We start from the raw sequence: 55,355 nt of genomic DNA on the forward strand, positions 1-55,355 counted from the left end.
CCGCGATCTGCAACGCCTGCTCGACCGCGTACTCGTCCAGCTCCGAGAGCAGACCATCGACATCCTCACGGTCCACCGTCAGATCATCGGCGAAACGCCGGTCACCGGACGCGTCGGGCACATACTTCACACAGACAACGATCCTCAAGCTCACGCCGGCTCTCCTGCCTACCTGGGTGTCACGGGTACTGGTGGAGAGATTATGGCACTCAGTACCCTCTGTAAAGGTACGCAGTGCCAAAACCAGTCTTCCGGTGCTACGTTTCGCCGCATGAGCGAGGCGCGAGGACCCGAGAAGAAGCCCCCCATGCGGGAGGTGCTGGCACAGGCGGCCTTCCAGCTCTTCGTGGAGCGGGGCTTCGAGCGGACGACCGTGGACGACATCGTGGCGCGGGCCGGGGTGGGCCGCCGTTCGTTCTTCCGGTACTTCCCCTCGAAGGAGGACGTGGTCTTCCCGGACCACGAGCGCTGCCTCGCCGAGATGACCGCGTTCCTGGCCGCCGTGGACGACGGCGACCCGGTCGGCGCGGTGTGCGACGCGGCGCGCATCGTGCTGCGGATGTACGCGGACAACCCCGAGTTCTCCGTCCGGCGCTACCGGCTCACCCGGGAGGTGCCGGGGCTGCGGACGTACGAACTGTCGGTGGTGCGCCGGTACGAGCAGACCCTCGCCGGCCATCTGCGGAGCCGGTTCGGCGAGGACGGCGACGGGGGGCTGCGCGCGGAGGTGATCGCGGCGTCGGTGGTCGCCGCGCACAACAACGGGCTGCGTCTGTGGCTGCGTTCGGGCGGGGAGGGCGACCCGGAGGCGGCGGTCGACCGTGCGCTCGCCCTGGTGCGCGAGGTCTGGGGCACGCCCGCCCCCGCGCCGGCCGTCCCCTTCCCCCTCTCCGGCGGCGGGGGCCCGGAGGGCGAGGTGATCGTGATGGTCGCGCAGAAGGGCACCCCGATGTGGCGGGTCGTGCAGCAGATCGAGTCCGCCGTCGGCGAGAACTGAGTACCAATAGGCACTCAGTGCCTTTACGGTCCGGCACTGGGTGCCATATGGTGCGGACGCGCCGTCCGTGCGGGTACGGCGCGTTCCGAGTCGAGCGCAGGGGGTCGAGCCATGTCCCAGACAGGAATGGGCACCATCCGGAAGGCGCACGAGGAGAGCGGCCTCTCCTACCACCGCTGCCGCTGGTGCGGCACCGCCTCCTTCCGGCGGTTGCTGTGCCCGGTGTGCGCGTCGAGCGAGCTGGAGCCCGAACGCACCACCGGCCACGGCGTGGTCGTCCGGACCGCCGTGGTCCACCGCTACACCGACGAGGCGCGTAACGAGTCCCTGGTGCGCTTCCCCGAGGGGTTCGTCTTCCGCTGCCGGGTCGTCGGCGCCGCGCCGCACCTGGTGACGGTCGGCGCGCGCGTGCGGCCCGTCTCCGGCGAGGAGCCGGAGAACGGCGCGGTCGTGCTGGAACTCTGCGAGCCCCCCGCCCGGCGGGACTGGCTCTGAGAAGCCCGGCCGCCCCGGCGACCCCGGGCCGGCCGGCCCGGGGTCGCCGGGGCGCCCTTTCAGCTCAGCCGGCTGAGGATTTCGTCCGCCAACGGGGCCGAGGACGCCGGGTTCTGACCGGTGATCAGGTTCCGGTCGGTGATGATGAACGGGGCCCAGGGCTCGCCCTCCCGGAAGTCCGCGCCCAGCCCCACCAGCCGGTCCTGGAGCAGCCACTTCGCCCGGTCCGCGAAGCCCGCCTGGGCCTCCTCGGCGTTGGTGAAGCCGGTGAGCCGGTACCCGGCGAACACGTTGACGCCGTCCGGGCCGGTCGCGGCCAGCAGAGCCGCCGGTCCGTGGCAGACCACGCCCAGCGGCTTGCCCGACGCCAGGGTCTCCGCGAGCAGCCGCCCCGAGGCCGGGTCCACCGCCAGGTCCTCCATCGGGCCGTGACCGCCGGGGTAGAAGACGGCGTCGTACGCGTCGAGGTCCACGTCCTCCAGGGCGATGGGCCGGCGCAGCTCCTCGAACGCCTCCAGCCCGGCCGCCACCGCGTCGGCGCCCTCCTGGCCGCCGTTGGCGCCGGGCGCCAGACTGCCGCGGTCCACGGTCGGGACGACTCCGCCCGGGGTGGCGACGACCACCTCGTGTCCGGCGTCGGTGAACGCCCGGTACGGGGCCACCGCCTCCTCGGCCCAGAAGCCGGTGGGGTGGGCGGAACCGTCCGCCAGGGTCCAGTGGTCCGCGCCGGACACCACGAAAAGGATCTTTGCCATGTCGTACATCTCCGTTGGTCGGGGTGGCTGACCAGGCCGACGGTAGGCCCGGTCCGGCCAGGATCGGCGCTCCGCCCGCCCGTGCCGGAAAGTGGCTCCCGACGCGTCGGCGGCGATCGGCCGTCCGGCGGATCGCCTGCCCCCGCAGGCGACCGCGAACCCTCCGGAGCCTCCCCGGCGCGGCTCAGTCCCGGCGCGCCCCGGCCGAGCGGGCGACCAGCGCCTCCGCGTTGCCCGAGAGCCAGGCGGTCACCACGTCCCGGGGCAGCGGCAGCTCGGACACCTCGTCCGCCAGCGGACCGGTCGGCCCCGGATTGACCCAGGTCGACGTGCCGAACAGGACCCGGTCGCGGGCGAGCCCCCGGGCGTGGTGGAGCAGCGGCTCCCAGCCCGAGCCGGGCCGGGGCATGTGCCGGGGGCGGTGGGAGGAGAACTCCAGGTAGACCCCGGGGTGCCGGGCGGCGGTGAGCAGGGTCTCCCGCACGTCGGGCCAGCCCGCGTGCCCGGCGACGAGCAGCAGCTCGCGGTGGCGGGCCGCCAGCGTCTCGACCGTACGCCAGCCGCCCAGGCCGCTGGGGTGGCTCCGGGCGAAGTGGTGGCCGGTGTGCAGCCAGACCGGCAGCCGCGCGGACGCCGCCGCGTCCCAGACCGGGGCGAACCGCGGGTCGGCCGGGTCGGTGCCGTCGAGGAAGGGGATCACGCACAGCCCGGTCGCCCCCGCCGCCAGCGAACTCTCCACCTCCCGCAGCGCCTCGGCCGGGTCGCGCAGGGAGACCCCGGCCCAGACCTGTACCCGGTCGCGGACGTCCCGGACGGTCTCCAGCAGCCACGCGTTGACGGTACGGCCGTCCGGCAGCCGCTCCGCCGAACCCATGGCGAACTCCGCCGTCACCCCCTGCCGTCGGCGGTCCGCGAGATGTGCGGCCAGGTCGAAGGGCGGCCGGCCGGGCGGCAGCAGCACGTCCACCGCGTCCTGCCAGCGGACGGCCAGGGCCTGGCGGTAGGCGGAGTGGACGGCCCCGAAGTAGCGGCAGAACGAGGCGGAGAAGACGTCCAGGTACTCGGGGGCGTTCTCGCCCAGCCGGTTGAGGTAGGCCCGCCAGCCCGCGTCGTCGTACACGAGGGAGCAGGCGTCCACGACCGGCGGGCGGACCGGGGCCGCGGAAGCCGCCGCGTCGGCCGCCGCCGCTGTTCCGTTGCTCGGCGCGAGGCCGTACGACACGTTCACGATCACTCCGTCGGAAGTCGAAAGCGGGATCTCAGGAGGCGGCGGCGCGGCGGGCCTCCCAGTCGGCCACCAGCGCCTCGGTCTGCTCCACGTAGCCGCTGAACAGCCCGGCCAGCGACGCCAGCCGGTCCCGTGCCTCGCCGCGCGCCACCGGGACGCCCGCGTTCAGCGTCTCGGTGAACTTGCGCATGTGGGCGTTGTTCACCAGCAGCAGGTGCTGGAGGTCGCCCACCGCCTCGTAGTCGATGCGCCTGCTGCCGGGCCGGGTGGAGCGGCGCACCAGCGTCCACGCCTCCAGCTGGCGGGCGGCCACGCTCAGTCCGCTCTTGGCCTGGCCGAGTTCACGGGTCATGGTGTCGAGGTCCACCGGCTTGTTGCGCAGCAGGAGGTAGCCGAAGAGGCGGCCGGTGGCCTGGGGAAGGCCCCAGCGTTCCATCAGCGAACCCATCGCGCTGATGAAGGACGCCTCCGCGTCGCTGAACCCCCCGGGGCCGGGCGGCGGGAGGGGGCCCGCGTCGGGTGTGTTGCCGTCGTCGGTCATGGTCTCCTCGGAGTCTCAGCCTTCAGGAAGGCGACGGTCAGCCGGTTGACCTCGTGGGGACGGTCCAGGTTGGCGACGTGCCCGGCGCCGGGGATCACATGGAACTCGCTGTGGGGGTCGCGTTCGCTCCACCGCTCCATCGCCGAGCGGATGTTACCCGTGCCGTCGTGTTCGCCGCAGATCAGAAGCTCGGGCTTCTCCACGCGGTAGCCGGGGGAGGGGTCGATCGCCCGGGTCATGCCGTCCCAGGTGGTGAGGAAGGCGCGCCGCCCGTTGGCGGCGAAGACCTCCCGCAGGTACTCCCGGGCCCCGGCGTCCTCGGCCGACGCCACCGCCATCGACCGGGTCAGCCGGCGGTAGGGGACCAGCCGCATGAGGGCGCGGGAAAGGACCAGGCCGCGCCGTTCGCGCCGGGTGACGGGCAGGGTGCTGGACGTGGAGCCGATCACCACGAGCGCGGTGACCTCGTCGGGCCGGCGGCGCAGGAACTCCTGGGAGATGTTGCCGCCCATCGACTGGCCCAGCAGCGCCAGCGGCCGGTCCATCCCGGCCGCGTCCAGCACCGCCGCCAGATCGTCCGCCGCGTAGACCGTACGGAACCTGCCGGTGCGGGAGGCGGACGCCCCGTGGTAGCGCACGTCCCAGCGCAGGGTGCGGAAACCCGCCTCCACCAGGGCGGGGATCTGAGGATCGAACATACGGTGGTCGGCCCCCGCGCCGTGGGTGAGGGCGATGCCCGGACCGTCCGCCGGACCGGCCGTCCAGTAGTGCAGCCGGGCGCCGGAGACCTCGGTGCTGTGCTCCCTCTCCACGACCCGGGAACTGGCGGCGGCCCGGCTCTCGGGGCGGCTCATCGTGCCGGCTCCCCGTCGCAGCCGTCGGCCTCCGCGGGTCTGGACCGGGGCCCGTACGCGGGCGCGGACGGAGACGGGGGAGGAGGCGGCGAGGCCGCCGGGCGGGGGTGCCGCAGCGCTTCGTTCATCAGAATCAGAATACTCTCTCCATCGCGGCCGCAAAGGCGGACGGCCCCGCCGGGCCCGTCGGCGGCCCCGGCGCGGACCCCTTCGGCCCCTCAGTCGCCGGTGAAGCGGGGCGGGCGCTTCTCCGCGAAGGCGGCCATCCCCTCGCGCGCGTCGGCCACCGTGGCGTGCGTCTTCAGGTGGTACGCGTCCTGGAGGCGCAGCCCGTACTCGGCCGGCTGCCCCCAGCTCCGCTCCCGCAACTCCTTGAACAACCCCACCGAGGCGGTCGGAAGCGCGGCGAACCTGCCTGCCAGTTCCGCCAGTTCACGGTCGAAATCCTCCGGGGCGCAGAGCCGGTCGAACAGCCCCAGGCGCACCGCCTCGTCCCCCGAAACCATCCGTCCGGTGAGGTAGATCTCCGTCGCCCGCGCCGGACCGGTCAGCCGGGACATCAGCACCACGTTCCCCACATGGCCGACCCCCGCCAGGCAACTGCCGATCGAGGCACGGGTGTCCGCCAGCCGGAAGTCGGCGGCGCAGGCGATCTCCGCCCCCGCGCCCGCCGCCGCACCGGTCAGCCCCACGATCACCGGCTTCGGCAGATGCAGGATCGCCTCGCAGACCCGGAGGTAGTGCGCGTCCGAGGTGACCGGGTCGAAGGGGGTGTCCACCCGGTCGCCCAGCCGCCACCGCCGTACGCTCTCCACGTCGTCGCCCGCGCAGAACGCCCCGCCGCTCCCGGTGATCACGACCGTACGGACGCGGCGGTCGTCGCCCGCGCACATCAGACCGAGCAGGAGATGGCGGGAGAGCGTCAGGTCGAGGCTGTTGCGGCGGTGCGGCCGGTCCAGCGTCAGCGTGGCGACCCCGTCCGCGAGCGAGGCCCGCAGCGGTACGCCCTCCTCGGCGTCCACGCGGCCGGCGAAGTCCGCGAACGACTCGGTCGCCGCCCCCGCCCATTCGGCCGCGAACTCCTGCCCCGTGTCGGCGGTTTCCCGGTTCATACGATCCTCTCCCTGCGGACGCGGACACCGGCCGCCTCGCGGTCCCAGGTCCCCGCCACCACGCCCTCGGCGCGCAGCGTGTGCTTGGTCGGCTTACCGGTGGGGGTCTTGGGCAGTTCGGGCAGCACCCGGATGTAGCGCGGCAGCATGAAGTGGGCCAGCCGCTCCCGGAGGAACTCCAGCAGCCCCGCCGGGTCGACCGGGTCCGCCGGGTCGCGGTCCGCCACCACCAGCAGCACCTCGTCCTCGCCCTCGTCGCCGGGGACCGCCACCGCCGCGGCCTCCAGCACTCCCGGGTGGGCCACCGCCTGCGCCTCCACCTCGAAGGAGGAGATGTTCTCGCCGCGTCGGCGGATCGCGTCCTTCTTCCGGTCCACGAAGACCAGGCCGCCGTCCGCGGCGCGCCGGAAGGTGTCCCCGGTGTGGAACCAGCCGTTGCGCCAGGCGGCGGCCGTCTCGGCGGGGCGGCCGAGGTAACCGCTGAGGAACGACCACGGCCGGTCGGCGCGCAGCACCAGCTCGCCCGCCCCGCCCACCGGCACCTCCCGGTCGTGGTCGTCGACCACCCGGGCGGCGATGCCCGCCCGGGGCCGCCCGCAGTGCATCGGGACGCCCGGGTGGTGGTCCGGCCCGGAGAGCACCGGGCATGCGACCTCGGTCATGTTGAACAGCGCGCGCACGGAGACGCCGAACCGCTTGGAGAACTCCGCGGCCCCCTCGGTGAACGGGATGACGTAGGCCGCCCGCAGCGGATGCCCGGTGTCCTGCGGCAGCGGCGGCTGCTTGAGCAGATAGGTCGCCATCACGCCGAGCAGCGTGCACAGGGTCGTCCCGGTGCGGCGGATCAGCGGCCAGAACTCACTGGTGGTGAAGGCGGGTACGACCGTCACCGATCCGCCGTGCACCAGCATCCCGTACGCCCCGATCGTGCCGCCCGCGTGGAACAGGGGGAGCTGGAGCAGATAACGGTCGTCCGGGCCGGCCATGCCGTGGAAGGCGGCGGTGCAACTGCTGTACAGGTGCGCGTAGGAGGAGACGACCCCCTTCGAGGGGCCGGTCGTCCCGGAGGTGTAGATCACCGTCTGCGGATCCCACGGCTGCAGCGCGGGCGCCGGCTCGGTGAACTCCGCCCGGTCCGCCCGCAGTCCGGTCTCCACCCGGTAGCACGCGGCGAGCCGGGCGGCGAGCGCCGCCACCTCGTCCGGCGCGTCCTCGGGGCCCGGCAGCAGCACCACCGTGCGCACCGCCCCGGCCCGCTCGCCCCCCTCCTCCAGCCGGGCCGCCAGCGACGGCCGGCAGACCAGCACCTCGGCCCCGCTGTCGGCGACCACCTGGCGCAGGATCGCGCCCCGGTAGGCGATGTTCAGCGGCGCCAGGACCGCGCCCGCCAGGTTGGCCCCGTACCAGACGCGCAGCGCGTCCGGCCCGTTGGGCAGCCAGCTCAGCACCAGCTCGCCCGGGGCGACGCCCAGCGCCTGGAGGGCCGCGGCCGTCTCCTCGGTCTCCCGGAGCGTCCGCGCGTACGTCCAGGTTCCGCCGTCCGGCATCAGCGCGTACGGAGCCGTCGGCGCGGCGGCGGCACGGCGGCGCAGCAACGGGCCCAGCACGCACTGCTCGGCGGTGGGCACCTCGGCGGACGCCGGGTCGAGTATGTCCTCGCTCACGCCGTCCCCCCGGCGGCCCGGGCGGGCAGCACCCGCAGCCGCAGCGCACTCTCGTACGGGCCGCCGTACCAGACCGTCTGCCGCGCCGGCCGGCAGTGCTCCGCCGTGCCGACCGGGCCCGGGACGTTCGGATGGCGGTCCAGGTGCGGGAAGTTGCTGCTGGTCACGTGGACGCGCAGCCGGTGCCCGGCGGCGAAGCGCCACGCTGTGTCCCCGAGCAGCAGGTCGGCGTCGTACGGTTCCTCCGGCGGGGCGCCGTCCTCGGTCTCCAGCCGGAGACTGGCCTCGGCCACCAGCAGCGAACGCCCGTCCGGGTGTACGTCGGTGAGCTTGGCGACGACGGCGGTGGCGGGCGCGTCCGAGCCGAAGCGCAGCCGCAGCCGCTGCCGGCCGACGACGTCCAGCGGTTCGGTGAGCGGCTCGGAGGTGTAGAGCAGCACGTCCGGCCTGGTCTCCAGGTGCGCCTGGTTGAGCGGGCCCGCCGCCAGCCGGCCGAGCTGGAGCACCCGCCCGCCGTGCGAGGGGACCGGGTTCTCCGGGTCGTAGGTGAAGGCGTCCTGTCCGAAGCCCTCCTGGGGCGGTTCGGGCAGCAGCCGGCCGTCCTCCTCGCCGCCCTCGGGGCCCGCCAGGTACCAGGAGGCGTCCACGGCCTCGGGCGGGGGCCAGCTCTCGGCGCGGTGCCAGGCGTCGTCGCCGAAGAGGAAGTACCGGACGTCGCCGCCCGCCGCCTCCCCGGCTCTCTCCCCGCCCGGACGCAGGTGGCGGTCGAAGAAGTCCATGTGGAGGTCGGCCAGCCGCGCGCCCTGCGCCGAACCGTACGGGCCCGTGTTCACCTCGCCCTGGACCTGCGGGAGCTGACCGGAGTGCACCCAGGGCCCGACGACCAGCTCGTGCCGCCCGGCCACCGGGTCCCGGGAGCGCATCGCACGGTGCAGCTCGATCGTGCCGTGGGAGAACACGTCGTACCAGCCGCCCACCGAGAACGTGGGCACCCCGACCTCGTCGAGACGGTAGTCGGCCACCGTCGCCACCTTCCCCGCGAAGATGTCCCGCAGCCGGCCGGGGAACCCCTCGAAGTCGAGGATCGTCGACAACGGCCAGCGACGCAGCGGAACTTCGGGAGTGGTGAGCAACTGCACGACCTCGGCGACGACCGCCCCGTCCACCGGGTCGCCCGCCGCCGCCCGGCGCTGCACCCACTCCAGCGCCGTCAGACCGAGCCAGCTCGTGAGGTGGTCCAGCCGCAGGGCGCCGCCCAGCTGCTCGGCGTCGAACAGCGCGGAGGTGGACATGGCGGGCGCGATGGCCCGCAGGTGCGGAGGCTTCTCCATGGCGGCCAGCCACTGCACGATCGCCTGGTACGAGGTGCCCGCCATGGCCACGTTCCCGTCGCACCACGGCTGTCCGGCGGTCCACTCGACGGTGTCGTACCCGTCCGGGCCCTCCCGCGACCAGTCCAGCGGGGCCCACTCGCCCTCCGAACCGAACCGGCCCCGGGTGTCCTGCACGACCGCCGCGTACCCCCGGTCCACGCACTGGGCCGGGGTCAACGTGGCAAGACCCAGCTGGGACTTGCCGTACGGCGTGCGGAAGAGGACGGCGGGCGAGGGCGGCCCTTCGGCGGGGCGCCACACATCGGCCCGCAGCACCGTTCCGTCGCGCATCTCCACCGGCACGTCGTGCTCGACGAGAGTGGTCCTGCCCATCAGCGGTTCTCCTCAACGGTCCGTCCGGCGCCCTCGGCGCGGGAGCGGTTCAGGTGGCGGGTCATGGCGTCACCGGCGGCGGCCCGGCTCGCGGAGGGCTCGACGCGGACCAGCGGGCCGACGCTCATCCGGGCCGGCCGGTCCAGCAGCCAGGCGACGGTGTCCGCGATGTCCTCCGCGTCCAGCACCGCCTCCTCGGGAACCCCGAGGTCGGCGGGGCGGGCCGCCAGCCGGGTGGAGACCCAGCCGGGCGCGACGGTCACCGCGCGGACGCCGCGATCGCGGTTCTCCTCGTGGATCAGCTCGGTGAGCCGGTGCACGGCGTGCTTGCTGACGCCGTAGCCGCCGCTGCCCGGCACCACCTCCGAGCCCACGCCCGAGCCGATGTTCACGACCCAGCCGTAACCGCGTTCCCGCATCCCGGGCAGCACCTCGCGGGCCAGCAGGAACGGCACGGTGAGGTTCACCCGCAGCTGCCGTTCCCAGTGCCGTTCCTCGGTCTCGTGGACGGCGGCCAGCCGGATCGCGCCCGCGCTGCACACCAGCAGTCCGACCGGCCCCAGCGCGTCGGCGGCCGCCGCGACCGCGTCGGCGGGGCCGCCCGGCTCGGCCAGGTCCAGGGCGAGCGGCAGCGCGACGCCCCCGGCGTCGCGGATCGACTCCGCCACCTCCTTCAGCTCGGGCTCCCGCCGCCCGACCAGCGCCACGGCACTGCCGCGGGCGGCCAGGCGGCGGGCGACGGCGGCCCCGATGCCGGAGGACGCCCCGGCGACGAGGGCGACCGGGGGGCCCACCGGCTCTCCCGCGGCGCTCACCGGCCCTCCACCTGTTCCCGGCCCGATGCCGACGGCGCCGATGCCGCCGGCTCCGGGTAGCCCGGCCGGAGCGGGGCCACGTCCCCGAGGCCGAAGCCGCCGTCCACGCGCAGCACCGCGCCGGTCACCCGGGCGGCCGAACCGCTCAGCAGATGGCCGAGGACGGCCGCCACCTCACGGGGGTCGCCGACCCGCCCGGCCGGGATCCGGCTGATCCAGCCGCGCCGGTGCTCGGGGCCCGCCGCGTCGCCCATCGGCGTCTCGATGATGCCGGGGGCCACGCAGTTGGCGCGGATGCCGTGGCGGGCCACCGAGACCGCGAGGCCGCGGATGTACTGGGCCATCGCCGCCTTGCTCGCCCCGTAGTACTCCAGCCCGGCGACCGGACTGAGCGTGGAGCTGACGGAGGAGACCCCGACCACCGCGCCGGGCGCCTTCTCGTCCCGCCAGCGGGCCGCCAGGTACTCGGTGACGGCGACGAAGCTGTGCAGGTTCACCGCGAACGTCCGGGCGGCGGACGCCGCGTCGCCGCCGACCGCGCTGAACCCCAGGTGCCCGGCCGCGTACAGCAGCGAGGTCACCCCGCCGGCCGCCTTCCAGGCGCGTTCACCGAGCGAGGCCGCGTCCTCGGGGTCGGAGAGGTCGCAGCGCAGCGTCCACGCCTGACGGCCCGCCGCCGCGATCCCGGCGGCGACCTCCTCCAGCGCCCCGGTCCGGCGCGCGGCCAGCACCACGTCCGCGCCGCGTTCCGCCAGATGCAGGGCGGCGGCCCGCCCGATACCGCTGCTGGCCCCCGCCACCAGGACCGTGTGGCCCAGGAGGTCCCGGCCGGTGACCGGCGCCGGCTGCTCCGCCGGGGCGCTCCGACGCGGCGCGGGCACGGCGGCGGGCGGCCCGGCGGGCAGCGACGGGATCTGGCCGAGCCCCGCGCCCCCGTCGACCGGCAGGGTCTCCCCGACCAGGTAGGAGCACCCCTCCGAGACCAGGAAGCCCACGGCGGCGGCCACGTCGGCGGCCGTGGTGGCCCGGCGCTGCACGAGGTAGCGCAGCAGCCCGGCTTCGGCCGCGGGGGAGAGGCGGTGGCCCAGCTCGGGGGAGTAGCCGGTGACCACGGTGTTGCCGACGACGCCGTGTCCGGCGACCTCGGTGACCAGGTGCTGCCACCACGCCCGGTCGGCGGCGAGCCGGGCGTGCCGGTCGGGGTCGGTACCAGCGTGCGTCTCGCCCGTCGCGTCGGTCACCAGGACCAGGCGGCCCCGGCCCGCCGCCGCCATCGCCAGCGCGGCGGCCCGGACCCGCGCCCGCTCCAGGCCGGGCGAGCGCTCCGCGCCGAACGCCTCCTCGCCCAGCAGCAGCGCGCAGTACGCGGCCGGAGCGGAACCGGAATCGAGGCCGCGCCCGTGGCCCGGCGCCCCAGTGGCCCCGGAAGCCCCGGAAGCCCCGGATGCCCCAGTGGCCTCGCAAGCCCCGGTGGCCTCGGGGGCCAGACCGAGGGCGGTGAGCGCGTCGGTGAGGGCGTCGGCCGCCCCGCCCGGGGCCCCGGCGGCGTCGACGACCACGCGGGCGCTGACCGGCGTCCGCAGCGGGTCCTCCCCCTCGGGCGTCCCCGGCCGCGTCGCCGTGTCGTGTACGTGGGTCATGGCAAGTCGCCGCCTTCGTATTCGATGACCATGCTGGTGGCGTCGCCGCCCGCCCCGGAGGCGAGCACCAGCGCGCTGTCGCCCCCGGTCGCCAGGCCCCCCGCGAGCACCGGGTCGCCCGGCAGGGCCGCGTACGGCTTCAGGGTGTTGGCGCTCGGCGCGATCCGGCTGTGGCGCAGCATGAGGAGGCTGCCGAGGAGCTTGACCAGGCCGCCGGTCCCGGCGACGTGCCCGAAGACCGCCTCCTGGTTGGTCAGCCGCAGCTCGCCGCCGTACCCGGCCGCCTCCCGCACCCCGGCCAGCGCCTGGCACAGGTGGTCCTCGACGAACCTGTTGCCGTCCGCGTAGTCGTTGACGAACGCGAGGTCGCCCAGCCCGCGCCCGGCCGACGCCAGGGCGGCCAGCACATCGCCCACCACGTTGGCGGGCGGCCCGGTCGCGACGGTGGAGGGGCCGTTGGAGCGGGAGGTGCGCAGATGGGCCCGGTGCAGCAGCCCCGGGCGGTCCCCGGTCGCCGCCGGGTTCTCCAGGACGACGGCGAGCGCACCCTCCCCGGTGGCGTTGCCGGTCTGGACCTCGTCGTGCGGCCGGACGTCGGCGGGGTCGTCGGAGAGCGAGGAGGCGCGGTAGCCGCTGCGCCCGGTGTAGCTGGTGCCGGCGACGAACACCGGGTCCACGGTGGTGTCCACGCCGACGACGACCGCCCGGTCGATGTCCCCGCACCGGAACATCTGCTGGACCAGGTGGAGCGTCCGCAGCGCCACGTTGCAGGAGCCCGCCACGCTCAGCGTCTGGCACGGCAGCCGAAGCCCGGAGGCCACGGTGCCGATCACGCTGGGCGGGGTTCCGTTGAGCCAGTACTCCATGCCGAGGGCGGCGACCCCCTCGTCCCGGACCAGCCGGTAATAGCGTTCGGTCTCCGGAAAGGCGAACTGGAGCGAGCAGGCGACCAGCGCGGTGCGTTCCGGATCGAGGTCGGCGGCGCTCAGCCCCGCCTGTTCCAGGGCGCCGTGCACCGCGCCCGTGGCCATCAGCCCGGCGCGCGAGGAGCGGCGGATCTGCCGCTCGGGCAGCGGGAGCACGGCCTCCGGATCCCACCCTTCGACCGTTCCGGCGATCCGCAGGGGAAGTCCGGGATGGGCGAACGGGGAGAGGCAGCTCGTCCCGTCGCGCACCACGCGCCAGAAGGTGTCCAGGTCGGTGCAGGCCCGGCCGTCCGGCCCCGGGAGCACGAACCCGGCGCCGGAGAGCCGCAGCAGCGGCAGCTCAGCAGGCATCGCCACCTCCCAGCAGCAGCGCGCTGTTGACCCCGCCCACCTGGTAGTTGAAGCTCAGCGCCCGGTCGAACTCCAGGGCGCGCGTCTTCGTGCCGGGCACCGGGTCGAACGAGCAGACCGGCGACGGGGTCGCGCAGTTGGCGGTGGGGCAGACCTCGCCCTCGCGCATCATCGTCAGCGTCAGCGCCGCACCCAGGTTGCCCAGCGGGGCGCCGCTGTGCCCGAAGCACGCCTCCTGCGAACTCACCAGCACCTGACCGGACTTCTCGCCCCACAGGGAACGGACGGCGTTGGACTCGATACGGGTGAACAGCGCGTCGCCCTCGCCGCCGCCGTTGACGTACGGGATGCGTCCCAGCGACGTGTGATCGCCCAGCGCGCGGCGGGCCGCCTCGGCCAGCCCCGTGCCGCCGGTGTCGATGGCGACCGCGCTGCTCAGCCCGGAGCGGGTGGTGGCCTGGCCGAGGACCGCGCCGTGGGAACGGGCGCCGCGCGCGGCGGCGTGTTCGCGGCTCTCCAGGACCAGGGTCACCGAACCGTCGCCGTAGTTCATGCAGTCGCCCGCCGCGTCGTACGGGCGCATCGGCCGGTCGTGGCGGGGTGCGGCCGGCGGGTCGTCGTTGTGCCGCACGGTGACGGCCTCACGCTCGACGACCTCCCGCAACCGGTGGCCGTGCAGCACCCGCTCGGTGTCGAAGCGGTCCACCCCGGTGACGACGACGAGGTCGCTCTGGCCGGAGGCGATCATCGTGCGGGCGATGCCGAGCAGCACCGAGGAGGAGGCGCAGCCGCAGCTCACCGTGTAGTTGGCGCCGGTCGACCCGAGCAACGCCGCCTGGACCGGGCCGACATCGCTCGACGTGCCCGCCACCAGCAGCCGTACGAAAAGGGACTTGGCGTCCCTCGGGCTGATCGTCGCCGGGTCCGCGTCGTGCCACGCGCGGTAGCTGTCGTAGTTGCTGTCCACCCCCGCACGGGCGGTCAGCACGTCCGCACCCCGCAACGCGCCCGCCGCGTGGTCGAGTCCCGCGTCCCGGCACGCCTCGACCAGCGAGACCAGGCCGTAGAGGTGGACGTCGGCGTAGCTGCGCAGATAGCGGGACGGGATGTCGGGCAGCAGTTCCGCGAACGCCTCCCGGGCCCCGCGCACGGTGCCGTGGTGGAAACCGTCGCGTTCGACGTGGCTGGCGCCGGTGGACGCGGTCGCCCAGACCTGCGCGGCCGTGCGCACCGGTTCGTCGCCCGCGCCGGGCAGGCAGAAGCCCATGCCGGTGACCAGGGCGTCCCGGGGCCCGGGGGCCCAGGGCCGGGCCGCCGGGGCGAGCAGCCGCTCGGGCAGCGGGAGGCCGCCCCGCTCCTGGCCGTACTCCTCGCTCACAGAGCCCCCGCGTCCACGTTGACGGCCTGCCCGGTCATCCCGCCGGAGAGGTCCGAGAGCAGGAACAGCACCTGGGCCGCGATCTCCTCGGGGCGCACCAGGCGGCGCAGGATGGTGCTGTTGACCGCCCGCTTGAGGTACCGGTCCCAGGTCAGGTCCGGCGGGCCGTGGTGCTTGGCGATGGCCGCCATGAACGGGTCGCCGTACCGTTCGCCGTCCGTGGCGGCCGGGCTGTCGGTGAGTCCGGGGCAGACCGCGTTGACCCGCACGCCGAAGGCGCCCAGCTCGGAGGCGAGCGCCTGCGTCATGCCGTTGAGCCCGAACTTCGAGGCGCAGTAGGAGGTGTTGGCGGGAAGACCGCGCTTCCCGGCGATGGAGGAGACCATCACGATGTTGCCCTCGCGGCGCTCCATCATCCCCGGCACGATCGCCCGCGCGACCCGGAAGGCCCCCAGCAGGTTGATGTCGAGGGTCGCCATCCACTGGTCCTCGTCCTGGTCGCACAGGAACGCCTGATCGCGGGCCGCGCCCGCGCAGTGCACCAGCCGGTCGATCGGGCCGAGCAGTTCCTCGGCCTCCCGGACGGCGGCGCGCACGCTGGCGGCGTCGGTGAGGTCGCCGGGGACCGCCACCGCCCGCCCGCCGTCCGCCTCGATCCGCTCGGCGAGCAGCCGCAGCTCCTTCTCGCTGCGGGCCATGAGCGCCACCCGGGAGCCGTGGGCGGCGAGCATCGTCGCCAGGACGGCGCCGATGCCGCTGCTGGCGCCGGTCAGGAAGGTGGTCCTGCCGTGGAGCAGGGTGGGTGCGAAGCCGCTGGTCATACTGTGTTCTCCGCTTTCTCGGGGAGGTCCGCCGTCGCGGCCGTCGTACGTGTTCCGGGAACCCGGTCGGCCGGGGGCAGGACGCGGGCGGGCAGTCCTCCCGCGTCGACCTCCAGCACCGTGCCGGTCACCGAGGGGTTGTCGGCGGCGAAGGCGACCGCCTCCGCCACGTCCCTCTCGTCGCACCAGCGGCGCAGCGGCACATGGCGTCGCAGGTCGGCCATGTAGGCCGCGTGCCGCTCGCTCGCCGCCGAACGGCGGCGCAGCGCCTCACCGTCGACGACTCCGGGGGCCACCGCGCTGACCCGGATGCCGTACTCGCCCAGCTCGGTCGCCCAGGTGCGGGTCAGCGCCTCCACCCCGGACTTGGCCGCGCAGTACGCCGACTGCCCGTACGCGCCCTTGCGGACGGTGGAGGAGATGTTGACGATGGCGCCGGGCGTCCCGGCGGCCAGCATCGTCTGCGCGGCGTGCCGGCCGACCAGGAAGGTGCCGGTGAGCAGGGACGTCACCACGCGCTCGAAGTCCTCCAGCGGATGCGGGGAGAGCAGGGGCGGCCCGTCGGGCCGTTCCCTGACGCTCACCAGGCGGCGGGAGAAGTTGTTGCCGGCGTTGTTGACGCACAGGCCGAGCGGCGGGGCGTCCTCGGCCAGCCGCTCGAAGAGGCCGCCCACCGACCGCTCGTCGGTGACGTCCGCCCGCACGGCGTGCAGGGCGATCCCGTCGTCGGCCGCCGTCTTCACGGCGGCGTCCAGACGCTCCGGGTCGCGTCCGCAGATCACGGTGTGCCAGCCCTCGGCGGCGAGATGGCGGGCGATGGCCGAACCGAGTCCCCGGCTGCCGCCGGTGACCAGCGCCGTACCGCGAACGCCGTTCTGTGTCAGGGAGATGGACGGGCGATCAGACACGGAAGAGCAGCCCCCCGTAGTACCAGCCGGATCCCACCGTGGGGGTGTAGCAGAGGTCGCCGGCCTTCAACCGGCCGTCGCGCGCCATCTCGGAGAGCACGATCGGCACCGAGGCGCTGCCGGTGTTCGCCCGCGTCTCGTAATTGGTGATGAACCGCTCCTCGGGGATGGAGAGGCGCTCCCGTACGGCGGTGTGCAGTTGGCCCGTGCCGGGGTGCGGCACCACCCAGTCGATCTCGTCCATCTTCGTGCCCGAACGGGCCAGCATCCGGGCGGCCAGGTCGGCGTGCGAGTCGGCCGCGACGGAGACCAGCTCCCGGCTGCTCCTGATCCACCCGTTGGGCGGGTACACCGTCACCGTCTCCCGGCCGGAACCGTCGCTGATCAGCAACGAGTCCCACAGCCCCGCGTCCGGCTCCGCGCCGCGCGAGAGCACGGCCGCCCCGGCCGCGTCGCCCACGATCAGCTCGCCCTTGCTGCCGGGGCGCACCCGGCGCGAGAAGCGCTCGCTGGAGACGACGAGCGCGTGCCGCCAGTCGGCGTGCGTGCCGAAGTACGCCGCCGCCGTCTGGACCCCGTGCACGAACCCCGTACAGGCGCCGCACACGTCGAAGGCCAACGCCCGTTCCGCGCCCAGCAGATGGGCGGTGTGCGGGGCCCACTCGGGAACGAACTGGCGGTCCGTCCAGTTGCTGAAGACCACCAGGTCCACCCGGTCCGGCGTGACGCCGGCCTGCTCCAGCGCCGCGCGGGCGGCGCGCACCCCCATGTACGCGGGGGTCTCCTCCTCGTCCGCCACATGGCGGCTGCGGACGTCGAGCCGTCCGATGACGGCCTCGTCCACGGCGTTGCCCGCCGGGTCCTCGGCGCTCTCGTTCTCGACCAGGAGGCGTGGGTAGTAGTGCCCGAAGCCGGACAGGCGCAGTCCGCTCTCGCGCCACAGGGAGGTCTCGTCGTGCATCTCTCGTCTTCCCGTACTGTGCGGTGGTGCCGGGGGACGCCCGGCGAAGGAGGCGGCGCGGTGGCTCACGGGATGCGCAGGAGCATCGCGCCCCAGCTGAAGCCGCGCCCGATGCCGATCGTCGCGACCAGATCGCCGGAGCGGATCTTCCCGGAGCGCAGGTTCTCCGAGAGGCAGCTCGGGATGGAGACGCTGGAGGTGTTGCCGCGCTCCTGGATGTTGGTCAGCAGCTTCTCGCGCGGGATCTCCAGCGTCCGGCACACCTGGTTGATCATGTTCAGGTTGCCCTGGTGCGGCACGAACCAGTCGATGTCGTCCACCGTCAGGCCGTTGCGCTCCAGAATCTCCCGGCCCACGTGGGAGAGCAGCTTGGGGCCGACCGCGCCGACCTCCCGGCCGCGCATCAGCATCTTGTCGTTCTCGTCGATGTCGAAGGCGTCGAAGTACGAACCGTCCGCGTGCAGCGCCACGTCCAGCAGGCCGTGCTCCGCGGTGTCCGCCGACCAGACGGCCGCCGCGGCCCCCGCCCCGAACAGCGCCGAGTAGCGGTAGTCGAAGTTCAGGATGGGGCGCGGGTTCTCCGCGCAGACGACCAGCGCGTTGCGCATGCCGAGGGCCGGGAGCATCGCGGCGGCCGTCGCGGTGCCGTACATGAAGCCGGCGCAGGCCACCGAGGTGACGTCGAAGCAGGTGGCGTGGCGCAGCCCCACCTGCTTCTGGAGCGGCAGCGAGATGTCCATGTAGTTGTTGGTGGCGCTGGAGGGGTTGGTACGCGGCCGGGTCGTCGAGGTCGTGCCGATGACCAGGTCGATGTCGTCCGGGCCCAGGCCGGCGGCGCTCAACGCGTCGTCCACCGCCTTGGCCGCCATCTCCACGGCGCGCTCCTTCTCGTCGGCCGGCCAGTGGCGGCTGACGATCCCGGTGTTCTCGCGGATCCAGGCGTCGTCGATGCCCAGCGCGTCGAGCTGCTCGAAGTGGGCGTTGGTGATCGGCTCGCCGGGGAAGTAGTGGCCGATCCCGGCGAGCCGCACCGGGGCGATCGCGGTGGGCGGCAGCGGCCGGAGGTGGGCCGTCGCCGGGTCGGGGACGGTCTCGGCGGTGGTGGTCATCGGTAGAAGCCTTCCGGGTCCATGGTGCGCAGGAGCGAGAGTTCTTCGGTGGTGACGGCCTTCTCGTCGGTCAGGAACGCGCCGACCCCCGTGGAGCCGTCGGGGAAGTCCCAGCCGGTGAGGTCCCGGACCGCCGCCTCGGGCCCGTCGGGGAGGTCCGCCTCCGTGCGGCCCCGGCCGGGCACGGGCGGCAGCCAGCTCGTCAGTTGGAAGGCGGCGCCGGCTCCCGTACGGGTGAAGCGCCCGAACTGGCTGACCACGTCGCGGACCCGCAGGCCCGGACTGGTCAGGTGGGTCAGCCGGGGTACGTAGCGGCGGGCCGAGGCGACCGCGATCACCACGCAGTCCACCGACGAGGCGATGTCGTTGGCCCCGCCGGAGCCGGTGATCCACCGGCCGTCCGGCAGCAGCGTCGTGTTGATGTTGGCGTCCGGGTCGATCTCCGCCGCCGACAGCACGCCCAGGCAGCGCGGGTTGGCGGCGACCGCGCCGCCCAGCGTCTCGGCGACCCCGGCCAGCATCTGCGAGCGCTCCGCGTGCCGCTGGCTGAAGAGGAAGACGTCGCCGGGCTCGGGGTCCATCGACTGGAGGCCCAGCTCGGCGGCCACCTGCACCTGGACGCCGTCCTCGGCCAGCAGCCGGGCCGCCAGCCACGCCGACATGTGCGAGGTGCCGATCCCGGCGAGCAGCGTGTCGTAGCCGCGCTCCCGCACCAGGTCCGCGACCGCGCGGGCGCCGAGCACGATCAACTGCTCCTGCTCGGTGGGCGCGGCGGACGCGTCCACCGGCGCGGCGGTCCTCCCCGCGGCGGCCGGGCCGCCCGGGGGAGCGGGGAAGACCAGTTCGGTACGGCGCTTCCCGCCCAGCTTCTCCAGGTACGCGGCGTGGTCCGGCACCCCGCCGACCCACTCCTCGTACCAGGCGGCGGCGGTCTCCGGGCTCTTGCAGGCGGCCACGATGTCGGTGAGGAAGCCGTAGTCGTCCAGGTAGCCGTCGATCCCGGCGAGCCCTCCGGTACGCAGCGACTGCGGGTGGGCGCCGAGCGGGGCCTCGCAGAGGCCGAGGACGCGGGCGGCGGGGATCACCACCCGGTCGGGCATGGCCGCGATCACCTCGTCGTCGACGATCGCCTCCACGGAGGCGAGGACGCCGTCGGTCGCGGCGTACGCGGCCCAGGGGCCCTCGCCCAGCGGGGGACAGGCCACGACGTTGCCCCGGCGGTCGGCGACGACCCCGTGGAAAAGGGTGAGGCGCGGGCGCAGCGGGCTGAGCAGGGTGACCGTGCGCTCTGGGTCCTCGGGGTGCGGCACCAGGTGGAGGCTGCCCTCCTTGCCGTGCCGCAGGTCGGTCTCGGCGAGCATCGAACCGGTGGTGGCGAAGGGCTGGCCGAGCGCTCCGGCCATCAGCCGCTGGGTGTAGCTCAGCAGCGACCACATCTCCATCTCGAAGGGCCTGCCCTCGGCCAGTTCGCGGTAGAGGCGGTTGGGGCGCGGCGAGGGGTAGGTGTCGCCGACGAATCCGGTGATCACCTTGCGTACGGCCCCGGAGAGGGCCAGCGCGTGGGCGCTGGAGTGCACGGCGGTGGTGCTCACGGTCAGGCTGCGGCTCCCGGCGAAGGTCCGGCAGACCGCGTTCAGCAGGGCGTTGGGCCGTGACATCGTCGCCGCCGCGTGCACGTGGTCGCCCTCGCGGACGAAGCGGCGGATCAGGTCGTCGGGGCCGGCTGCCAGGTGGGGGCCGGTCCGGCGGTCCGCGGCGCGCGGGTATGCGGGCGTGGTGGTCATGCGTGCTCCAGGGCCATGACGGAGGTCTGCGAGCCGAAGGCGAAGGACAGCGAGACCGCGAGGTCGAACTCGGTGTCGCGCGGACCCTCGGCGACGTGGTCGTGGTCGCACTCGGGGTCCGGCGTGCGGTGGTTGGCGGTCGGGGCCAGCCGCTGGTGGTGGAGCATCAGCGAGGTGGCGGCGACGTTGATGATCCCGGCCATGCCGAAGGTATGGCCGTAAATCGGCTTGTTGGAGCCGTGCGGCGGCAGGTCCGCGTCGTCGTGGTGCGGCAGCAGCCGGCGCAGGGCGCGGCTCTCGGCGAGGTCGTTGTACCGGGTGGCGGTGCCGTGGCCGCAGACGTAGCCGATCTCCTCCGGCTTGCGCCCCGCGTCGTCGAGCACCCCGGAGACGACCGAGGCGGTGACGTCCCCGACCAGGTCCATGCTGGTGGCGTGGTGGGCCTCGTTGAGGGCCCGGTGGCCCAGGATCCGTGCGTAGATCCGGGCGCCGCGCGCACGGGCGGACGACTCGCGCTCCAGGCAGAGCGTCATCGCCCCCTCGCCCAGGGCGAAACCGCGCCGGTCGCGGTCGTAGGGGCGGACGGCGGTGGCGGGTTCCTCGCTCTCCGGCGAGAGCACCCCGTCCCCGAGCCCCAGGTAGCAGCGGGCGACCTCGGGGGTGATGGGGAACTCGTGGCCCCCGGCGAGCACCACGTCGGCGCTGCCCGACCGCAGCTCGCGCAGGGCGATGCCGATCGCGTGGTGGCCGCCGACGCAGGCGCTGCTGACCGTGGTGACCAGACCCTTCGCTCCCACGGCGATGGCGGCCAGGGTGGCCGGGCAGCCGGCGAGACCCCGGAACATGGCGGTCGCCTTGCCGGCGTACGGGTCCTGCTCCGGGCCCGCCGTGATGGTCTCGGCCCACCAGGACAGCGGGCCGCGGGAGGAGGACTGGACGATGCTCAGCCGCTCCGGGGCGATCTGGCCGCGCGCGATCCCGGCGTCCGCGAGCGCGTCGCCGACGGCGGCCATGGTGGCCAGGATGTCGCGGTTGTACTTCGCGGCGTGCGCCGGCGCGAGGTCCGGCAACCGGGCCGCGGTGTCGAACGCGCCGAGCTGGGCGGCGGCGTGGACCGGCAGCCCGGCGGCGGCGAACGACGGCTTCTCCAGCCGGCTCACCTGCGATGTGCCGGTGGACACATGGCTCCAGAAGGCGTGTACGTCGGGGGTGCCGGGCAGTACGCACCCGATGCCGGTCAGCACGACGGGATCGGAGGGGTCCGGGAAATGGGCTCGACTGCTGTCCATGGACCGAAGCTAACTGCCCTTACATGAGCCTCGATATGGCCGTCAAGTACTCATACACGCCTGATGTGGTGACCGTCAGTACCCGATTTTCGGCCGGAGGCGTCGACTCCGTGCGGTAAGCGCGTCCGTGCGCACGAAAGCGGCCCGGCCGCTCCGCGGGGGGAGGGGCCGGGCCGCTTCGGCAGGGCGCGGGGGCGCGGGTCAGGCGTTCTTGACGTCCCGCCGGTCCACCGCGTACGTACCGGCGGCGACGACCACGGCGGAGAGGAGGACCAGCAGTGCCACCCCGCCCCACGGAACCCCGTTGAGCAGCGGGTCGCTGCCCAGCGCCCACTCCCACGGCGAGACGTTCGACAGCGGCTCCAGGGCGTCGGACATCGGCGCGATGGCGTGCAGCAGGTATCCGACGACGAGCACGCCGGCCGCCACGCCGAGCGCGGGGCCCCGGCCGAAACCGAATCCGACGACGGCGTACGCGACCCCGGCGTGCAGCACGGCCAGCAGTCCGACCGTCAGCGTGACGGCGGCGACCCCGCCGCCGGAGACGTCCATGTCGAACGAGACGACGGAGCCGTACACCGAAAGCCAGACCAGGAAGCTGGTGACGGCCAGGCCGAAGGCGACGCAGAGGAAGCGCACCAGGAAGACGGTGCGGCGGGCGACCGGCAGCGCCAGCAGCAGTTCGAGCCGTCCCGCCTCCTCGTCGCCGCCGGTCAGGGCGGCGGTCGCGGTCACGGCCATCAGGCCGAGGAGCAGCGGCAGCAGCACCGCGTACAGGTTGCCCTTGAGATAACCGCTGGCGCTGCTGATCTGGTCGATTCCGAACGCCGCGGCCATCTCCGGCGAGACGCCGGAGGCGAAGTCGTCCAGAGCGCCGGACTTCTCCATCGAGGGCCAGGCGCCGACGACGGAGAGGGCGAGCAGGACCAGCGCGGCCGACCAGGCGATCAGGGTGCGCTTCTGGATCTGTACTCCGCGCCGGAAGATCTCCGAGCTGGGCGATGACATGTGTTTCCCTTCCGGCCGGCCCGGGGGAGCGGCCTTGGTGACGTGAGGACCCGCGGCGGTGGCGTCCGGCGGTTATCGCGCGGGGCCGACGGCCGGGGACGGCTCCTCGGCCGCTGCGCCCCGGCTGTCCGGCACGTCGTTCTGGTAGTACTCCAGGAACGCCTCCTCCAGGTCCGGTTCGGGCGCGGTGAGCGTGGTGATCCGGTGGCCCGCCAGGAGGGACAGCAGCGGATCGGGCGAACCGGCCCAGGCCAGGGACACCTCCTGGCCCTCGGGTGTGCGCCGCTCCACGGCCGACGCCCCCCCCAGGGCGGACAGCGCCGCCAGCGGGAGGTCCTCGCCCTCGGCGAAGGTGATGTGGAAGCGCTGGGCGGCCCGGCGGCGCAGCTCGTGCGTCGGGCCGGAGGCGGCGAGCCTGCCGCCCTGGAGCACCGCGACCCGGTCGGCGACCCGCTCGACCTCGGAGAGGATGTGCGAGGAGAGCAGCACGCTCTGCCCGTTGTCCCTGGCCTCCTCGACGGCGGTGAGGAACACCTGCTGCATCAACGGGTCGAGTCCGTTGGTCGGTTCGTCCAGGATCAGCAGCTCCGGCCTGGCCATGAAGGCGCCGACCAGGCCGACCTTGCGGCGGTTGCCGGTGGAGAGCCCGCGCACCTTGCGCGAGGGGTCGATGCCGAACCGCTGGACCAGCTCGTCCCGGTAGGCGGTGTCCGCCAGCCCCCGCAACCGCCCCCAGGACACCAGCGTCTGATGGATAGTCAGCCTGTCGTCCAGTCGCAGTTCGCCGGGGAGGTAGCCGATGCGCCCACGGACCTCGGGGTCGGTCGGGGGGCGGCCGAGGACCCGGACCCGGCCGGAGGTGGGCCGGGAGAGGCCCATGAGCATCCGGATCGTGGTGCTCTTGCCCGCCCCGTTGGGGCCCAGGTAGCCGTAGACCACGCCGTGGGGGACCGTCAGGTTCAGCCGGCTCAACGCGGTGAAGTCACCGAACTTCTTGGTGACGTCCGTACATTCGATGAGAGGGGTCACGTCTCTTCTGCTCTCCTCTTGCGCCCACGGCTCGTGCGTCCACGGCCGGCCGGGGTCGTCCGGCGGGCATCGGGGGGTGGGGGGTCGGCGACTGCCGTACGGCACGTACGTCATATTCACTGTTTACTGAATCTGATCAACAGACTAACCGGGCGGCTCACCAGCTGCAACGAAGCGCCTACCTGCCGTGGCCCGAAACGCCCCGGTCGCCGGGGGTCAGGGGCGGTGGCCGGCAGGCGGCGAGGGGGCCCGGTTCGCTGCGGAAGCCGCCTGCCACCAGTAGCCGTTCTCCACCCCGAGCGCCGCCGTACGGTCCAGGTGCCCGGAGTCCCGCAGCAGCCGGACCCCCGCCTCCAGGAGCGCCGGATCCCCGGCGGCCACCGACGCCGCCAGCGCCCGGGCCTCGGCGAGCGCCCCGCCGTCGGGCACCGTGCGCTCCACCGCGCCGAGCCGGGCGAGTTCGTCCGCCCGTACGCGCTCGCCGGGTATCAGCAGCATCCGGGCGGCCACCCCGCGGCCGGCCCGGCGCAGCAGCGAGTGGACCGCCCCGCCGCCCGGCACCGCCCCCACCCCCAGCTCCGGAAGGCCGAACAGCGCCCCCTCTCCGGCCACCACCAGGTCGCAGGCCAGGGCCAGTTCGAGCCCGCCCCCGAGCGCGTACCCCTCCACGGCCGTCACCACGGGGAAGGGGGCGGCGTGCAACGCCTGGAACACCGTACGGAAGTGGGCCCGCCGCACCGCGCGGCGCGACAGGTCGTGCCAATCGGGCTCCCGGGTGTCCGCGCCGCTGGAGAAGGTTCCGCCGGCCCCGGTGAGCACCAACGCACCCAAAGCCCCGTCCCTTCGGGCTGTCAGCCGGATCAATTCGTCGGCGAGTCGCTCCAGCAGCGCGGTGGACATCGCATTGCGGCGGTGCGGGCGGCACAGCGTGAGGGTGGCCACCCGTCCGTTCCGTTCGACCAGGAGAGGGTTCGCCTCCGGTTCGGGGGCGGTCCGGGGAGGGGTCATCCGCAGGGCCTCAGCATTCTGAACAGCTCCTTGCGCCCGGACACGCCCACCTTGTGGAAGACCCGGCTCGCGTAGTTCTTGACGGTCTGCTGGGTGAGGCAGAGCTCCTGGGCGATCTCCTCGTTGGAACGCCGGCGCAGTAAGAGGCCGAGAATCTCCTCCTCGCGTCCGCTCAGCTTCCACGCCCCGCCCTTACCGGCCTTCCGGGGCTCCGGAGGCGGCTCGTCCGCACCCAGGTGCCAGAAGCCGCGCCCGCTCAGCACGTCGTGCAGCCCCTTGACGATGGACTCGGGCGGGCACGACTCGTGTACGAACCCGGCGGCCCCGCCCCTGATGCAGTCCACCACGCTGCGGGGAGCGTTGTCCCTGCTGTAGAGGATGACGCGGGTGCCGCTCCAGTACGCCAGGTTGCCGAGGACCTCCGGCCACTGCTCGTACTCCACGAGCGCCACGTCGGGCCGGCCGCCGGGGAGGGTGTCGACCGCGGTCGGGTGCGGACAGCCTCCCAGGACGGTGATGCCCGGATCGCCCCGGAACAGATCGAGAATCGCCTTGCGTATCAAAGGTGACGAGTGCAGGACCACCAGTCCGCGTCCGCCCTTCTCGGCCATACCAGAACCCCTCGTACTCCCAGCGCGGCGGGTGACGCCGCGTGTCGTTCGGCATGTTGTGAATATGTTGAACCGCACTCGCGGAATGATGCCCGCACCGCGGACGGGAAGTCCGCTCCGGTGGGGCGGAGGGCGGAACTGCGGAGCGCGTGGGCGCGCTCCGTACGGGTGCCGGGATACCGCCGGGTATTCAGGCGGGAATCGGATTCCGGGCCGGCATTTATTACTGACGCGTAGATAACGTGCGTGGACAGAGAATTCCCCGTGCAAGACGCGTGCGCCCCGCGTCCGGTTCCACTTTCGCGGACCTTTGATTCGTGGTCTGCGTGTGCACGTTAAGGCTCTGTGACATCCTCGGGAACAGTGGTCCCGGCGTGCGTCCGCAGGGGTGAGCCAGGCGGAATCGGCCCGGCTCACGGCGGGTCGGCGCGGCCATCCCCCTGGTCCCGCAGGTGTCGCGTAACCCTGAGAGGGTAGCTGGCTGAGGCACGGCTTCCTCCCCCTGGTGGTGCGTTCCAGCCGGTGGCCGGTCAAGGCCGCGCGGGGTGAACCAATACGAGAGTTCGGGCCCCGAATCCAGGCCAACACTAACCGTAGAGCCTCCACTTGTCACGCAGCGGATTTTTCCCCGGCGGTCAAGGATATCCGCCGGTAATTGACGCGTCCTTTGTTCATCGTTGCACTTTGCGAGCACTGTCCGGCATCCGGCCCTGCGCCGGGGATGTCCCCATTCACCCGAGGGGTGAGGGCTCGTACCGCCGTGATTGGCTGGACCCATGATCGATGACTTCCTGTACGGGACCGCCGGACACCCCGGGCCGCTCGCCGACGTCGAGGCGGCCGTGCGCGCCGCCGCGGCGGCGGAGATCGTGCCCCGCCACCGGAAGCTCGCCGCCCACGAGATCCTCGAGAAGAGCGGCCCGCACGACCTGGTCACCGCCGCCGACCGGTTGGCCGAGGAACACCTCACCGCGGCCCTCACCGCACTGCTGCCCGGCTCGGTCGTCGTCGGCGAGGAGTCCGTCCACGCCGATCCGGCGGTCTACGACGCCCTCGGCGGCGACGCCCCGGTCTGGATCGTGGACCCGGTCGACGGCACCCGCCAGTTCGTCCGGGGCGAGGACGGCTTCTGCACCCTCGTCGCCCTCGCCCGGCACGGCGAGGTCCACGCCTCCTGGACCTACGCACCGGCCCTGGACGAGATGGCCGTCGCCGTGCGCGGCCGGGGCGCCACGCTCAACGGCGCGCCGATACGGTCCGGGTCGCCCGCCCCCGGAGCCGTCCTGGAGGTGGCGATGTCGCACCCCGACCACACCACCGACGCGCAGAAGCGGGCCCTGCTCGGCCTGTGCACGGAGGGCATCGCGGCCCGCCCCTGCGGATCGGCGGGGCTGGAGTACCTGGCGGTGGCCCGCGGCGACCTGGACGCCGTCGCCTTCAACTGGGAGTACGCGTGGGACCACGCGGCCGGCCTCCTCCTGGTCACCGAGGCGGGCGGCGCCCAGTCCACCCTCTCCGGCGCCCCGTTCCGGATCGCGGGCGGCAACGACCTGCCGTTCACGGCCGCCCGCGACGAGGCCACCGCCCGGCGCGTCCTGGCCGCCCTGCGCTCGGGCGCCTGACCCGGGGACCCGGCTCGACCGGGCCGGCGCGCCGGTCCGGTCGCCCCCCCCGGGGATCCCCGCGTCCGTACGGCAGGCGCGCCCGAATATCCTGGGTGCCCGCCCGCCGGCCGACGAAGGAGTCCCAGGTGACCTCGATGCTCGATGCGGTGGTCGTGGGGGCCGGGCCCAACGGGCTGACCGCCGCCGCCGAACTGGCCCGCCGGGGCCTCGCCGTGGAGGTCCACGAGACGCACGGCACCGTCGGCGGAGGGGCCCGTACGGAGGAGCTGACGCTGCCGGGGTTCCGGCACGACCCCTGCTCCGCCGTACACCCCCTCGGCATCGGCTCGCCCGCGTTCCGGGCGATGCCCCTGGAGCGGCACGGACTCCAATGGCTGCTCCCCGAGGTCGACCTCGCCCACCCCTTCCCGGACGGGACGGCCGCGACGCTCACCCGCTCCGTCGGGGAGAGCGCCATGTCGCTGGGGGCGGCCGACGCCGGCGCCTACCGCCGCCTCGTGGCCCCCTTCCTCGGCCACTGGGACACCCTGGCCGCCGACTTCCTGCGCACCCCCTGGGACGGTCTGCCCCGCGATCCGTACCGGCTGGCCCGCTTCGGGCTCCTCGGCCTCCAGCCCGCCACCTGGGTCGCCCGACGCTTCCGGGGCGCGAAGGCCCGCGGCCTCTTCGCCGGGCTCGCCGCCCACGCCATAGCGCCCACCAGCGGCTTCGCCACCTCGGCCATCGCCCTCGTCTTCGCGCTCGCCGCCCACGAGAACGGCTGGCCGGTGCCGCGCGGCGGCTCCCAGGCCATCTCGGACGCCCTCGCCTCCCTGCTCCGCGAACACGGGGGCACGATCCGCACCGGCAGCGAGGTCAAGCGACTGGACGAACTCCCTCCCGCCCGCGCCTACATCTTCGACACCTCGCCCTCGGCCCTCGCCCGCATCGCCGGACTCGGCAGCGCCTACCGCGGCTACCGCTACGGCGCCTCCGCCTTCAAGATCGACTACGCGCTCTCCGGCCCCGTCCCCTGGACGGCGGAGGCGGCGCGCCGGGCCGGCACCGTCCACATCGGGCCCACCGCCGGAGCCATCGACGCCGCCCTGCGCGCCGCCGTCGAGGGCCGCGACCCCGACAAGCCCTTCCTCATCACCGCCCAGCCCAGCCTGACCGACCCCACCCGCGCCCCCGAGGGGCGACACGTCTTCTGGGTGTACGGACACGTCCCGGCGGGCTGGGAGGGCGACGCCACCGAGGTCATCGAACGCCGACTGGAGCGCTTCGCGCCCGGGTTCCGCGACCTCGTGCTGGCCCGCGCGCTCGCCGGACCGCCCCGGCTCGCGGCGCGCAACGCCAACTACGTCGGCGGCGACATCGCGTGCGGGGCCTTCGCCGGGCTGCAGACCCTGATCCGCCCGAAGCTCGCCCGCGTCCCGTACGCCACCGCGCATCCCGCGGTGTTCCTCTGCTCCTCGGCCACCCCGCCCGGACCCGGGGTGCACGGCATGTCCGGCCACCACGCCGCCAAGGCCGTATGGCGACGCCTGCGGGCCGCCTCCTGAGCGCCCGCCGCACGGCCCCGAGCGCCCGGAGCCCCGGCGCCCGGTTGCGTCGTCCCGGCAGATCACCGCGGCGGTCCGGAGCGCGGTGACGCGGAACGACGGCGCGCGGCATGATGTCCGCATGAGCACCTCCGTCTCCCCCGTCGTACGCCTGGTCCGCGGCGACATCACCGACCAGTCCGTCGACGTCATCGTCAACGCGGCGAACTCCTCGCTGCTCGGCGGCGGCGGCGTCGACGGCGCCATCCACCGGCGCGGCGGCCCCGACATCCTCGCCGCCTGCCGCGAACTGCGCGCCTCCCGGTACGGCAAGGGCCTGCCCACCGGGCAGGCCGTCGCCACCACCGCCGGACGCCTCGGAGCGCGGTGGATCGTGCACACGGTCGGCCCGGTCTTCTCCGGCGCCCAGGACCGCTCCGCCCTGCTCGCCTCCTGCTACCGCGAATCCCTGCGCCTGGCCGCCGAGTTGGGGGCCAGGACCATCGCGTTCCCGGCGATCTCCACCGGCATCTACGGCTGGCCGATGGACGACGGGGCACGGATCGCGGTGCGCACGGTGCTGGCGGAGACGGTGGCGCCGGTCGAGGAGGTGCGCTTCGTGCTCTTCGACGCGCACGCGTACGTGGAGTTCGAGGAAGTCCTCGCGATGCGCTGAGACCGTGCGAGGCCGGCGGCTCCCCCCCGGCCGTCACGCGGCGGCGCGCCGACCGCCGTGCGCGCCGACCGCCGTGTCGGATTTCCGCCAGCCACGCCCCTGACCGGTGAACCATCCTGGAGTCATGCACACCGACACCGAGCGCTGCGTGCGGGCCGTCCAGTCCAAGGACGCCCGCTTCGACGGCTGGTTCTTCACGGCGGTCCTCACCACCCGGATCTACTGCCGCCCCAGCTGCCCCGTCGTGCCGCCCAAGGTCCGCAACATGGCCTTCTACCCGAGCGCCGCCGCCTGCCAGCAGGCCGGGTTCCGGGCCTGCAAACGGTGCCGCCCCGACACCAGCCCCGGGTCTCCCGAGTGGAACACCCGCGCCGACTCGGTCGCCCGTGCCATGCGCCTCATCCGGGACGGGGTCGTCGACCGCGAGGGCGTGAGCGGCCTCGCCGCCCGGCTCGGATACTCCGCCCGCCAGATCGAACGCCAGCTCCTGGCCGAGCTGGGCGCGGGCCCGCTGGCCCTGGCCCGCGCCCAGCGGGCGCAGACCGCCCGCCTCCTCGTCGAGACGACCGCACTGCCCATGGCCCAGGTGGCGTTCGCCGCCGGGTTCTCCTCCATCCGCACCTTCAACGAGACGGTCCGCGAGGTCTTCGGCCAGGCCCCCGGCGAGCTGCGCACCCGGGCTGCCCGGGGCCCCCGCGCCCCCGCCGCGCCGGGCGTCATCGCGCTCCGCCTCCCGTACCGGACCCCGCTCAACCCCAGCAACCTCTTCGGCCACCTCGCCGCGACCGCCGTCCCCGGAGTCGAGGAGTGGCGGGACGGCGCGTACCGGCGCACCCTCGCCCTCCCCTACGGGCACGGCGTCGTCGCCCTCGCGCCGGAATCCGACCACATCGCCTGCCGGCTCTCCCTCACCGACCTCCGCGACCTCACCCGGGCCATCAGCGGCTGCCGCCGACTGCTCGACCTGGACGCGGACCCGGTGGCCGTGGACGCGCACCTGCGCACCGACCCGCTGCTCGCCCCGCTGGTCGAGGCGGGGCCCGGCCGCCGGGTGCCGCGCACCGTGGACGAAGCGGAGTTCGCCGTACGCGCGGTGCTCGGCCAGCAGGTCTCGACCGCCGCCGCCCGCACCCACGCCGCCCGGCTGGTCACCGCCCACGGCGTCCCCGTCGACGACCCCGAGGGCGGGCTCACGCACCTCTTCCCGACGCCCGAAGCGCTGACGGGCCTGGACCCGGAGGCGCTGGCGCTGCCGCGCACCCGCCGCACCACGCTCACCACCCTCCTCGCCGCGCTCGCGGAGGGCCGGCTGCGGCTCGGCGCCGACGCCGACCGGGACGAGGCCCGCGCCGCCCTGTCCGCACTGCCCGGCTTCGGCCCCTGGACGGTCGAGTCCATCGCCATGCGGGCCCTCGGGGACCCCGACGCCTTCCTCCCCACCGACCTCGGCATCCGGCGGGCGGCCGAACGGCTCGGCCTGCCGGCCACCCCCGCCGCCCTCACCGCACGGGCCGCCGCCTGGCGCCCCTGGCGGGCGTACGCCGTGCAGTACCTCTGGACGGTGGACGACCACCCCGTCAACCACCTGCCCGCCTGAAGGAGACCCCCATGACCACGACCAAGCAGCACACCGTCGTCGACAGCCCCTACGGGCCGCTGACGCTCGTCGCCACCGACGGCGTCCTGTCGGCCCTCTACATGTCCGACCAGCGCCACCGGCCGGCCCAGGAGACCTTCGGCGTCCCGGACCCGGCGCCCTTCGGCGAGGCGGTCCGGCAGCTCGGCGAGTACTTCGCCGGGGACCGCACGGCCTTCGACCTTCCGCTGAGCCTGGCGGGCACACCGTTCCAGCGGAGCGTCTGGGCGGCGCTGGTCGAGATCCCGTACGGCGAGACGCGTACGTACGGCGAACTGGCCGCGGAGCTCGGCAGACCGGGCGCGTCCCGGGCGGTCGGCCTGGCCAACGGAAAGAACCCGGTCGGGATCATCGTCCCCTGCCACCGGGTGATCGGGGCCTCCGGCAGCCTCACCGGCTACGGCGGCGGCCTGGACCGCAAGCAGCGGCTGCTCGCGTTCGAGAGCGCCGGAACGCGGGGCGGACCCCAGCTCCTCTTCTGAACCGGGCACGTGCCGGGGGCCGGGGGAGTGCCCGGCACCGCTACGCCCCCGGCCCCGCCCCGGGGAGCGCCGGCTCCGGTACACCCCCGGCCCGCGAGGGGGAGCGCCCGGCCGGTGCGCCCCCCGGCGCGGAACCGCACATCAACCGGTGAAGATCTCCACGGCCGTCCAAAGGGCGAGGGCCAGCATGCAGAGCCCGCCGATGCGCTGCACGGTCTTCAGCGGTACGCGCTTGGCGATGAACTTCCCCGCCAGCAGCGCCAGCGCGGAGACGGACATCAGGGCCGCGGCCGAACCGATCGCCGTGGACCACGCCCCGTTGCTCGCCGCCAGGTTGGCCGTGGTGATCTGCGTCAGATCGCCCCACTCGCTGATGAAGACCGCCATGAACGCGGTCGAGTAGACCGGCCAGAAACCGGTCACGGTCTTCACCTCGGTCTCCTCGTCGTCGTCCCCGCCGCTGCCGCGCAGCAGGAGGAACGCGCCGAGCGCGAAGAGCGAGGCGGAGACCAGCTTGACGATCCAGTCGGGCAGCAGCCCGAGGAGGCCGCCCGCGCCCACGGCGATGGCGACGTGCACGATGAACGCGGACGACGTGCCGAACCACACGTAGAGCGGGCGCATCCGCGTGCCCATGGCCAGCGAAGCGAACATCGTCTTGTCGGGGAGCTCCGCGAGGAAGATCAGCCCGAAGGCGGTGATGATCGCCAGGGGATCGAGGTGCATTCCGGTCGGCTTTCTGTGCGAGCCGGGCCCCGGATCTTCGCGAAGCGCCGCTCGGGCTTTTCGGAGGACCACTCGGCCCGGCATGACGGCGGCGCCCACGGGGCGTGGACGTGTCATACAGGACCGAAGGTCTCGCCCGCCCGTGAAGCCTTCTCAGCATCCACGAGCCCGGCCACCGGGAACCCGAGGGCTCCAGTGTGTCGACGACCGGTTTGCGGGGCTACTCCCCTTCGCAGCCGTCAACGATACCCCAACCGGTTGGGCGAGGGCGCTGGTGTTCGAACCGCGGACGCCTCGGTAGAGTCGTGGTGATCACCCGCACCCCGGTGGTCCCCTCACCCCACCGCGACGGGAAGTGCCCCGATGAGCCGCCGCAGCCGCAAGGACGTGCCCGCCCCGGGCGCCGGCCGCCCCACCGTCAGCGTCTGCCGAGGCTGCTGCTGCGGTACCGGGAAGATCCCGGGCGTCGACCACGCGGCCCAGCTGGCCCGGCTCCGCTCGGACCTGGAGGGCGCGGCCACCGTACGGGCGGTCGAGTGCCTGGACGCGTGCGAGCAGGGCAACGTGATCGTCGTGCAGCCCTCCGCCGAGGGGCGCCGGGCCGGCGGGCGGCCGGTCTGGCTCGGCCTGGTCAACGACGAGCACGCCGAACAGGACATCGTGACCTGGGCGGCGGCCGGCGGCCCGGGCCTCGCGGACGCCCCGGACATCCTCGACCTGTACGTCTTCAAGCCCTCGCGCAGGGTCGCGGCGGGCCTGGACGGCTGAGGGCCCGACCCGCCCCCGCGCCCCTCCCAGGCCCGCACCGGCCGGCCGCCGGGACGGGGCGCGGACGATGCCCGCAAGGACGCGTGTGTCCTTGCGGGCGGCTGGTACTACTGGGGTATGCAAGAAGAGACCGCGCAGTCCGCGATCGACACGTTCCTCTCCGCGTTCAACGCCTTGGACGACCACTATGTGGCCGAACTGCTCTCCCAGGCCCTGACCTCGGACGTGGTCTTCTGGGGACCGTTGGGCCGCAGCGAGGGAATCGCGGCGGTCGAGCAGTTCGTCCGGGAGATCCGGCGCCACCCGGCGGGGACCGGGACGATGGTGCGCTGCTCGGCGGTGGACATGCCGGACGAGTGGGCCCGGTACCGGTGGGCCTTCACCACCCCGGGCGGCGGCCCCCGCCTGGCGGGGACGGACGTCGTCCACTTCCGGCGCGGCCTCATCGACCAGGTCATCGTCTTCGCCGGGGAGATCGAGCCGTCGGCCCCCTGACCGGCCGTTTCAGGCGCCCGTCCGGCCGGTACGCGGGGCCCGGCCGCGTCTCCCCGCGCCCGGGGGGCTGGTGCGAGGAGGGCGAGCCGCCTCCCTCGGGCCGAACCTGCCGTCGATGATCCGTGCCACGAGAAGCCTTCCCCCGGGGCGGCACACAGCCCCTGGACCCGGGGGGCGTGACGCCTGCGCCACACGGCGGACCGGACCCCTGGGCCGGTGGGCCGGAGGAGGCTCGGCCGTCCGCCGCGGCTCCCGAACGACCCGGTCGGGAGGGGTTCTTCGGGACATCGGGCCCTGAGGGGGAACGCGCCGGGGTAGGGTCCGCACATGGCCAAGGTGACCGTCAGTCTGGATGCCGAACTCGTCGTGGAAGTCATGGTGCTCGCGGGGGTGGGAAGCCCCCAGGACGCCGTCGAACTCGTGGTCCGCGACTACATCGCGCGCGGCCACCGCACCGAAGCGCTCGTCGCCGAGCACGAGGCGACGGCCCGCGACGTGGAGATCAAGCCGGAGGCCCAGCAGGGCTGACCGGCCGGGCGGACCGGCCGGGCGGACCGGCCACGCGCGGGAAGGCGCGTCGGGGCGCCCTTCCCGTCGTCGGCGGTCAGCGGACCGTCCCGGGGAGGGAAGGCGCTTCTACCCGACCCGTTCGCCGTTCTCCAGTTCCGCCGTCCCGTCGCCGGACGCCAGGACCTCCAGCGCCGCGCGTACCCGGCCGCCGAGCGCGCCCGGCAGGTAACCGTCCAGTTCGGCGGGGGCCACCAGCCGCCAGGAGAGCAACTCCTCCTCCTGGATCCGGATCTGCGCCAACTGCTCGGGGGCGAGCACCCCGCCGTCGTACAGGTACGCCACGATCGGGGGGCGGCCGTTGCCCGGCGCCCAGTCCACGACGAGCAATCGCCCCGGCGCGACGTCGAGTCCGATCTCCTCCGCCGTCTCGCGCCGGGCGCCCCGGCGGGGGCTCTCGCCCGCGTCCGACTCGACGGTTCCGCCGGGCAGCGCCCAGCCCTCGCGGTAGTTCGGCTCGACGAGGAGGACCCGCCCCTCGGCGTCCCGGAAGAGCGAGGCGGCGGCCGCCAGGACCCGGGGAAGTCCGGCGATGTACGTGGCGTAGTCGGCATGGGGAGTCGTCACGGCCGCCAGCCTAGGGCCTGTCGTCACCCTGCCGCGTCGCCCGGCAGCCGGCGGTGTGACGACAGGCCCCGGGGCGCGGGTGCCGATCGCACCGCCGGGGACGGCCATGGGCAGACAGGGGGTCGTGCGGATAGGGTCGGGGCGGCGCGACTGCCTGTTCGAAAGCAAGGGATGCAAGGTGACGGACGGAGCAGATGTGGAGACCGCGCGCGTGCTCGTCGCGGCGGACAAGTTCAAGGGCTCGCTCACGGCCGTACAGGTCGCGGAGCGGGTGACGGCCGGGCTGCGGCGCGTCGTCCCCGGCCTGGCGGTGGAGACCCTGCCGGTCGCGGACGGCGGCGACGGCACGGTCGCCGCGGCCGTGGCCGCCGGGTTCGAACGCCGCGAGGCGCGGGTGACCGGCCCGCTCGGAGACCCGGTGACGGCGGCGTACGCGTTGCGCGGGTCCACCGCCGTGGTGGAGATGGCGGAGGCGTCGGGCCTCCAGCACCTGCCCGCGGGGGTGTTCGCCCCGCTCTCGGCCACCACCTACGGCTCGGGCGAGCTGCTGGGGGCCGCCCTGGAGGCGGGGGCGACGACGATCGTGTTCGGGGTCGGCGGCAGCGCCACCACGGACGGCGGCGCGGGCATGCTCGCCGCTCTCGGAGCCCGGTTCCTGGACGCGGACGGCAGCCCCGTCGGACCCGGCGGCGGACCCCTCGCGAAGCTGGCCGAGGCCGACCTGTCCGGGCTCGACCCGCGGCTGAAGGGCGTCGACCTGGTCCTGGCCAGCGATGTGGACAACCCGCTGACCGGCCCCAAGGGCGCCCCCGAGGTGTACGGACGGCAGAAGGGCGCGAGCGAGGAGGACATCGCGGTCCTCGACGCGGCCCTGACCCACTACGCCTCGATCCTGGGCCCCGAGGCGGCGGAACTGCCCGGCGCGGGGGCGGCCGGAGGCATCGGCTACGGGGCGCTCGTCGCCCTCGGCGCCCGCTTCCGCCCCGGCATCGAGGTGATGCTCGACGTGCTGGGCTTCGCCCCCGCGCTCGCCCGCGCCACGCTGGTGATCACGGGTGAGGGCTCGCTCGACGAGCAGACGCTGCACGGCAAGGCCCCGGCAGGGGTCGCCGCCGCCGCCCGGGCGGCCGGGATCGAGACCGTCGCCGTCTGCGGACGGCTCGACCTCTCCGGGGAGGCCCTTCAGCGGGCGGGCATCCGGCGCGCCTACGCCCTGGCCGAGCTGGAGCCCGATCCGGCCGTCTCCATGGCCCAGGCCGGCCCGCTCCTGGAGCGGGCGGCCGAGTCCATCGCCCGGGACTTCCTGCACGGCTGACGCGTCCGGGCCGAGGAGGCCCGGCAGAGGGAGAGGACCCGGCGGACCCCGGGGCCTCTCCCTCTCCCGTGGCCGGGCCGGGCCCCCTTTCCGCGGGGAACGCTCGGGCGGGCCTGCTACCAGTAGTGCCGTCGTCCTCCCACCGCGTGTCCCAGCGCGCCGAGGACCCACAGCACCGCGCCGACGGCCACCAGGATGATCCCGATGGTCCACAGGACGCCGATGCCGGTGATCAGGCCGATGATCAGAAGGATGAGGCCGAGGACGATCATGGTGCCTCCCACCTGGACGCCCCCTGCTACCAGGTTCGCCTCATCGCGCCCGCTCCACAACACGAAGGGACGCGCCGCGCCGCGCCGATCGAGGCCGCCGCGCCGTACCGGCCGAGAACACCGCGCCGTGCCGCGCCGAGAACACCGCGGTCCGCCCGGTGTCGTGCGGGCAGCCCCGGGTATGCGGCAGGGCGTCACCATCCGAACCCGATCACTCCAGGGAGCGAGCATGTCGAAGATCGAGGAGTCCGTCGAGGTCGCCGTTCCGGTGCGCACGGCGTACGACCAGTGGACGCAGTTCGAGGAGTTCCCGCAGTTCATGGACGCGGTGCAGCGCATCGAACAGCGCACGCCCACGCTGACCCACTGGCAGACCAAGGTGGACGGGGTGAGCCGTGAGTTCGACGCTGAGATCACCGAGCAGATCCCCGACGAGCGGGTCGCGTGGGCCACGGTGGGGGGCGAGGTCCGTCAGGCCGGCGTCGTCACCTTCCACCGCCTGGACGACACGCACACCAAGGTGATGCTCCAGCTCGACCACGACCCGCAGGGCATCGCCGACACCGTCGGCGACAAGCTGGGCTTCGTCCGCCGCCAGGCCAAGGACGATCTGAAGAACTTCAAGGAGTTCATCGAGAAGCGCGGCGCCGCGACCGGCGCCTGGCGTGGCACGGCCTGAGACCGGCCTCCTCCTCGCGGTGCGGCGCCTTCTGCGGCGGTGCACCGCGAGGGCCGTGCCGCCCGCCCGCGACGACCGGCCCCGCCCCTCAGGCGTCCAGGCCGCCGAGGAGCCCGGACCGGACGAAACCGCCCTCAGGACGCCCCCGGCGTCAGCCTCAACACCTCCAGCGCCAGCACCAGTTCCACCAGCTCGGGCGGACGCGTCAGCGAGCGCGCGGTCAGCCGCTCCAGCCGCCGCAGCCGGTTGAACACCGTGTTGCGGTGACACCCCAGCCGTACCGCGGCCCGCCCCACCGACCCCCCGCACTCCAACCACGCCTCCACCGCCCCCACCAGCACCGCGCGCTCCGCCGGGCCCCGTTCCAGCAGCGGCCCCAGCACCTCCGCCAGGAGCCGGGCCGCCAGTTCGGGCCGGCTCACCAGCAGGGCCGCCGGCAGCCGCTCGTCGAGCCGTACGACCTTCCGGGCGCCCGGGACGCACGTCAGCAGCGCCGTGCCCGCCAGCCGCCGCGCCGCGCCCAGCTCCGCCGGGGAGCCCACCACCGGGCTCATGCCGCCCGGCCCCGCGCCGCGCTCCGTGAGCCGCGCCACCGCCCCGGCCGGACCCGCTCCGCCCAGCACCACCACCGCGACGTCCTCCTCCTCCGCGCCCGGGGAGCGCTCCGCCCGGCCCCACCACCAGCGCGTCCCGTCCGCGTCCGGGCCCTCCGCCGCCACCGCCTCCGGCACGGGCGCGCCCAGCACCACCACCGCGAACCGCCCCCGCTCCGGCAGGCCGAGGCCGTGCGCAGCGTCCGCCACCACGTCCGGTCGCGCCCCGCCCGCCAGCAGCGGGCCCAGCAGCGCCCCGTACCGCGTCCCCCACCCCATCCGCCGCTCCGTCCCCGGTCCGGGCGCTCCTGACGACCGATGAGGATGCCACCGGCCGCCCGGCTGGGCGCCCGCCCCTACGCGCCTTTGTGCACGTGCACAACGAGGCCCCCCGTTCGCTGGTCGCCCGCATCGAGTCGGTCGCGCGCCGTGGACGGGCGGCCCGCCCGGTGCTGGTCTGTGGCCCCGTCCCCGCACGATCACCACCCCGCGGCGGGGCACGGCGGAGCACGACCGACGAGGTGTGCACGAGACGACATGGCGGAAGGAGGAGCACACATGGCGACGCTGGAGATCCGCGGCCTGTCCGTCGGGTACGGCCCGGTCGGGGCGCTGCGCGACGTCTCCGTCGATGTGCCGGACGGCGGGATCACCGCCGTCCTCGGCGGCAACGGCGCGGGCAAGACCACTCTGCTGCGGGCCGTCTCACGGACCCTCGGCTTCCACCGGGGCACGGGCGCCGGGACCGTCCGGTTCGACGGCCGCCCCCTGGAAGGACTGCGGCCCGCCCAGGTGGTGGCCGCCGGAGTGGTCCAGGTACCGGAGGGCCGGCAGGTCTTCGCCCGGATGACGGTGGCCGACAACCTGCGGGCGGGCGCCCTCGGGGCGCGCGGCGGGCGCGGGGAGACGGGCGCCGCCCTGGCCCGGGTGCACGAACTGTTCCCGGTGCTCGCCGACCGCGCCCACCAGCGGGCCGGGCTGCTGTCCGGCGGCGAGCAGCAGATGCTGGCGATGGGCCGCGCCCTGATGGCGGGGCCCCGGCTGCTGCTGCTGGACGAGCCCTCGCTCGGTCTCGCCCCGCTGATGGCGGCCCGGATCGCGGAGACCGTGCGGGAGATCAACGCGGGCGGCACCTCCGTCATGCTCGTCGAGCAGAACGCGTCGATCGCCCTGCGGCTCGCCTCCACGGCGTACGTCCTCGACGTCGGCGAGGTCGCCCTGTCCGGGCCCGCCGACGAACTCGCCGCCTCCGACGAGGTGCGCCGCCGCTATCTCGGCGTCGTCGACGAGGACGCGGCGGCGGACGCCGAACCGGCCGGCCGGGGCCGGCGCACCCTCAGCAGGTGGAACCCGGCCGATCCGGCCCGGCGGGCCCCGAGCAGGTGGTCCGCGTGACCGCCGCGGCGACCGCCCCCCAGGGTGCCATCGCGGACGCCCTCGCCGTGCGGGACGTCACCGTGCGCTTCGCCGGGCTCACCGCCCTCGACGGCGTCTCCTTCACCGTGGACCCCGGCAGCGTGCACGCCGTCATCGGACCCAACGGCGCGGGCAAGTCCACCTGCTTCAACGTCCTGTCCGGGGTCTACCGCGCCACCTCCGGACAGGTCCGCCTCGGGGACGCCGAACTCACCGGGCTCCCCCCGCACGCCGTCGCGGACCTCGGGGTCGCCCGCACCTTCCAGAACCTGGCGCTGCCCCCGCACGCCACCGTCGCCGACAGCCTCCTGCTGGGCCGCCACCGGCTCACCCGCGCCGGATTCCTCGCCACCGGCCTGCGGCTGCCCTCCGCCGCCCGCGAGGAACGGCGGCACCGGGAGCGGGTCCGTGAGATCGCCGAATTCATCGGCCTCGAAAAGGAGTTGGAGCGCCCGGCGGGATCGCTCCCGTACGGGCAGCAGAAGCTCGTCGAACTCGGCCGCGCCCTGTGCATGGAGCCCAAGGTCCTGCTGCTGGACGAGCCGATCGCCGGGATGACCGCGGACGAGCGCCGCCGCACCGCGGCCGTCGTGGCCGACGTACGCGACAGCCTCGGCATCTCCATCGTGCTGGTCGAGCACGACATGGGGGTGGTGATGCGGCTCGCGGACGCGGTGACCGTACTCGACTTCGGACGCCGGATCGCCGGAGGCGCCCCCGCCGAGGTCCAGAACGATCCGGCAGTCGTCCAGGCCTACTTGGGAGCACCGCAATGACCACCTTCGTCGAACTCCTCCTCGGCGGCCTGTCGATCGGCTCGGTCTACGCCCTCATCGCACTCGGCTTCGTCGTCATCTTCAAGGCCACCGAGGTCGTCAACTTCGCCCATGCCTCCCTGCTGTTGGCGGGTGGTTACGTCACCGCCGTGCTCCACGACGACATCGGGTTCTGGCCCGCGCTGCTCGTCGGGATCGCGGGGGCCGCGGCGGTCGGGGCGGGCATCGAGTTCTTCGTGATGCGCCGCTACCGGGGCAGCGACCACAGCGTCCTGGCCATCGTCACCATCGGCGTCGACATCCTCCTGATCACCGAACTCACCCGCCGGATGGGCACCGACGTGCTCGCCCTGGGGGATCCGTGGGGCAACGAGGTCCTCACCGTCGGCGGCGTCACCCTCGCCCACACCCGGATCGCCGCGTTCCTCGCCGCCGGGCTGCTGATCACGGTGTTCCTGCTCGCCTTCCGCTACACGTCGTGGGGCGTGTCGATGCGGGCCGCCGCCGAGAACCCGCAGACGGCGGCGCTCATGGGCATCAGGCTGGGGCGGGTGTCGCTCGCCGCCTGGGCGGTCGCCGGGGCCCTCGCCGCCGTCGCCGCCCTCTTCCTCACCGTCTTTCCGACCCCGGGTCTCGAACGCGCCACCTCGCTCGCCGCGCTCAAGGCGTTCCCCGCCGCGATCCTCGGCGGACTCGACTCCACCACCGGGGCGCTGGCCGGGGGGCTGATCGTCGGCGTCACCGAGGCGCTCGCCACCGGCTACCAGAGCGACCTCTCCTTCCTCGGCCGGGGCATCGGAGACCTGGCGCCCTACCTGGTGATGGTCGCGGTCCTGCTCATCCGGCCCGCGGGACTCTTCGGCACGAAGGAGCTGGCCCGTGTCTGACGCCACCGCCGAAGCCGCCCCGGCGACCGCCCGCACCGGGGGTTTCACCGACCGGCTGCACAGCCCCCGTATGTACGCCGTTCTCCTCGGCTCCCTCGTGCTCCTGGCCCTCCCGTTCTACGTGGACCGCTTCTGGCTCCAGGCCGGGCTGTTCGCGATGGCGGCGGCGATCGGGGCCATCGGGCTCAACATGCTCACCGGCGCGACCGGGCAGCTCTCCATGGGACACGCGTTCTTCCTCGCCGTCGGCGCGTACGGCTACTGCGTCCTGGCGGGGGAGAGCGGTACCGAGAACGGGCACACGCTGACCGGACTCGGGCTGCCCACCTGGCTCGCCGCGATCCTCGCGGTGCTGCTCGCCGGGGTGGCGGGCGGGATCTTCAGCCCCATCGCCGGACGGCTGCGCGGTGCGTACCTCGGCATCGCGACGCTCGCGCTGATCTTCATCGGGCAGCACGTCCTGTTCAACGCGGGCTCCCTGACCGGCGGTTACAACGGTCGGCCCGTACCACCGCTGTCCGTCTTCGGGTTCACCTTCGACGACGCAGAACTCGTCGTGGCCGCCGTTCCGTTCGGGGCTTCGGAGAAGCTCTGGTACGCGGGCCTGCTCGTGCTCCTGCTGAGCGCGCTGTTCGCCCGGGGTGTGCTGCGGGGCCGTCCCGGACGCGCCATGAACGCCATCCGCGACCACCGGATCGCGGCCGGGGTGATGGGTGTGCCGGTGGCCCGCTACCGGGCGGGCGTCTTCGTCCTATCCTCGATGTACGCGGGCCTGGCGGGCGTCTTGCTGGCCCTGGTCTTCCAGCGGACCGTGCCCGAGTACTTCGGCATGATCCTGTCCCTCGAATACCTCGCCATGATCGTCATCGGCGGGCTCGGCAGCGTCGCCGGAGCCGTGATCGGCGCCGCCTTCGTCTCCCTGCTCCCGCAGGTGTTCACGCACTACAGCGACTCCCTGCCGCTGGTCTCCGCCCCCGGCACGGGCGGGCTGGCGCCAGGTGAGGCGTCCCGCTACCTGTACGGCGCCGCGGTGGTCGCGGTGGTCCTGTTCCTGCCCGGCGGCCTCGCCCGCCTCGGCCTCGGCCGCGCGAAGAAGCCGGCGGTCCCGAAGAAGCCGGCACTTCCGCGGCAACCAGCGCCTCCTGAGCAATCAGCGGCACCGAAGAATCCAGGGGAGAAGTCATGAAACTGAGAGTGCTCACGGCCGTGGTCGCCACCCTCGCCGTCACCCTCGTCGGGTGCAGCGGCAAGACGACCGACGACAAGGCGGACGGGAAGGGCGAGGGCGGGATCAAGACCGGCCCCGGCGTCTCCGCCTCCACGATCTCCCTCGGCGTGCTGACCGACATGACCGGGGTCTACGCCTCGCTGGGCAAGAGCGTCACCCAGGCGCAGCAGCTCTGGGTGAAGCAGACCAACGAGGAGGGCGGCATCTGCGACCGGAAGATCGAGCTGACCGTCCGCGACCACGGTTACGACCCGCAGAAGGCGATCGCCGCGTACACCGAACTGGCCCCGGACGTGGTGGGGTTCGCCCAGTTCATCGGCTCCCCGTTCGTCGCCGCCGTCGAGCAGCGCATCGACGGCCAGGACAAGGGCCTCGTCCTGCCCCAGGCGTGGTCCGCCAACCTGCTCGGCTCCCCGTATATCCGGGTCATCGGCGCCACCTACGACGTCGAGACGATCAACCTGATCGACTACCTCCTCGCGGAGAAGCGGATCGCGAAGGGCGACAAGATCGGCCATGTGTACTTCGAGGGCGACTACGGCGAGAACGCGCTCGCCGGCTCGAAGCACGCGGCGAAGGAGGCCGGGCTCACCGTCGTCGAGCAGAAGATCAAGCCGACCGACAACGACATGACGGCCCAGGTCGCCGCCCTCAAGCAGGCGGGGGTCGAGGCCGTGATCGTCAGCGCCGGCCCCCGCCAGGCGGCCTCGCTCGTCGGCGTCGCCGCGGCCACCGGCTTCGACGTCCCCGTCGTCGGCAACAACTCGGCCTTCGCCCCCCAGCTGTTGAAGACCCAGGCGGGCCCCGCCCTGCTCAAGGACTACTACGTGGCCTCCTCCACCCTGCCCATCGGCGACCCGGGCGACGGGCCCGCCAAGCTGGCCGAGGAGTACGCCGCCCAGTACCCGAAGGACGTGCTCGACAACGGCGTCGTGGCCGGCTACACGGCGGCCTCCCTGTTCGGCGAGGCGCTGTCCAAGGCGTGCGACGACAAGGACCTCACCCGCGAGGGCATCGACAAGGCGCTGCTCACGATCAAGGGGTACGGGACCGAGTTCGGCGTGACGCACGACTTCTCGGACCCGAAGGCCCCGTCCACCCGGGAGAGCGTCATCATGAAGCCGGACGCCGCTGCCGCAGGCGGGCTGAAGGTGGTCCGCCCGGCCGAGGTCGCCGCCGCGGCCGAGTCCTTCACCCCCGGTTCCTGAGCCCCGCGGCCGGAAGCGGCCCGACGGGGCGCACCGTCGTGAGAACGGCCCGGCGGGGAGGCGCACGGACAGAGCAGGACGGTCCGTGCGCCTCCCCGTGCCCGGCCCTCCCCGCCGCGCCTCCCGACGCGCCGGATGCGCCTCCGTTCCGCGACAGGCTCTAGGGCGGGTTTCGAAAGTCCCGCCTGCTCGGCGACGCCCGGCACGCACGCTCGCGGCGTTGTCGGGACCGCCCCGATACATCCGGTATCGGGGCGGCCCTCCGCCTTGCGATCGCACGCACCGGACGCCGCCGAGCCCGCCCTCCGGGCGGACGGCGCTACTTTCGAAACACGCCCTAGCAGCACCGCCCCCTGCCCCCGGCGCCGGGACGGCCGAGGGCGCGGTGCCCGGCGACCCGTGCCGGGCCGGTGGAGCGGAGCGGTTTCCTCGGGGGCGGCGCCTCTGTCGGTCCCGGGGGCGGCAGGACGCCCGAGGTGGCCGGATCTCGACTGTGCGAAGCGGGCGGGGCACCGGTTCCCGCGCGGCGGCGGGCGGGGCTCCACCGCCGCTCGGCCGCGCCCGAGGGCCCTCGTGATCGGCGGAAAATTGGTCTGGACCACATGGGGCGGCGGTGGTTAGCTCGTTCCGGACCCCATGCCTTCGGGACCGGGTCCGCCCGCTTTCGCCGGCAGACGGCCGGAGCCCGCCCGCCCGGGGCCGGACCCCGCCCGTCCGCCGCCGAGTCCTATCGCGTTCTGCTGAGGGGATCCTTCCGTGATCGACGTCGTGACGGTACTCAGGGCCGAGGACGCCGCCCTGGACTTCCTCTCCGTGCTCGGCGGGGAGGAGCACGAGGTCCACGTCCTGTGCGGCGACACCGCCGAGCGCCTGGTGCTCCCCGTCGGCCGGCCGCTCGCCGACCGCCTCGACGCCCTGGCGCCCCTGGTCCGGCCCGTCGACGAGCACGCGGCGTCCCCGGGGCCCGAGGCCCTGGCCGTCCTCGTCGAGGCGTCGGCCGGAGGAGGGCCCGCCCGCCTCTGGACCCACTCGCCCGCCGACACCCGGCGCAGCCGAGGCCGTCTCGGCAGGGACGCCGCCGACGCCGCGGGGGGCCGCCCCGTGCTGCACGCCGTCGGCCACTCCCCGTACCTCCAGTTCCTCAGCGATCTGGACCGGCCGCTGGACCGCGCCGAGGCCGCCGCCAAACTCGCCTTCGTCAACCGGCACTGCGGACACTTGCTCCGCACCGCCTCGGAGGAGCACGTCGTCCGCACCGGACGGGTCCACGCCACCGAACGCTTCTTCGCGGCCGGGCCCGAGGAGCGCGAGCGGCTGTTCGCTCTCCTGGCCAGCCTCGACGAGGACGCCGCCACGGTGGACGACCCCTGGGAGTTCGCCACCTCCGCCTACGAGGCGGAGCGGCTGGACACCACCGTCGCCTGGATCGCCGGGCACTGCCCGCCCGGCCGCGGCCCCCTCGTCGAGGTCGGCGCCTGCGAGGGAGCCCTCACCGCGCGGCTCGTGGACAAGGGGTTCACCGTCCACGCGACCGAACCCAACGCGGCCTTCCGCCACCGGCTCACCGCCCGCGCGGGGGAGACGGCGCACGTCCACCCGGAGTCCCTGGAGGAGCTGGCCGCCCGCCCCCGCCTCCCCGGCGCGGCCTACCTCCTGATCGAGATGCTCTACTACGGCCAGGACCTCGACCTGCTCGACCGCCTCCCCGCCGACCTGGTCTTCGTCGCCCTGGAACCGGAGGCCCTCGCCGCCGGACTGACCCCGTGGCTGGAGCGCACCCCGCACTGGGAGAAGGCCGACGAGAGGCCGCTCGTGGCTCCCGCGCTGGAAGCCGTCTGCGGCGGCCGCGCCTATCTGAGCAAGCGCGGCTCCATCGGCGTCCTGCTGCGGCGCACCGCCGCCTGACCGGGTACGCGATGTACGACGTCTGCGTCGGCCTCGGCTACCACTGCGAATCGACCTACCAGCTCCGCCGCGTCACCGGCGTCGAGCGGGCCCATTTCTTCGACTGGCTCGACCTCGACCTCGCCGCCGTACGGGAGACCATCGCGGCCGACTTCGCCAACGTCCTCCGCCCCGGCCTGTGCGAACCGTTCGGCGACGGCTCCTGCGTACGGGACCGGGGCTCGGACATCCGCTTCTTCCACGACTTCCGCGCCCCGGAGGGCGCCCCCCTGACCCCCGCCCTCATCGCGGAGCAGTTCGCCGCGGTCCGGTCCAAGTTCGACCACCTCGCCGCCCGCTGGCGCACCCTGACCGCCTCCCGCTCCCGCGTCCTGTACGTCCACCAGGACGCGTTCGACGAGAGTGGCGCCCCGGACCTGGCCGCTCTGCACGCCCTGCTGCGCACCCGCTACCCGGCCCACGCCTTCGACCTGCTGTGGCTGCGCCGTACGCCACCGGAGGACGCCGCGGCCCTCCCGCCGGGCGTCCTGTGGGGCACGGTCCCCCTCCGCCCGGGCCGCTGGGAGGGCGACGACGCCGCCTGGGACAGGGCCCTCGCCCCCCTGGACATCCCCCGGGCCTCCGAGGCCGGCCCCCGCCCCTGACGCCTTCACCCGCCCCCGGCCGGGGGCCCTTGAACCGTCACCCGCCCCAGCCGCCGCCCCGAAGCCCCGCCGCCCCGAAGCCCCGCCCGTCCGAAGCCCCGTACACCGGCCGACCGCACCCCTCCGGAGGACCCGTGCCCACCGCCGTCCCCCCGCCCTGGCGCACCGTCGTCATCTCGCCGCACTTCGACGACGCCGCCCTCTCCCTCGCCGGGCTGCTGCCCACCCTCCCCGGCCCGCTCGCCGTGGTCACCGTCCACGGCGGCCCCCCGGCCCCCGGCCTGCCGGTCTCGGGGTGGGACGCCCTCTGCGGCTTCAGCTCGGCCCGTGAGGCGTACGAGGCCCGGCGGGCCGAGGACGCCCGCTCCTGCGCGCTCCTCGGGGCCGAACAGGTCCTCGTCGACCACCCCGACGGCCCCTACGTCCGCGAGGGCGACGAACCGGCCGGCCTCGACCCCCTGCTGCGCTCGCTGGCCCCCGGCGCCCTGGTCCTCCTACCGCTCGCCACCAACCAGCCGGACCACGAGGCCGTACGGCTGCGCGCCCAGCGGGTCCTCGCCGAGGCCGGTGCGCCCGAGCCCCACGTCTACGCCGACCTGCCCTACACCGGGCACCTCCCGGAGTGGGGCGCCCCCGACGCGAGCGCCGCACTGGCCGCGAGCGAGAAGTGGGGGACCGCCTACCAGCGGCTGGACCGCTCCCACCGGCTCACCGTCCGCCACGAGCTGACGCTCACCGACGAGCAGTGGGCGGCCAAGCGCGAGGCCGTCCTGTGCCACGCCTCCCAGCTCGCCGGGCTCGCCCCCGCCCACGGCGCCTTCCTGGACCGGAACGGCCCCCTGCGCACCGAGCTGATCTGGGCCCTGGAGCCCCGGGACGCCTCCTGACATCGGCGCCGGAGAACGCGGGACGCCCCGGAACGCCCGGGTACCGGGAACGCGCGAGGGCCCGGATGCCGGGGAGCATCCGGGCCCTCGCCCTGTCGTTCTTCGCGTGTCGGCCGCTACGGGAGCTGAGCCGCCCGCGCCTCGCGCCGGTTGTCACGGAACGTGTTCACCCGTCGCGCCGTGGCGAACAGCGGGATCACCGCGCCGAGCACCACCTGGAGCGCGCAGCCCGTCTGGAGCAGCAGCTGCCCGCCCGGCGCGTCGAACGCCCACGCGGCGAGCAGCCCCATCGCGCCCACGATCCAGCTGAGCATCGCCACCGCGAGGATGCCCCGCGGCTTGGGGTACTCCACCCGGCTCACCATCAGCCACGCCACCCCGACGATCGCGAGCAGCGTCGGGACGAAGGGCAGCTCCAGGAGCACGATCGAGACGACCGTCAGCGCTCCGAAGGGGCTCGGCATGCCCTGGAACATGCCGTCCTTCAATGTCACGCAGGAGAATCTGGCCAGCCTGAGCACCACCGCCAGCAGCACCACGATCGCCGCCAGCGCCGACACCCTCTGGTGGGCGTCGTCGGCGACCATGCCGTACACGAGCACGAAGTAGGCCGGCGCGAGCCCGAAGCTGATGAGGTCCGAGAGGTTGTCCAGCTCGGCGCCCATCGGGGAGGAGCGCAGCTTGCGCGCCACGAGCCCGTCGAACAGGTCGAAGATCGCGGCCATCAGCATGAGGATCACCGCGGTGGCGGCCGAGTGCCGGGCCATGCCCGTCTCGTCGCTGCCCGTGAGGTGCGGGATCAGGATGCCGGTGGTGGTGAAGTACACCGCCATGAAACCGCACGTCGCGTTACCGAGTGTGAGCGTGTCCGCTATCGACAGCCGCATCGACAGCGGCATGTCCTCCGTGCCGTCGGCGTCGTTCTCCTCGTCGGCCTCCGGCACCCAGCCGGCCTTGGTATCAGGATCAATCACGGTCAATTCGAGTCACCCCCGCGGTGGTGGCCTGGCCGACCTCGACCGCGACATCGATCCCCTCCGGGAGATAGATGTCCACGCGCGAGCCGAAGCGGATCAGGCCGATGCGCTCGCCCTGCTCCACCTTCGTGCCCTGGGGGAGGTACGGCACGATCCGACGGGCGACCGCTCCGGCGATCTGCACCATCTCGATGTCGCCCAGCTCGGTGTCGAAGTGCCAGACGACGCGCTCGTTGTTCTCGCTCTCCTTGTTGAACGCCGGAACGAACCCGCCCGGAATGTGCTCGACCGACGTCACGGTGCCCGCCAGGGGGGCGCGGTTGACGTGGACGTTGAGCGGGCTCATGAAGATCGCGACGCGGGTGCGCCCGTCCTTCCACGGCATGATGCTCTGCACCACGCCGTCGGCCGGGGAGATGACCCGGCCCTCGGAGATCTCGCGCTCGGGGTCACGGAAGAACCACAGCATGCCCGCCGCGAGCGCGGTGGTGGGCACAGCCGCAGCCGCCCAGCGCCCCGACGTGCGGGCGCGGGCCAGGCTGAGGGCTGCGGTGGCGACGGTCGGCAGGAGCCACGGAGATGCTCCGCGGGCGATGCGGACCCCGCCGCGGGATGCGGAGGAAGTGCTGTCGGGCATGGATGACCTTCGTAGCGGATGATGCCGCGCTGGCAACGGGGGACGGCGGCTTTCCGAAGATGCTATCGGTTGCCGGGCGCAACTGGGCAAGCCAGCAGCCGAGTCGGACTGTCGAACGCCGCCCGTCGAGGGTGACCCGGTGTGATGTTCTTCGCCACCAAATCACCCCAGAACGGACAATCAGCCCTGGAATCGGTACTCCTCCAAGAGGCGCCGGCCAATGATCATTTTCTGGATCTCGGCGGTACCTTCACCGATCAGCAGCATCGGCGCCTCGCGGTAGAGGCGCTCGATCTCGTACTCCTTGGAGAAGCCGTAGCCGCCGTGGATGCGGAAGGCGTCCTCGACGACTTCCTTGCAGTACTCGGAGGCGAGGTACTTCGCCATCCCTGCCTCCAGGTCGTTACGTTCCCCGGAGTCCTTTTTGCGGGCCGCATTCACCATCATGGCATGAGCGGCTTCGACCTTGGTGGCCATTTCGGCCAGTTTGAACTGGATCGCCTGGTGCTGGGCGATCGGCTTGCCGAAGGTGTGGCGCTGCTGTGCGTACGAAACGCCCAGTTCGAAAGCACGCTGTGCGACACCGCAGCCACGTGCCGCGACATTCACCCGGCCGACCTCGACGCCGTCCATCATCTGGTAAAAACCTCGGCCCGTCGTGCCGCCGAGAACACGATTGGCCGGAATGCGCAGGTCGTCCATGATGAGCTCGGTCGTGTCGACGCCCTTGTAGCCCATCTTGTCGATCTTCCCGGGAATGGTCAGGCCGGGCCGGACCTCTCCGAATCCGGCCTCCTTCTCCACCAGGAAGGTCGTCATCGACTTGTGCGGCGCGGTCCCCTCGGGGTGGCCTTCGTCACTTCGGGCCAGTACGGCCACCAGCGTCGAGGTGCCGCCGTTCGTCAGCCACATCTTCTGGCCGTTGAGAACGTACTCGTCGCCGTCCTTCACGCCCTTCGACGAGATCGCCGAGACGTCCGAGCCGAGCGCCGGCTCGGACATCGAGAAGGCCCCGCGCACCTCGCCCAGCGCCATCCGCGGCAGGAAGGCGTCCTTCTGTTCCTGGGTGCCGTGCTGCTTGAGCATGTAGGCCACGATGAAGTGCGTGTTGATGATGCCCGACACGCTCATCCAGCCGCGCGCGATCTCCTCCACGCACAGCGCGTAGGTCAGCAGCGACTCGCCCAGGCCCCCGTACTCCTCGGGGATCATCAGCCCGAACAGGCCGAGTTCCTTCAGTCCCTCCACGATCTGCGTGGGGTACTCGTCCCGGTGCTCCAGTCGGGTGGCGACCGGAATGATCTCCTTGTCGACGAAATCCCGGACCGTGGCGAGGATCTCCCGCTGTACGTCGTTCAGACCGGCGGTCTGGGCGAGTCGCGTCATGGCTGCTTCTCCTGTGGCTTCACGCGGGCGGCCGCACGGCCGCGCGGGTCAGTTGGACGGCGTCGGGCGGCCGGGCTGCTCGCCGCCGCGCTCCTTGATGTACGTCTCGGTGGGGACCATCACCTTGCGCCGGAAGACGCAGACCACGGTGCCGTCCTGCTTGTAGCCCCGGGTCTCCACGTACACGATCCCGCGGTCGCTCTTGGATTTCGACGGCGTCTTGTCCAGCACCGTCGTCTCGCCGTAGATCGTGTCGCCGTGGAAGGTCGGCGCGATGTGCTTCAGCGATTCGACCTCCAGGTTGGCGATGGCCTTTCCGGAGACGTCCGGCACCGACATGCCGAGCAGCAGCGAGTAGACGTAGTTGCCGACGACGACGTTCTTCCCGAAATCGGTCGTCTTCTCCGCGTAATTGCCGTCCATGTGCAGCGGGTGGTGATTCATGGTCAGCAGGCAGAAGAGGTGGTCGTCGTACTCCGTGACCGTCTTTCCGGGCCAGTGCTTGTAGACCGCGCCGACCTCGAATTCCTCATATGTGCGTCCGAACTGCATGATCAGGCCTCCGGGGCTTCGAACTTGGAGGTGCGCTGCATTCCGGCGGCCCGGCCCTTGCCGGCGATGACCAGGGCCATCTTGCGGCTGGCCTCGTCGATCATCTCGTCGCCGAGCATCGCGGAGCCCTTCTTGCCGCCCTCCTCGGAGGTGCACCAGTCGTAGGCGTCGAGGATCAGCTCGGCGTGGTCGTAGTCCTCCTGGGAGGGGGAGAACACCTCGTTCGCCGCGTCGACCTGGCCCGGGTGCAGCACCCACTTGCCGTCGAAGCCGAGGGCGGCGGCACGGCCCGCCACCTCGCGGTAGGCGTCCACGTCGCGGATCTGGAGGAACGGGCCGTCGATCGCCTGGAGGTCGTGGGCGCGGGCGGCCATCAGGATGCGCATCAGGATGTAGTGGTAGGCGTCCGCCGGGTAGCCGGGCGGCTGCTGGCCGACGACCAGGGTCTTCATGTTGATCGACGCCATGAAGTCGGCGGGGCCGAAGATCAGCGTCTCCAGCCGGGGCGAGGCCGCTGCGATGTCGTCGATGTTCACCAGGCCCTTGGCGTTCTCGATCTGCGCCTCGATGCCGATCCTCCCGACCTCGAAGCCCATCGTCTTCTCGATCTGGGTGAGCAGCAGGTCCAGCGCCACGACCTGCTGGGCGTCCTGGACCTTCGGCAGCATGATGCAGTCGAGGTGGGGGCCCGCGCCCTCGACGACCGTGACGACGTCCCGGTACGTCCAGTGCGTGGTCCAGTCGTTGACCCGCACGACCCGGGTCTTGCCGCTCCAGTCGCCGTTGTTGAGCGCGTCCACGATGTGGTGGCGCGCGCCCTCCTTGGCGAGCGGGGCGCAGGCGTCCTCCAGGTCCAGGAAGACCTGGTCCGCCGGGAGGCCCTGGGCCTTCTCCAGGAAGCGCGGGTTGGAGCCCGGCACGGCCAGACACGAACGGCGCGGGCGCAGCCGGTTGACCGGGGAGTGCGCGGCGGAGCCGCTGTCCGCCGGGGCGGTGGCGGGCGACGGGTGGGCGGGCGTGGTCATGCGGGGACCTCCAGAGGGTCGAGCTTGTTCGCTTTCCGGATCTCGTCGACGATACGGCCGATGATCTCGGTGATGCCGAAGTCCTTCGGGGTGAAGACGGCGGCCACACCGGCTTCGACGAGCGCCGCGGCGTCGGCCGGCGGGATGATGCCGCCGGCGATCACCGGGATGTCCGCGGCCCCGGCGTCGCGCAGCCGGCGCAGCACGTCGGGCACCAGCTCCGCGTGCGAGCCGGACAGGATGGACAGGCCCACGCAGTGCACGTCCTCGGCGAGCGCGGCGTCGGTGATCTGCTCGGGGGTCAGCCGGATGCCCTGGTAGACCACCTCGAACCCGGCGTCCCTGGCCCGTACGGCGATCTGCTCGGCTCCGTTGGAGTGGCCGTCCAGGCCGGGCTTGCCGACCAGCAGGCGCAGCCGTCCCACGCCGAGGTCGGCCGCGGTCCGGGCGACCTTCTCGCGGACCAGGGCGAGCGTGCTGCCGGGCTCGGCGGCGACCGCGACCGGGGCCGAGGAGACCCCGGTGGGGGCGCGGAACTCGCCGAAGACGTCCCGCAGCGCCCAGGACCACTCGCCGGTGGTGACGCCCGCGCGGGCGCACTCGACGGTGGCCTCCATCATGTTCTCGGTGCCGGCCGCGGCCTTCTTCAGCGCGGCCAGCGCCTCGGAGGCGCGCGCCTCGTCGCGGTTGTCGCGCCACTCGTGCAGCGCGGCGACGACCCGGGCCTCGTTCTCGGGGTCGACCGTCATGATGGCGCCGTCGAGGTCGGAGGTGAGCGGGTTGGGCTCGGTGGACTCGTAGACGTTGACGCCGACGATCTTCTCCTCGCCGGTCTCGATCCGGGCCCGCCGGGCCGCGTGCGAGGCGACCAGTTCGGACTTGAGATAACCGGACTCGACGGCCGCCATCGCGCCGCCCATCTGCTGGATGCGGTCGATCTCCGCCAGCGACTCCTCGACCAGGGCCTCCACCTTGGCCTCGATGACGTGGGAACCGGCGAAGATGTCCTCGTACTCCAGCAGATCGCTCTCGTGGGCCAGCACCTGCTGGATACGGAGCGACCACTGCTGGTCCCAGGGCCGGGGCAGCCCCAGCGCCTCGTTCCAGGCCGGCAGCTGCACCGCGCGGGCGCGGGCGTCCTTGGAGAGGGTGACGGCCAGCATCTCCAGGACGATGCGCTGGACGTTGTTCTCCGGCTGCGCCTCGGTCAGGCCGAGGGAGTTGACCTGGACGCCGTAGCGGAAGCGGCGCTGCTTGGCGTCGGTGATGCCGTACCGCTCCCGGGTGACGCGGTCCCAGATGCGGCCGAAGGCGCGCATCTTGCACATCTCCTCGATGAAGCGGACGCCCGCGTTCACGAAGAACGAGATGCGGGCGACCACGTCACCGAACTTCTCCTCGGGCACCTGGCCCGAGTCGCGGACCGCGTCGAGCACCGCGACGGCGGTCGACATGGCGTACGCGATCTCCTGGACCGGGGTGGCGCCCGCCTCCTGGAGGTGGTAGCTGCAGATGTTGATCGGGTTCCACTTGGGGATGCGGTTGACCGTGTACGTGATCATGTCCGTGGTCAGCCGCAGCGAGGGAGCCGGCGGGAAGACGTGCGTCCCGCGCGAGAGGTACTCCTTCACGATGTCGTTCTGGGTGGTCCCCTGGAGCTTGGCCGGGTCGGCCCCCTGCTCCTCCGCCACCACCTGGTAGAGCGCCAGCAGCCACATGGCGGTCGCGTTGATCGTCATCGAGGTGTTCATCTGCTCCAGGGGGATGTCCTGGAACAGCCGCCGCATGTCACCGAGGTGCGAGACGGGGACGCCGACACGGCCCACCTCGCCGCGGGCGAGGATGTGGTCCGGGTCGTATCCGGTCTGCGTCGGCAGATCGAAGGCGACCGAGAGACCCGTCTGGCCCTTGGCGAGGTTGCGGCGGTACAGCTCGTTGGACGCCTCGGCGGTCGAGTGGCCGGCGTACGTCCGCATGAGCCAGGGCCGGTCCTTCTGACGCTCGTTCATCGCGGAACCTCAGACGTTGCGGAAGCGGTTGATGGCGTCGATGTGCTGCTCGCGCATTTCCTGGTCGCGCACGCCCAGGCCCTCGCGGGGGGCCAGCGCCAGGACGCCGACCTTGCCCTGGTGCAGGTTGCGGTGGACGTCGTACGCCGCCTGGCCGGTGTCCTCCAGCGCGTACGTCTTCGAGAGCGTCGGGTGGATCTTGCCCTTGGCGATGAGGCGGTTGGCCTCCCACGCCTCGCGGTAGTTGGCGAAGTGGGAGCCGATGATGCGCTTGAGGGACATCCACAGGTAGCGGTTGTCGTACTCGTGCATGTAGCCGGAGGTGGAGGCGCAGGTGGTGATGGTGCCGCCCTTGCGGGTGACGTAGACCGAGGCGCCGAAGGTCTCGCGGCCCGGGTGCTCGAAGACGATGTCGATGTCCTCGCCGCCGGTGAACTCGCGGATGCGCTTGCCGAAGCGCTTCCACTCCTTGGGGTCCTGGGTGCGCTCGTCCTTCCAGAACCTGTAGCCCTCGGCGTTGCGGTCGATGACCGCCTCCGCGCCCATGGCCCGGCAGATCTCGGCCTTCTCGGGGGAGGAGACGACGCAGACCGGGTTGGCGCCGCCGGCCAGCGCGAACTGGGTGGCGTAGGAGCCGAGTCCGCCGCTGGCGCCCCAGATCAGCACGTTGTCGCCCTGCTTCATGCCCGCGCCGTTGCGCGAGACGAGCTGGCGGTAGGCGGTCGAGTTGACCAGGCCGGGGGCGGCGGCCTCCTCCCAGCTGAGGTGCCGGGGCTTGGGCATCAGCTGGTTGGACTTGACGAGCGCGATCTCGGCGAGGCCGCCGAAGTTCGTCTCGAACCCCCAGATGCGCTGCTCGGGGTCGAGCATCGTGTCGTTGTGGCCGTCGGAGGACTCCAGCTCGACCGAGAGGCAGTGCGCGACGACCTCGTCGCCCGGGTTCCAGGCGTTCACGCCGGGGCCGGTGCGCAGGACGACGCCCGCCAGGTCGGAGCCGATGACGTGGTACGGCAGGTCGTGGCGCTTGGTCAGCTCGCTGAGCTTTCCGTAGCGCTCCAGGAAGTTGAAGGTCGAGACCGGCTCGAAGATCGAGGTCCAGACGGAGTTGTAGTTCACCGAACTGGCCATGACGGCGACGAGGGCCTCGCCGGGACCGAGTTCGGGGACCGGGACGTCGTCCAGGTGGATCGACTTGCGGGGGTCCTTGTCACGGGACTCCAGGCCCGCGAACATCTCCGCCTCGTCCTTGTGCACGGTGATCGCGCGGTAGGACTCGGGGAGGGACAGAGCCGCGAAGTCCGCTGCGGTGCTGTCCTGCGACTGAATCGCGTCCAGGATTTCCTTCACGGTGTTGCCTCCGGTGATGCGCGTCGAGGGAACGCTTGAGGGGCCCTGCTGGCAGGGGGGTGCTGTCTGGAGGTGTTGCCGTCGGTTCGGCGGGTGGAACTCGGCTTTGCCCGGTGGAGCAGAAGGGTGCCTGTGACGCAGGCGTCCGGGCGCGCAGCACGGTGGTTGCGGGGACAGCCGGCGTACGTGTGAGGTCTCAGCACGCCGGCCGCCCGGACACCATCAACGTATGGCACTCCGTGACACCTGACAAGGCACCCAGTGCCAACAATTTCTCTCACTTGTCATCTCGTAGGCACGCATGAGCAACACGATGGGCGTTACGAGACGTTCTGTCCTGCTGGCATGCGGTTACCGCCCCGCCCGGTACACATACGGCGTCGTCGTGGCGAGCGCCGTGAAGCCGAGCCGGGCCAGGATCGGGGCCGACAGCGCGCTCGCGTCGACCTGGAGGAAGCGGTAGCCCCGCTCGGCGGCGATCCGCGCCCGGTGCGCGACCAGGGCCCGGTAGAGGCCCCTGCCCCGCCACCCGGGAACCGTTCCGCCGCCCCAGAGCCCGCAGAAGCCCGTACCGGGGTACAGCTCCATCCGGGCCGAGCTGACCGGCTCCCCGCCCGCCAGGGCCACCAGCGCGACGACCTCGTCCGGGGCCCGCTCCAGCCGCGTCAGCACCTGGTGGCGCAGCCGCCCGGAGTCCGTGCCGAAGGCCCGCTCATGGGCCAGGGCCATCAGACCGGCCCCGGCCGCGTCGGTCACCGGGCGCAGCTCGACCCCCGTGGGCGGCTTCGCCCCCGGCAGCGCGGTCAGCACCCCGACCGGGGCGACGAGCAGCGTCTCGGGCGGCTCGGCCGCGAAACCGGCCCCCCGCAGCCGCTCGCCCAGATCGGCCGGGCCGTCGTGGGAGTAGAGCTTCCACTCGAACCCCTCGTGGCCGAGCCCTTCCCAGTACGCGATCTGGGCCGCGATCGCCGCGTCGGCCCCCGCCGCGTCCAGGCCCGGCTCGGACCAGACCACCCCATTCCAGTCGTGCGGGCCGCCCACCTGGCGGACCAGGGGCCCGGCCCGCTCGACGCGGACGCCGGGCCCGTCGGGGCGGGCGCGCTCCCGCAGTTCGCGGTCGAACAGTTCACGGATCTCGGTGGGTCGCATCCGCGCACCTCAGCACGGCGGCGGCCGAGGGGCCAGCGGATTTCGGCCGGCACCGCGCCGGACGCCCCCGCCGGGCGCGTCGAAAGCGCCGAACGGGGCACACGGTCCGACAGGAAGTGATCTTGAAGTGACGAGAGGGCAGGGGTGGGGCAGCGATGGCGATACCGATCCGCCGCAGACGGGGCGACCGGCAGGGGCGGGCCTCCTTCGACCTCCGGCGCACCTCCTTCGGCTTCGCCCTGATCGCTCTGGTCGTCGCGGGCGGCGGGCTGGCCCTGCGCGCGGCCTGGGAGAGCGCCGTCCGCCACCCGGTCGTCGCCGTGCTCGTGGTCCTCCCGCTGCTGACCGCGGCCGTCCTGGCGCCGCGCCGCCGCCGACGCGCCCGGCGGGTCGCGGAGGCCGTCACCG

At 73.4% G+C, this 55,355-nt stretch carries 54 protein-coding genes and 1 pseudogene (1 of these 55 running past the window's edge); 21 read left to right on the forward strand and 34 right to left on the reverse strand.

Annotated features, from left to right (window positions below):
* A pseudogene (locus AMK24_RS19030) lies at positions 1-154 on the reverse strand (electron transfer flavoprotein subunit beta); the annotation flags it as partial.
* Positions 155-307: 153 nt separating this feature from the next.
* Here AMK24_RS19030 and AMK24_RS19035 point away from each other — a divergent pair.
* The gene (locus AMK24_RS19035; protein ID WP_073769992.1) at positions 308-997 is read left to right on the forward strand and encodes a TetR family transcriptional regulator; all 690 of its coding nucleotides are present in this window, start codon (positions 308-310) and stop codon (positions 995-997) included.
* Positions 998-1,123: 126 nt separating this feature from the next.
* A complete protein-coding gene (locus tag AMK24_RS19040) occupies positions 1,124-1,492 on the forward strand; it encodes a Zn-ribbon domain-containing OB-fold protein (RefSeq protein WP_073769993.1) in 369 nt (122 codons plus the stop codon).
* Positions 1,493-1,551: 59 nt separating this feature from the next.
* Here AMK24_RS19040 and AMK24_RS19045 read toward each other — a convergent pair whose 3' ends face one another.
* The 21 genes from AMK24_RS19045 to AMK24_RS19145 all read right to left on the reverse strand — a co-directional run bounded on the left by AMK24_RS19045 (position 1,552) and on the right by AMK24_RS19145 (position 24,990).
* Positions 1,552-2,247, reverse strand: a complete 696-nt coding sequence (locus tag AMK24_RS19045) for a type 1 glutamine amidotransferase domain-containing protein (RefSeq protein ID WP_073770320.1) — start codon at positions 2,245-2,247, stop codon at positions 1,552-1,554.
* 184 nt (positions 2,248-2,431) lie between these two features.
* The gene (locus AMK24_RS19050; protein WP_242435189.1) at positions 2,432-3,475 is read right to left on the reverse strand and encodes an amidohydrolase family protein; all 1,044 of its coding nucleotides are present in this window, start codon (positions 3,473-3,475) and stop codon (positions 2,432-2,434) included.
* Between the two features lie 31 nt (positions 3,476-3,506).
* Positions 3,507-4,016, reverse strand: a complete 510-nt coding sequence (locus AMK24_RS19055; protein WP_073769995.1) for a GbsR/MarR family transcriptional regulator — start codon at positions 4,014-4,016, stop codon at positions 3,507-3,509.
* Positions 4,013-4,870, reverse strand: a complete 858-nt coding sequence (locus AMK24_RS19060) for an alpha/beta fold hydrolase (RefSeq protein ID WP_073769996.1) — start codon at positions 4,868-4,870, stop codon at positions 4,013-4,015. The genes AMK24_RS19055 and AMK24_RS19060 overlap by 4 nt, the downstream gene beginning before the upstream one ends.
* Positions 4,871-5,088: 218 nt before the next feature.
* Positions 5,089-5,982 (reverse strand): enoyl-CoA hydratase/isomerase family protein, encoded by an 894-nt coding sequence (locus AMK24_RS19065; protein WP_073769997.1) that lies wholly within the window; start codon positions 5,980-5,982, stop codon positions 5,089-5,091.
* Positions 5,979-7,646 carry an ATP-dependent acyl-CoA ligase gene (locus tag AMK24_RS19070; protein WP_073769998.1) on the reverse strand — a complete coding sequence of 556 codons (1,668 nt, stop codon included), beginning with the start codon at positions 7,644-7,646 and terminating at the stop codon, positions 5,979-5,981. The genes AMK24_RS19065 and AMK24_RS19070 overlap by 4 nt, the downstream gene beginning before the upstream one ends.
* Entirely contained in the window at positions 7,643-9,352 is a 1,710-nt protein-coding gene (locus AMK24_RS19075; protein ID WP_073769999.1) for a CocE/NonD family hydrolase, read from the reverse strand. Before AMK24_RS19075 ends, AMK24_RS19070 begins: the two co-directional genes overlap by 4 nt.
* The gene (locus AMK24_RS19080; protein WP_073770000.1) at positions 9,352-10,167 is read right to left on the reverse strand and encodes an SDR family oxidoreductase; all 816 of its coding nucleotides are present in this window, start codon (positions 10,165-10,167) and stop codon (positions 9,352-9,354) included. The genes AMK24_RS19075 and AMK24_RS19080 overlap by 1 nt, the downstream gene beginning before the upstream one ends.
* Positions 10,164-11,807: an SDR family NAD(P)-dependent oxidoreductase gene (locus AMK24_RS35195; RefSeq protein WP_073770001.1), complete on the reverse strand. Its 1,644-nt coding sequence runs from the start codon at positions 11,805-11,807 to the stop codon at positions 10,164-10,166. Before AMK24_RS35195 ends, AMK24_RS19080 begins: the two co-directional genes overlap by 4 nt.
* On the reverse strand, positions 11,804-13,084 hold the full coding sequence (locus AMK24_RS19090; RefSeq protein ID WP_073770321.1) for a beta-ketoacyl synthase: 1,281 nt from the start codon (positions 13,082-13,084) through the stop codon (positions 11,804-11,806). Before AMK24_RS19090 ends, AMK24_RS35195 begins: the two co-directional genes overlap by 4 nt.
* Positions 13,074-14,462: a beta-ketoacyl synthase N-terminal-like domain-containing protein gene (locus AMK24_RS19095; RefSeq protein ID WP_073770002.1), complete on the reverse strand. Its 1,389-nt coding sequence runs from the start codon at positions 14,460-14,462 to the stop codon at positions 13,074-13,076. Before AMK24_RS19095 ends, AMK24_RS19090 begins: the two co-directional genes overlap by 11 nt.
* Positions 14,459-15,283 carry an SDR family NAD(P)-dependent oxidoreductase gene (locus AMK24_RS19100; RefSeq protein ID WP_073770003.1) on the reverse strand — a complete coding sequence of 275 codons (825 nt, stop codon included), beginning with the start codon at positions 15,281-15,283 and terminating at the stop codon, positions 14,459-14,461. The genes AMK24_RS19095 and AMK24_RS19100 overlap by 4 nt, the downstream gene beginning before the upstream one ends.
* Positions 15,280-16,191 (reverse strand): SDR family NAD(P)-dependent oxidoreductase, encoded by a 912-nt coding sequence (locus AMK24_RS19105; protein WP_073770004.1) that lies wholly within the window; start codon positions 16,189-16,191, stop codon positions 15,280-15,282. The genes AMK24_RS19100 and AMK24_RS19105 overlap by 4 nt, the downstream gene beginning before the upstream one ends.
* Positions 16,184-17,152, reverse strand: a complete 969-nt coding sequence (locus tag AMK24_RS19110) for a ketoacyl-ACP synthase III (RefSeq protein ID WP_073770005.1) — start codon at positions 17,150-17,152, stop codon at positions 16,184-16,186. Before AMK24_RS19110 ends, AMK24_RS19105 begins: the two co-directional genes overlap by 8 nt.
* Before the next feature lie 65 nt (positions 17,153-17,217).
* Complete coding sequence (locus AMK24_RS19115; RefSeq protein WP_079190553.1) at positions 17,218-18,261, reverse strand: ketoacyl-ACP synthase III; 1,044 nt, start codon at positions 18,259-18,261, stop codon at positions 17,218-17,220.
* A complete protein-coding gene (locus AMK24_RS19120; protein ID WP_079190554.1) occupies positions 18,258-20,045 on the reverse strand; it encodes a CoA-transferase in 1,788 nt (595 codons plus the stop codon). Before AMK24_RS19120 ends, AMK24_RS19115 begins: the two co-directional genes overlap by 4 nt.
* Positions 20,042-21,334 (reverse strand): beta-ketoacyl-[acyl-carrier-protein] synthase family protein, encoded by a 1,293-nt coding sequence (locus AMK24_RS19125; RefSeq protein ID WP_073770006.1) that lies wholly within the window; start codon positions 21,332-21,334, stop codon positions 20,042-20,044. The genes AMK24_RS19120 and AMK24_RS19125 overlap by 4 nt, the downstream gene beginning before the upstream one ends.
* A gap of 201 nt (positions 21,335-21,535) precedes the next feature.
* On the reverse strand, positions 21,536-22,342 hold the full coding sequence (locus AMK24_RS19130; RefSeq protein ID WP_073770007.1) for an ABC transporter permease subunit: 807 nt from the start codon (positions 22,340-22,342) through the stop codon (positions 21,536-21,538).
* A gap of 72 nt (positions 22,343-22,414) precedes the next feature.
* On the reverse strand, positions 22,415-23,371 hold the full coding sequence (locus tag AMK24_RS19135; RefSeq protein ID WP_073770008.1) for an ABC transporter ATP-binding protein: 957 nt from the start codon (positions 23,369-23,371) through the stop codon (positions 22,415-22,417).
* A 216-nt stretch (positions 23,372-23,587) separates the two neighbouring features.
* On the reverse strand, positions 23,588-24,379 hold the full coding sequence (locus AMK24_RS19140) for an enoyl-CoA hydratase/isomerase family protein (RefSeq protein ID WP_073770009.1): 792 nt from the start codon (positions 24,377-24,379) through the stop codon (positions 23,588-23,590).
* Positions 24,376-24,990, reverse strand: coding sequence for a response regulator transcription factor (locus AMK24_RS19145; protein ID WP_073770010.1), 615 nt, complete (start codon positions 24,988-24,990; stop codon positions 24,376-24,378). The genes AMK24_RS19140 and AMK24_RS19145 overlap by 4 nt, the downstream gene beginning before the upstream one ends.
* Before the next feature lie 776 nt (positions 24,991-25,766).
* Between AMK24_RS19145 and AMK24_RS19150 the strand changes: the two genes are divergently transcribed.
* The 5 genes from AMK24_RS19150 (at position 25,767) to AMK24_RS19170 (ending at position 30,932) form a co-directional block, all read left to right on the forward strand.
* The gene (locus tag AMK24_RS19150; RefSeq protein ID WP_073770011.1) at positions 25,767-26,612 is read left to right on the forward strand and encodes an inositol monophosphatase family protein; all 846 of its coding nucleotides are present in this window, start codon (positions 25,767-25,769) and stop codon (positions 26,610-26,612) included.
* A gap of 128 nt (positions 26,613-26,740) precedes the next feature.
* Complete coding sequence (locus tag AMK24_RS19155; protein ID WP_073770012.1) at positions 26,741-28,159, forward strand: phytoene desaturase family protein; 1,419 nt, start codon at positions 26,741-26,743, stop codon at positions 28,157-28,159.
* A gap of 121 nt (positions 28,160-28,280) precedes the next feature.
* Positions 28,281-28,814, forward strand: coding sequence for an O-acetyl-ADP-ribose deacetylase (locus AMK24_RS19160; protein WP_073770013.1), 534 nt, complete (start codon positions 28,281-28,283; stop codon positions 28,812-28,814).
* Between the two features lie 124 nt (positions 28,815-28,938).
* Positions 28,939-30,411 (forward strand): AlkA N-terminal domain-containing protein, encoded by a 1,473-nt coding sequence (locus AMK24_RS19165; RefSeq protein ID WP_073770014.1) that lies wholly within the window; start codon positions 28,939-28,941, stop codon positions 30,409-30,411.
* Positions 30,412-30,422: 11 nt separating this feature from the next.
* Positions 30,423-30,932, forward strand: coding sequence for a methylated-DNA--[protein]-cysteine S-methyltransferase (locus AMK24_RS19170; protein WP_073770015.1), 510 nt, complete (start codon positions 30,423-30,425; stop codon positions 30,930-30,932).
* A gap of 141 nt (positions 30,933-31,073) precedes the next feature.
* Here the strand turns inward: AMK24_RS19170 and AMK24_RS19175 are convergent, their stop codons facing one another.
* Complete coding sequence (locus tag AMK24_RS19175) at positions 31,074-31,658, reverse strand: TMEM165/GDT1 family protein (RefSeq protein WP_073770016.1); 585 nt, start codon at positions 31,656-31,658, stop codon at positions 31,074-31,076.
* Positions 31,659-32,021: 363 nt separating this feature from the next.
* Here AMK24_RS19175 and AMK24_RS19180 point away from each other — a divergent pair, with 363 nt between their 5' ends.
* The 3 genes from AMK24_RS19180 to AMK24_RS19190 all read left to right on the forward strand — a co-directional run bounded on the left by AMK24_RS19180 (position 32,022) and on the right by AMK24_RS19190 (position 33,449).
* Positions 32,022-32,426, forward strand: a complete 405-nt coding sequence (locus tag AMK24_RS19180) for a (2Fe-2S) ferredoxin domain-containing protein (RefSeq protein WP_073770017.1) — start codon at positions 32,022-32,024, stop codon at positions 32,424-32,426.
* A gap of 117 nt (positions 32,427-32,543) precedes the next feature.
* A complete protein-coding gene (locus AMK24_RS19185; RefSeq protein ID WP_073770018.1) occupies positions 32,544-32,921 on the forward strand; it encodes a nuclear transport factor 2 family protein in 378 nt (125 codons plus the stop codon).
* 327 nt (positions 32,922-33,248) lie between these two features.
* On the forward strand, positions 33,249-33,449 hold the full coding sequence (locus AMK24_RS19190; RefSeq protein WP_073770019.1) for a type II toxin-antitoxin system VapB family antitoxin: 201 nt from the start codon (positions 33,249-33,251) through the stop codon (positions 33,447-33,449).
* A gap of 108 nt (positions 33,450-33,557) precedes the next feature.
* On the opposite strand, the gene AMK24_RS19195 is transcribed toward AMK24_RS19190, so the two are convergent.
* Entirely contained in the window at positions 33,558-34,055 is a 498-nt protein-coding gene (locus AMK24_RS19195; RefSeq protein WP_073770020.1) for an NUDIX domain-containing protein, read from the reverse strand.
* A 196-nt stretch (positions 34,056-34,251) separates the two neighbouring features.
* Between AMK24_RS19195 and AMK24_RS19200 the strand changes: the two genes are divergently transcribed.
* A complete protein-coding gene (locus tag AMK24_RS19200; protein WP_073770021.1) occupies positions 34,252-35,370 on the forward strand; it encodes a glycerate kinase in 1,119 nt (372 codons plus the stop codon).
* A gap of 116 nt (positions 35,371-35,486) precedes the next feature.
* Here the strand turns inward: AMK24_RS19200 and AMK24_RS34245 are convergent, their stop codons facing one another.
* Positions 35,487-35,642 carry a DUF6131 family protein gene (locus AMK24_RS34245; protein ID WP_199876457.1) on the reverse strand — a complete coding sequence of 52 codons (156 nt, stop codon included), beginning with the start codon at positions 35,640-35,642 and terminating at the stop codon, positions 35,487-35,489.
* Positions 35,643-35,871: 229 nt separating this feature from the next.
* Here AMK24_RS34245 and AMK24_RS19205 point away from each other — a divergent pair, with 229 nt between their 5' ends.
* Positions 35,872-36,321, forward strand: coding sequence for an SRPBCC family protein (locus AMK24_RS19205; RefSeq protein WP_073770022.1), 450 nt, complete (start codon positions 35,872-35,874; stop codon positions 36,319-36,321).
* A gap of 134 nt (positions 36,322-36,455) precedes the next feature.
* Here AMK24_RS19205 and AMK24_RS35200 read toward each other — a convergent pair whose 3' ends face one another.
* Positions 36,456-37,193 (reverse strand): PucR family transcriptional regulator, encoded by a 738-nt coding sequence (locus AMK24_RS35200; RefSeq protein WP_073770023.1) that lies wholly within the window; start codon positions 37,191-37,193, stop codon positions 36,456-36,458.
* A 279-nt stretch (positions 37,194-37,472) separates the two neighbouring features.
* Between AMK24_RS35200 and AMK24_RS19215 the strand changes: the two genes are divergently transcribed.
* The 8 genes from AMK24_RS19215 (at position 37,473) to AMK24_RS19255 (ending at position 45,865) form a co-directional block, all read left to right on the forward strand.
* On the forward strand, positions 37,473-38,309 hold the full coding sequence (locus AMK24_RS19215) for an ABC transporter ATP-binding protein (RefSeq protein WP_073770024.1): 837 nt from the start codon (positions 37,473-37,475) through the stop codon (positions 38,307-38,309).
* A complete protein-coding gene (locus AMK24_RS19220; protein ID WP_073770324.1) occupies positions 38,297-39,106 on the forward strand; it encodes an ABC transporter ATP-binding protein in 810 nt (269 codons plus the stop codon). The genes AMK24_RS19215 and AMK24_RS19220 overlap by 13 nt, the downstream gene beginning before the upstream one ends.
* On the forward strand, positions 39,103-39,993 hold the full coding sequence (locus AMK24_RS19225) for a branched-chain amino acid ABC transporter permease (protein WP_073770025.1): 891 nt from the start codon (positions 39,103-39,105) through the stop codon (positions 39,991-39,993). Before AMK24_RS19220 ends, AMK24_RS19225 begins: the two co-directional genes overlap by 4 nt.
* Positions 39,986-41,179 carry a branched-chain amino acid ABC transporter permease gene (locus AMK24_RS19230; RefSeq protein ID WP_073770026.1) on the forward strand — a complete coding sequence of 398 codons (1,194 nt, stop codon included), beginning with the start codon at positions 39,986-39,988 and terminating at the stop codon, positions 41,177-41,179. The genes AMK24_RS19225 and AMK24_RS19230 overlap by 8 nt, the downstream gene beginning before the upstream one ends.
* Positions 41,176-42,429, forward strand: coding sequence for an ABC transporter substrate-binding protein (locus AMK24_RS19235; protein WP_073770027.1), 1,254 nt, complete (start codon positions 41,176-41,178; stop codon positions 42,427-42,429). The genes AMK24_RS19230 and AMK24_RS19235 overlap by 4 nt, the downstream gene beginning before the upstream one ends.
* Positions 42,430-43,185: 756 nt before the next feature.
* Entirely contained in the window at positions 43,186-44,334 is a 1,149-nt protein-coding gene (locus tag AMK24_RS19245; RefSeq protein ID WP_073770029.1) for an SAM-dependent methyltransferase, read from the forward strand.
* An 11-nt stretch (positions 44,335-44,345) separates the two neighbouring features.
* On the forward strand, positions 44,346-44,978 hold the full coding sequence (locus tag AMK24_RS19250) for a DUF1796 family putative cysteine peptidase (RefSeq protein ID WP_073770030.1): 633 nt from the start codon (positions 44,346-44,348) through the stop codon (positions 44,976-44,978).
* Positions 44,979-45,112: 134 nt separating this feature from the next.
* The gene (locus tag AMK24_RS19255) at positions 45,113-45,865 is read left to right on the forward strand and encodes a PIG-L deacetylase family protein (protein WP_073770031.1); all 753 of its coding nucleotides are present in this window, start codon (positions 45,113-45,115) and stop codon (positions 45,863-45,865) included.
* A 116-nt stretch (positions 45,866-45,981) separates the two neighbouring features.
* Here AMK24_RS19255 and pssA read toward each other — a convergent pair whose 3' ends face one another.
* From pssA to AMK24_RS19295, 8 genes are all read right to left on the reverse strand, one after another.
* A complete protein-coding gene (gene pssA / locus AMK24_RS19260) occupies positions 45,982-46,809 on the reverse strand; it encodes a CDP-diacylglycerol--serine O-phosphatidyltransferase (RefSeq protein WP_199876467.1) in 828 nt (275 codons plus the stop codon).
* Between the two features lie 22 nt (positions 46,810-46,831).
* A complete protein-coding gene (locus AMK24_RS19265; protein ID WP_073770033.1) occupies positions 46,832-47,479 on the reverse strand; it encodes a phosphatidylserine decarboxylase in 648 nt (215 codons plus the stop codon).
* Positions 47,480-47,659: 180 nt separating this feature from the next.
* The gene (locus AMK24_RS19270) at positions 47,660-48,865 is read right to left on the reverse strand and encodes an acyl-CoA dehydrogenase family protein (protein WP_073770034.1); all 1,206 of its coding nucleotides are present in this window, start codon (positions 48,863-48,865) and stop codon (positions 47,660-47,662) included.
* 48 nt (positions 48,866-48,913) lie between these two features.
* Positions 48,914-49,417, reverse strand: coding sequence for a MaoC family dehydratase (locus AMK24_RS19275; protein ID WP_073770035.1), 504 nt, complete (start codon positions 49,415-49,417; stop codon positions 48,914-48,916).
* Between the two features lie 2 nt (positions 49,418-49,419).
* Positions 49,420-50,442, reverse strand: coding sequence for an HpcH/HpaI aldolase/citrate lyase family protein (locus AMK24_RS19280; RefSeq protein ID WP_242435190.1), 1,023 nt, complete (start codon positions 50,440-50,442; stop codon positions 49,420-49,422).
* Complete coding sequence (locus AMK24_RS19285; RefSeq protein WP_073770036.1) at positions 50,439-52,451, reverse strand: protein meaA; 2,013 nt, start codon at positions 52,449-52,451, stop codon at positions 50,439-50,441. The genes AMK24_RS19280 and AMK24_RS19285 overlap by 4 nt, the downstream gene beginning before the upstream one ends.
* A gap of 9 nt (positions 52,452-52,460) precedes the next feature.
* Positions 52,461-53,798, reverse strand: coding sequence for a crotonyl-CoA carboxylase/reductase (ccrA, locus tag AMK24_RS19290; RefSeq protein ID WP_073770037.1), 1,338 nt, complete (start codon positions 53,796-53,798; stop codon positions 52,461-52,463).
* A 351-nt stretch (positions 53,799-54,149) separates the two neighbouring features.
* Positions 54,150-54,947 (reverse strand): GNAT family N-acetyltransferase, encoded by a 798-nt coding sequence (locus AMK24_RS19295; RefSeq protein WP_073770038.1) that lies wholly within the window; start codon positions 54,945-54,947, stop codon positions 54,150-54,152.
* A gap of 155 nt (positions 54,948-55,102) precedes the next feature.
* Between AMK24_RS19295 and AMK24_RS19300 the strand changes: the two genes are divergently transcribed.
* A protein-coding gene (locus tag AMK24_RS19300; protein WP_073770039.1) for a restriction endonuclease crosses the window boundary here: on the forward strand, positions 55,103-55,355 show its start. 530 nt of this gene lie beyond the right edge of the window; 253 of the gene's 783 nt are visible here — the first part of the coding sequence; the start codon lies at positions 55,103-55,105; the stop codon falls past the right edge of the window.

This window comes from Streptomyces sp. CB02366 (genome assembly GCF_001905905.1).
Taxonomy (GTDB): domain Bacteria; phylum Actinomycetota; class Actinomycetes; order Streptomycetales; family Streptomycetaceae; genus Streptomyces.

Excerpts from the sequence above, each read along its gene's own strand:
- AMK24_RS19035 (WP_073769992.1), top strand. The coding sequence starts at position 308 with ATGCGGGAGGTGCTGGCACAGGCGGCCTTCCAGCTCTTCGTGGAGCGG.
- AMK24_RS19040 (WP_073769993.1), top strand. The coding sequence starts at position 1,124 with ATGGGCACCATCCGGAAGGCGCACGAGGAGAGCGGCCTCTCCTACCAC.
- AMK24_RS19045 (WP_073770320.1), bottom strand. The coding sequence starts at position 2,247 with ATGGCAAAGATCCTTTTCGTGGTGTCCGGCGCGGACCACTGGACCCTG.
- AMK24_RS19055 (WP_073769995.1), bottom strand. The coding sequence starts at position 4,016 with ATGACCGACGACGGCAACACACCCGACGCGGGCCCCCTCCCGCCGCCC.
- AMK24_RS19060 (WP_073769996.1), bottom strand. The coding sequence starts at position 4,870 with ATGAGCCGCCCCGAGAGCCGGGCCGCCGCCAGTTCCCGGGTCGTGGAG.
- AMK24_RS19065 (WP_073769997.1), bottom strand. The coding sequence starts at position 5,982 with ATGAACCGGGAAACCGCCGACACGGGGCAGGAGTTCGCGGCCGAATGG.
- AMK24_RS19075 (WP_073769999.1), bottom strand. The coding sequence starts at position 9,352 with ATGGGCAGGACCACTCTCGTCGAGCACGACGTGCCGGTGGAGATGCGC.
- AMK24_RS35195 (WP_073770001.1), bottom strand. The coding sequence starts at position 11,807 with ATGACCCACGTACACGACACGGCGACGCGGCCGGGGACGCCCGAGGGG.
- AMK24_RS19090 (WP_073770321.1), bottom strand. The coding sequence starts at position 13,084 with ATGCCTGCTGAGCTGCCGCTGCTGCGGCTCTCCGGCGCCGGGTTCGTG.
- AMK24_RS19100 (WP_073770003.1), bottom strand. The coding sequence starts at position 15,283 with ATGACCAGCGGCTTCGCACCCACCCTGCTCCACGGCAGGACCACCTTC.
- AMK24_RS19110 (WP_073770005.1), bottom strand. The coding sequence starts at position 17,152 with ATGCACGACGAGACCTCCCTGTGGCGCGAGAGCGGACTGCGCCTGTCC.
- AMK24_RS19115 (WP_079190553.1), bottom strand. The coding sequence starts at position 18,261 with ATGACCACCACCGCCGAGACCGTCCCCGACCCGGCGACGGCCCACCTC.
- AMK24_RS19120 (WP_079190554.1), bottom strand. The coding sequence starts at position 20,045 with ATGACCACCACGCCCGCATACCCGCGCGCCGCGGACCGCCGGACCGGC.
- AMK24_RS19125 (WP_073770006.1), bottom strand. The coding sequence starts at position 21,334 with ATGGACAGCAGTCGAGCCCATTTCCCGGACCCCTCCGATCCCGTCGTG.
- AMK24_RS19130 (WP_073770007.1), bottom strand. The coding sequence starts at position 22,342 with ATGTCATCGCCCAGCTCGGAGATCTTCCGGCGCGGAGTACAGATCCAG.
- AMK24_RS19140 (WP_073770009.1), bottom strand. The coding sequence starts at position 24,379 with ATGACCCCTCCCCGGACCGCCCCCGAACCGGAGGCGAACCCTCTCCTG.
- AMK24_RS19145 (WP_073770010.1), bottom strand. The coding sequence starts at position 24,990 with ATGGCCGAGAAGGGCGGACGCGGACTGGTGGTCCTGCACTCGTCACCT.
- AMK24_RS19150 (WP_073770011.1), top strand. The coding sequence starts at position 25,767 with ATGATCGATGACTTCCTGTACGGGACCGCCGGACACCCCGGGCCGCTC.
- AMK24_RS19160 (WP_073770013.1), top strand. The coding sequence starts at position 28,281 with ATGAGCACCTCCGTCTCCCCCGTCGTACGCCTGGTCCGCGGCGACATC.
- AMK24_RS19165 (WP_073770014.1), top strand. The coding sequence starts at position 28,939 with ATGCACACCGACACCGAGCGCTGCGTGCGGGCCGTCCAGTCCAAGGAC.
- AMK24_RS19170 (WP_073770015.1), top strand. The coding sequence starts at position 30,423 with ATGACCACGACCAAGCAGCACACCGTCGTCGACAGCCCCTACGGGCCG.
- AMK24_RS19175 (WP_073770016.1), bottom strand. The coding sequence starts at position 31,658 with ATGCACCTCGATCCCCTGGCGATCATCACCGCCTTCGGGCTGATCTTC.
- AMK24_RS19180 (WP_073770017.1), top strand. The coding sequence starts at position 32,022 with ATGAGCCGCCGCAGCCGCAAGGACGTGCCCGCCCCGGGCGCCGGCCGC.
- AMK24_RS19185 (WP_073770018.1), top strand. The coding sequence starts at position 32,544 with ATGCAAGAAGAGACCGCGCAGTCCGCGATCGACACGTTCCTCTCCGCG.
- AMK24_RS19190 (WP_073770019.1), top strand. The coding sequence starts at position 33,249 with ATGGCCAAGGTGACCGTCAGTCTGGATGCCGAACTCGTCGTGGAAGTC.
- AMK24_RS34245 (WP_199876457.1), bottom strand. The coding sequence starts at position 35,642 with ATGATCGTCCTCGGCCTCATCCTTCTGATCATCGGCCTGATCACCGGC.
- AMK24_RS19205 (WP_073770022.1), top strand. The coding sequence starts at position 35,872 with ATGTCGAAGATCGAGGAGTCCGTCGAGGTCGCCGTTCCGGTGCGCACG.
- AMK24_RS35200 (WP_073770023.1), bottom strand. The coding sequence starts at position 37,193 with ATGGGGTGGGGGACGCGGTACGGGGCGCTGCTGGGCCCGCTGCTGGCG.
- AMK24_RS19215 (WP_073770024.1), top strand. The coding sequence starts at position 37,473 with ATGGCGACGCTGGAGATCCGCGGCCTGTCCGTCGGGTACGGCCCGGTC.
- AMK24_RS19225 (WP_073770025.1), top strand. The coding sequence starts at position 39,103 with ATGACCACCTTCGTCGAACTCCTCCTCGGCGGCCTGTCGATCGGCTCG.
- AMK24_RS19235 (WP_073770027.1), top strand. The coding sequence starts at position 41,176 with ATGAAACTGAGAGTGCTCACGGCCGTGGTCGCCACCCTCGCCGTCACC.
- AMK24_RS19250 (WP_073770030.1), top strand. The coding sequence starts at position 44,346 with ATGTACGACGTCTGCGTCGGCCTCGGCTACCACTGCGAATCGACCTAC.
- AMK24_RS19265 (WP_073770033.1), bottom strand. The coding sequence starts at position 47,479 with ATGCCCGACAGCACTTCCTCCGCATCCCGCGGCGGGGTCCGCATCGCC.
- AMK24_RS19270 (WP_073770034.1), bottom strand. The coding sequence starts at position 48,865 with ATGACGCGACTCGCCCAGACCGCCGGTCTGAACGACGTACAGCGGGAG.
- AMK24_RS19275 (WP_073770035.1), bottom strand. The coding sequence starts at position 49,417 with ATGCAGTTCGGACGCACATATGAGGAATTCGAGGTCGGCGCGGTCTAC.
- AMK24_RS19280 (WP_242435190.1), bottom strand. The coding sequence starts at position 50,442 with ATGACCACGCCCGCCCACCCGTCGCCCGCCACCGCCCCGGCGGACAGC.
- AMK24_RS19285 (WP_073770036.1), bottom strand. The coding sequence starts at position 52,451 with ATGAACGAGCGTCAGAAGGACCGGCCCTGGCTCATGCGGACGTACGCC.
- AMK24_RS19295 (WP_073770038.1), bottom strand. The coding sequence starts at position 54,947 with ATGCGACCCACCGAGATCCGTGAACTGTTCGACCGCGAACTGCGGGAG.